This window comes from Sphingopyxis sp. CCNWLW2 (genome assembly GCF_037095755.1).
Taxonomy (GTDB): domain Bacteria; phylum Pseudomonadota; class Alphaproteobacteria; order Sphingomonadales; family Sphingomonadaceae; genus Sphingopyxis.
Genome location: NZ_JBAWKJ010000001.1, coordinates 1,868,194 through 1,921,430, shown reverse-complemented (window position 1 = coordinate 1,921,430; position 53,237 = coordinate 1,868,194). Strand labels below are relative to the sequence as shown.

At 65.8% G+C, this 53,237-nt stretch carries 63 protein-coding genes (1 of these 63 running past the window's edge); 34 read left to right on the top strand and 29 right to left on the bottom strand.

The features are described from left to right. The first annotated feature begins 41 nt into the window (after positions 1-41). From V8J55_RS09115 to V8J55_RS09105, 3 genes are read left to right on the top strand one after another with little or no spacing between them, the layout of a single operon-like run. Positions 42-665, top strand: coding sequence for a lysophospholipid acyltransferase family protein (locus V8J55_RS09115; RefSeq protein WP_336445724.1), 624 nt, complete (start codon positions 42-44; stop codon positions 663-665). Next, entirely contained in the window at positions 662-1,480 is an 819-nt protein-coding gene (locus tag V8J55_RS09110; RefSeq protein ID WP_336445304.1) for a DUF1295 domain-containing protein, read from the top strand. The genes V8J55_RS09115 and V8J55_RS09110 overlap by 4 nt, the downstream gene beginning before the upstream one ends. Beyond that, positions 1,456-1,860, top strand: coding sequence for a ribose-phosphate pyrophosphokinase (locus V8J55_RS09105; protein WP_336445303.1), 405 nt, complete (start codon positions 1,456-1,458; stop codon positions 1,858-1,860). Before V8J55_RS09110 ends, V8J55_RS09105 begins: the two co-directional genes overlap by 25 nt. Before the next feature lie 150 nt (positions 1,861-2,010). On the opposite strand, the gene V8J55_RS09100 is transcribed toward V8J55_RS09105, so the two are convergent. Next, on the bottom strand, positions 2,011-2,940 hold the full coding sequence (locus tag V8J55_RS09100) for an isopenicillin N synthase family dioxygenase (RefSeq protein ID WP_336445302.1): 930 nt from the start codon (positions 2,938-2,940) through the stop codon (positions 2,011-2,013). 131 nt (positions 2,941-3,071) lie between these two features. Between V8J55_RS09100 and V8J55_RS09095 the strand changes: the two genes are divergently transcribed. Then, positions 3,072-3,497 (top strand): EVE domain-containing protein, encoded by a 426-nt coding sequence (locus tag V8J55_RS09095; protein ID WP_336445301.1) that lies wholly within the window; start codon positions 3,072-3,074, stop codon positions 3,495-3,497. A 6-nt stretch (positions 3,498-3,503) separates the two neighbouring features. Here the strand turns inward: V8J55_RS09095 and V8J55_RS09090 are convergent, their stop codons facing one another. The 7 genes from V8J55_RS09090 to V8J55_RS09060 form a co-directional block, all read right to left on the bottom strand. Continuing rightward, positions 3,504-3,833, bottom strand: coding sequence for a PilZ domain-containing protein (locus tag V8J55_RS09090; protein WP_336445300.1), 330 nt, complete (start codon positions 3,831-3,833; stop codon positions 3,504-3,506). A gap of 88 nt (positions 3,834-3,921) precedes the next feature. Further along, positions 3,922-4,512: an SOS response-associated peptidase gene (locus tag V8J55_RS09085; RefSeq protein WP_336445299.1), complete on the bottom strand. Its 591-nt coding sequence runs from the start codon at positions 4,510-4,512 to the stop codon at positions 3,922-3,924. A 6-nt stretch (positions 4,513-4,518) separates the two neighbouring features. Next, the gene (gene arfB, locus V8J55_RS09080; protein ID WP_336445298.1) at positions 4,519-4,920 is read right to left on the bottom strand and encodes an alternative ribosome rescue aminoacyl-tRNA hydrolase ArfB; all 402 of its coding nucleotides are present in this window, start codon (positions 4,918-4,920) and stop codon (positions 4,519-4,521) included. Continuing rightward, a complete protein-coding gene (locus tag V8J55_RS09075; RefSeq protein ID WP_336445297.1) occupies positions 4,913-5,596 on the bottom strand; it encodes an RluA family pseudouridine synthase in 684 nt (227 codons plus the stop codon). The genes arfB and V8J55_RS09075 overlap by 8 nt, the downstream gene beginning before the upstream one ends. 24 nt (positions 5,597-5,620) lie before the next feature. Beyond that, on the bottom strand, positions 5,621-6,421 hold the full coding sequence (locus V8J55_RS09070) for a DODA-type extradiol aromatic ring-opening family dioxygenase (RefSeq protein WP_336445296.1): 801 nt from the start codon (positions 6,419-6,421) through the stop codon (positions 5,621-5,623). 4 nt (positions 6,422-6,425) lie between these two features. Then, positions 6,426-7,022 (bottom strand): FMN-dependent NADH-azoreductase, encoded by a 597-nt coding sequence (locus V8J55_RS09065; protein ID WP_037513862.1) that lies wholly within the window; start codon positions 7,020-7,022, stop codon positions 6,426-6,428. Positions 7,023-7,132: 110 nt separating this feature from the next. Further along, positions 7,133-7,828, bottom strand: a complete 696-nt coding sequence (locus V8J55_RS09060; protein ID WP_336445295.1) for a pirin family protein — start codon at positions 7,826-7,828, stop codon at positions 7,133-7,135. 140 nt (positions 7,829-7,968) lie between these two features. Between V8J55_RS09060 and V8J55_RS09055 the strand changes: the two genes are divergently transcribed. Together V8J55_RS09055 and ctrA are read left to right on the top strand one after the other, a co-directional pair. Continuing rightward, positions 7,969-8,916, top strand: coding sequence for a LysR family transcriptional regulator (locus V8J55_RS09055; protein ID WP_336445294.1), 948 nt, complete (start codon positions 7,969-7,971; stop codon positions 8,914-8,916). A 180-nt stretch (positions 8,917-9,096) separates the two neighbouring features. Continuing rightward, positions 9,097-9,804 (top strand): response regulator transcription factor CtrA, encoded by a 708-nt coding sequence (gene ctrA / locus V8J55_RS09050; protein ID WP_037513859.1) that lies wholly within the window; start codon positions 9,097-9,099, stop codon positions 9,802-9,804. A gap of 719 nt (positions 9,805-10,523) precedes the next feature. Here the strand turns inward: ctrA and V8J55_RS09045 are convergent. Further along, positions 10,524-11,867, bottom strand: coding sequence for an acyltransferase family protein (locus V8J55_RS09045; protein WP_336445293.1), 1,344 nt, complete (start codon positions 11,865-11,867; stop codon positions 10,524-10,526). Between the two features lie 145 nt (positions 11,868-12,012). Between V8J55_RS09045 and V8J55_RS09040 the strand changes: the two genes are divergently transcribed. From V8J55_RS09040 to V8J55_RS09030, 3 genes are all read left to right on the top strand, one after another. Continuing rightward, the gene (locus V8J55_RS09040; RefSeq protein WP_336445292.1) at positions 12,013-13,011 is read left to right on the top strand and encodes a pyridoxamine 5'-phosphate oxidase family protein; all 999 of its coding nucleotides are present in this window, start codon (positions 12,013-12,015) and stop codon (positions 13,009-13,011) included. Between the two features lie 51 nt (positions 13,012-13,062). After that, positions 13,063-15,366 (top strand): DNA topoisomerase IV subunit A, encoded by a 2,304-nt coding sequence (gene parC, locus V8J55_RS09035; protein ID WP_336445291.1) that lies wholly within the window; start codon positions 13,063-13,065, stop codon positions 15,364-15,366. Positions 15,367-15,455: 89 nt separating this feature from the next. Continuing rightward, positions 15,456-17,138 (top strand): putative bifunctional diguanylate cyclase/phosphodiesterase, encoded by a 1,683-nt coding sequence (locus tag V8J55_RS09030; RefSeq protein WP_336445290.1) that lies wholly within the window; start codon positions 15,456-15,458, stop codon positions 17,136-17,138. Here the strand turns inward: V8J55_RS09030 and V8J55_RS09025 are convergent. Genes V8J55_RS09025 through V8J55_RS09010 form a run of 4 tightly spaced genes read right to left on the bottom strand, consistent with a single transcriptional unit; the run spans position 17,111 to position 20,034 of the window. Then, entirely contained in the window at positions 17,111-18,319 is a 1,209-nt protein-coding gene (locus V8J55_RS09025; protein WP_336445289.1) for a CCA tRNA nucleotidyltransferase, read from the bottom strand. The genes V8J55_RS09030 and V8J55_RS09025 overlap by 28 nt on opposite strands. Continuing rightward, on the bottom strand, positions 18,316-18,900 hold the full coding sequence (locus tag V8J55_RS09020) for a CoA pyrophosphatase (protein ID WP_336445288.1): 585 nt from the start codon (positions 18,898-18,900) through the stop codon (positions 18,316-18,318). Before V8J55_RS09020 ends, V8J55_RS09025 begins: the two co-directional genes overlap by 4 nt. After that, a complete protein-coding gene (locus V8J55_RS09015) occupies positions 18,900-19,484 on the bottom strand; it encodes a DUF1285 domain-containing protein (RefSeq protein WP_336445287.1) in 585 nt (194 codons plus the stop codon). The genes V8J55_RS09020 and V8J55_RS09015 overlap by 1 nt, the downstream gene beginning before the upstream one ends. Positions 19,485-19,530: 46 nt before the next feature. Further along, entirely contained in the window at positions 19,531-20,034 is a 504-nt protein-coding gene (locus V8J55_RS09010) for a GNAT family N-acetyltransferase (RefSeq protein ID WP_336445286.1), read from the bottom strand. Positions 20,035-20,123: 89 nt separating this feature from the next. Between V8J55_RS09010 and V8J55_RS09005 the strand changes: the two genes are divergently transcribed. Continuing rightward, positions 20,124-20,495 (top strand): dihydroneopterin aldolase, encoded by a 372-nt coding sequence (locus V8J55_RS09005; protein WP_336445285.1) that lies wholly within the window; start codon positions 20,124-20,126, stop codon positions 20,493-20,495. Then, the gene (locus tag V8J55_RS09000) at positions 20,492-21,256 is read left to right on the top strand and encodes an SDR family oxidoreductase (RefSeq protein ID WP_336445284.1); all 765 of its coding nucleotides are present in this window, start codon (positions 20,492-20,494) and stop codon (positions 21,254-21,256) included. Before V8J55_RS09005 ends, V8J55_RS09000 begins: the two co-directional genes overlap by 4 nt. 79 nt (positions 21,257-21,335) lie before the next feature. Here the strand turns inward: V8J55_RS09000 and V8J55_RS08995 are convergent, their stop codons facing one another. After that, on the bottom strand, positions 21,336-22,769 hold the full coding sequence (locus V8J55_RS08995) for an NAD-dependent succinate-semialdehyde dehydrogenase (protein WP_336445283.1): 1,434 nt from the start codon (positions 22,767-22,769) through the stop codon (positions 21,336-21,338). 51 nt (positions 22,770-22,820) lie between these two features. Beyond that, positions 22,821-23,420 (bottom strand): TIGR02466 family protein, encoded by a 600-nt coding sequence (locus V8J55_RS08990; protein ID WP_336445282.1) that lies wholly within the window; start codon positions 23,418-23,420, stop codon positions 22,821-22,823. A gap of 46 nt (positions 23,421-23,466) precedes the next feature. Between V8J55_RS08990 and V8J55_RS08985 the strand changes: the two genes are divergently transcribed. Genes V8J55_RS08985 through V8J55_RS08975 form a run of 3 tightly spaced genes read left to right on the top strand, consistent with a single transcriptional unit; the run spans position 23,467 to position 25,604 of the window. After that, positions 23,467-24,387, top strand: a complete 921-nt coding sequence (locus tag V8J55_RS08985; RefSeq protein WP_336445281.1) for an SMP-30/gluconolactonase/LRE family protein — start codon at positions 23,467-23,469, stop codon at positions 24,385-24,387. A gap of 25 nt (positions 24,388-24,412) precedes the next feature. Continuing rightward, the gene (locus V8J55_RS08980; protein WP_336445280.1) at positions 24,413-24,877 is read left to right on the top strand and encodes a GlcG/HbpS family heme-binding protein; all 465 of its coding nucleotides are present in this window, start codon (positions 24,413-24,415) and stop codon (positions 24,875-24,877) included. 37 nt (positions 24,878-24,914) lie between these two features. After that, positions 24,915-25,604 carry a VIT1/CCC1 transporter family protein gene (locus V8J55_RS08975; RefSeq protein ID WP_336445279.1) on the top strand — a complete coding sequence of 230 codons (690 nt, stop codon included), beginning with the start codon at positions 24,915-24,917 and terminating at the stop codon, positions 25,602-25,604. A gap of 164 nt (positions 25,605-25,768) precedes the next feature. Here V8J55_RS08975 and V8J55_RS08970 read toward each other — a convergent pair whose 3' ends face one another. Continuing rightward, positions 25,769-26,152 (bottom strand): DUF488 domain-containing protein, encoded by a 384-nt coding sequence (locus V8J55_RS08970; RefSeq protein ID WP_336445278.1) that lies wholly within the window; start codon positions 26,150-26,152, stop codon positions 25,769-25,771. 57 nt (positions 26,153-26,209) lie between these two features. On the opposite strand from V8J55_RS08970, the gene V8J55_RS08965 reads away from it, so the two are divergent. From V8J55_RS08965 to V8J55_RS08950, 4 genes are read left to right on the top strand one after another with little or no spacing between them, the layout of a single operon-like run. Further along, complete coding sequence (locus tag V8J55_RS08965; RefSeq protein WP_336445277.1) at positions 26,210-27,313, top strand: DUF2855 family protein; 1,104 nt, start codon at positions 26,210-26,212, stop codon at positions 27,311-27,313. 47 nt (positions 27,314-27,360) lie between these two features. Beyond that, positions 27,361-27,768, top strand: a complete 408-nt coding sequence (locus V8J55_RS08960; protein WP_336445276.1) for a hypothetical protein — start codon at positions 27,361-27,363, stop codon at positions 27,766-27,768. A gap of 9 nt (positions 27,769-27,777) precedes the next feature. After that, positions 27,778-28,518, top strand: a complete 741-nt coding sequence (locus V8J55_RS08955) for a glutathione S-transferase family protein (protein ID WP_336445275.1) — start codon at positions 27,778-27,780, stop codon at positions 28,516-28,518. Positions 28,519-28,551: 33 nt separating this feature from the next. After that, on the top strand, positions 28,552-29,214 hold the full coding sequence (locus V8J55_RS08950) for an HAD-IA family hydrolase (protein ID WP_336445274.1): 663 nt from the start codon (positions 28,552-28,554) through the stop codon (positions 29,212-29,214). A gap of 368 nt (positions 29,215-29,582) precedes the next feature. Here the strand turns inward: V8J55_RS08950 and V8J55_RS08945 are convergent, their stop codons facing one another. Beyond that, the gene (locus V8J55_RS08945) at positions 29,583-30,476 is read right to left on the bottom strand and encodes a LysR family transcriptional regulator (RefSeq protein WP_336445273.1); all 894 of its coding nucleotides are present in this window, start codon (positions 30,474-30,476) and stop codon (positions 29,583-29,585) included. 90 nt (positions 30,477-30,566) lie between these two features. Between V8J55_RS08945 and V8J55_RS08940 the strand changes: the two genes are divergently transcribed. From V8J55_RS08940 to V8J55_RS08910, 7 genes are all read left to right on the top strand, one after another. After that, positions 30,567-31,277 (top strand): CoA transferase subunit A, encoded by a 711-nt coding sequence (locus V8J55_RS08940; protein ID WP_336445272.1) that lies wholly within the window; start codon positions 30,567-30,569, stop codon positions 31,275-31,277. After that, a complete protein-coding gene (locus V8J55_RS08935) occupies positions 31,277-32,140 on the top strand; it encodes an HAD family acid phosphatase (RefSeq protein ID WP_336445271.1) in 864 nt (287 codons plus the stop codon). The genes V8J55_RS08940 and V8J55_RS08935 overlap by 1 nt, the downstream gene beginning before the upstream one ends. Beyond that, on the top strand, positions 32,140-32,775 hold the full coding sequence (locus V8J55_RS08930; RefSeq protein ID WP_336445270.1) for a CoA transferase subunit B: 636 nt from the start codon (positions 32,140-32,142) through the stop codon (positions 32,773-32,775). Before V8J55_RS08935 ends, V8J55_RS08930 begins: the two co-directional genes overlap by 1 nt. Then, positions 32,768-33,217: a hypothetical protein gene (locus V8J55_RS08925; RefSeq protein WP_336445269.1), complete on the top strand. Its 450-nt coding sequence runs from the start codon at positions 32,768-32,770 to the stop codon at positions 33,215-33,217. Before V8J55_RS08930 ends, V8J55_RS08925 begins: the two co-directional genes overlap by 8 nt. Positions 33,218-33,260: 43 nt before the next feature. Further along, positions 33,261-34,568, top strand: coding sequence for a serine hydrolase domain-containing protein (locus V8J55_RS08920; RefSeq protein WP_336445268.1), 1,308 nt, complete (start codon positions 33,261-33,263; stop codon positions 34,566-34,568). A 66-nt stretch (positions 34,569-34,634) separates the two neighbouring features. After that, on the top strand, positions 34,635-35,612 hold the full coding sequence (locus V8J55_RS08915) for an NAD-dependent epimerase/dehydratase family protein (RefSeq protein WP_336445267.1): 978 nt from the start codon (positions 34,635-34,637) through the stop codon (positions 35,610-35,612). Further along, positions 35,600-36,280, top strand: coding sequence for a glutathione S-transferase family protein (locus V8J55_RS08910; RefSeq protein WP_336445266.1), 681 nt, complete (start codon positions 35,600-35,602; stop codon positions 36,278-36,280). Before V8J55_RS08915 ends, V8J55_RS08910 begins: the two co-directional genes overlap by 13 nt. On the opposite strand, the gene V8J55_RS08905 is transcribed toward V8J55_RS08910, so the two are convergent. After that, positions 36,277-36,795 (bottom strand): sterol desaturase family protein, encoded by a 519-nt coding sequence (locus V8J55_RS08905; protein ID WP_336445265.1) that lies wholly within the window; start codon positions 36,793-36,795, stop codon positions 36,277-36,279. The two genes, V8J55_RS08910 and V8J55_RS08905, sit on opposite strands and share 4 nt — an antisense overlap. Positions 36,796-36,886: 91 nt before the next feature. On the opposite strand from V8J55_RS08905, the gene leuC reads away from it, so the two are divergent. The 5 genes from leuC to V8J55_RS08880 all read left to right on the top strand — a co-directional run bounded on the left by leuC (position 36,887) and on the right by V8J55_RS08880 (position 40,573). Continuing rightward, positions 36,887-38,317 (top strand): 3-isopropylmalate dehydratase large subunit, encoded by a 1,431-nt coding sequence (gene leuC / locus V8J55_RS08900; protein ID WP_336445264.1) that lies wholly within the window; start codon positions 36,887-36,889, stop codon positions 38,315-38,317. Beyond that, the gene (gene leuD, locus V8J55_RS08895; RefSeq protein ID WP_336445263.1) at positions 38,314-38,904 is read left to right on the top strand and encodes a 3-isopropylmalate dehydratase small subunit; all 591 of its coding nucleotides are present in this window, start codon (positions 38,314-38,316) and stop codon (positions 38,902-38,904) included. The genes leuC and leuD overlap by 4 nt, the downstream gene beginning before the upstream one ends. Positions 38,905-38,934: 30 nt before the next feature. Next, positions 38,935-39,930: an NADPH:quinone oxidoreductase family protein gene (locus V8J55_RS08890; protein WP_336445262.1), complete on the top strand. Its 996-nt coding sequence runs from the start codon at positions 38,935-38,937 to the stop codon at positions 39,928-39,930. 65 nt (positions 39,931-39,995) lie between these two features. Then, on the top strand, positions 39,996-40,208 hold the full coding sequence (locus tag V8J55_RS08885; RefSeq protein WP_294048670.1) for a DUF167 domain-containing protein: 213 nt from the start codon (positions 39,996-39,998) through the stop codon (positions 40,206-40,208). 71 nt (positions 40,209-40,279) lie between these two features. Next, complete coding sequence (locus tag V8J55_RS08880) at positions 40,280-40,573, top strand: hypothetical protein (RefSeq protein ID WP_058539654.1); 294 nt, start codon at positions 40,280-40,282, stop codon at positions 40,571-40,573. Positions 40,574-40,637: 64 nt separating this feature from the next. Here V8J55_RS08880 and sdhA read toward each other — a convergent pair whose 3' ends face one another. From sdhA to ald, 6 genes are all read right to left on the bottom strand, one after another. Then, positions 40,638-42,440, bottom strand: a complete 1,803-nt coding sequence (gene sdhA, locus V8J55_RS08875; protein WP_336445261.1) for a succinate dehydrogenase flavoprotein subunit — start codon at positions 42,438-42,440, stop codon at positions 40,638-40,640. A gap of 1 nt (position 42,441) precedes the next feature. After that, complete coding sequence (sdhD, locus tag V8J55_RS08870) at positions 42,442-42,849, bottom strand: succinate dehydrogenase, hydrophobic membrane anchor protein (RefSeq protein ID WP_336445260.1); 408 nt, start codon at positions 42,847-42,849, stop codon at positions 42,442-42,444. After that, positions 42,849-43,223 carry a succinate dehydrogenase, cytochrome b556 subunit gene (sdhC, locus tag V8J55_RS08865; RefSeq protein WP_443030794.1) on the bottom strand — a complete coding sequence of 125 codons (375 nt, stop codon included), beginning with the start codon at positions 43,221-43,223 and terminating at the stop codon, positions 42,849-42,851. The genes sdhD and sdhC overlap by 1 nt, the downstream gene beginning before the upstream one ends. Positions 43,224-43,403: 180 nt before the next feature. Further along, on the bottom strand, positions 43,404-44,471 hold the full coding sequence (locus tag V8J55_RS08860; RefSeq protein WP_336445258.1) for an alpha/beta hydrolase family protein: 1,068 nt from the start codon (positions 44,469-44,471) through the stop codon (positions 43,404-43,406). Positions 44,472-44,511: 40 nt separating this feature from the next. Beyond that, positions 44,512-44,751 carry a hypothetical protein gene (locus V8J55_RS08855; RefSeq protein ID WP_336445257.1) on the bottom strand — a complete coding sequence of 80 codons (240 nt, stop codon included), beginning with the start codon at positions 44,749-44,751 and terminating at the stop codon, positions 44,512-44,514. A 20-nt stretch (positions 44,752-44,771) separates the two neighbouring features. Further along, positions 44,772-45,887: an alanine dehydrogenase gene (gene ald, locus V8J55_RS08850; protein WP_336445256.1), complete on the bottom strand. Its 1,116-nt coding sequence runs from the start codon at positions 45,885-45,887 to the stop codon at positions 44,772-44,774. A 158-nt stretch (positions 45,888-46,045) separates the two neighbouring features. Here ald and V8J55_RS08845 point away from each other — a divergent pair, with 158 nt between their 5' ends. The 4 genes from V8J55_RS08845 (at position 46,046) to V8J55_RS08830 (ending at position 49,745) form a co-directional block, all read left to right on the top strand. Beyond that, positions 46,046-46,513 (top strand): Lrp/AsnC family transcriptional regulator, encoded by a 468-nt coding sequence (locus V8J55_RS08845; protein WP_336445255.1) that lies wholly within the window; start codon positions 46,046-46,048, stop codon positions 46,511-46,513. 105 nt (positions 46,514-46,618) lie between these two features. Further along, positions 46,619-47,971, top strand: coding sequence for a methyl-accepting chemotaxis protein (locus V8J55_RS08840; RefSeq protein ID WP_336445254.1), 1,353 nt, complete (start codon positions 46,619-46,621; stop codon positions 47,969-47,971). Between the two features lie 109 nt (positions 47,972-48,080). Further along, positions 48,081-48,773, top strand: coding sequence for an SDR family NAD(P)-dependent oxidoreductase (locus V8J55_RS08835; protein ID WP_336445253.1), 693 nt, complete (start codon positions 48,081-48,083; stop codon positions 48,771-48,773). After that, complete coding sequence (locus V8J55_RS08830) at positions 48,774-49,745, top strand: 50S ribosomal protein L11 methyltransferase (RefSeq protein WP_336445252.1); 972 nt, start codon at positions 48,774-48,776, stop codon at positions 49,743-49,745. It abuts the gene before it with no gap. Positions 49,746-49,781: 36 nt separating this feature from the next. Here V8J55_RS08830 and phhA read toward each other — a convergent pair whose 3' ends face one another. The 5 genes from phhA to V8J55_RS08805 all read right to left on the bottom strand — a co-directional run. Beyond that, positions 49,782-50,651, bottom strand: coding sequence for a phenylalanine 4-monooxygenase (phhA, locus tag V8J55_RS08825; RefSeq protein WP_336445251.1), 870 nt, complete (start codon positions 50,649-50,651; stop codon positions 49,782-49,784). Between the two features lie 39 nt (positions 50,652-50,690). Then, a complete protein-coding gene (locus tag V8J55_RS08820) occupies positions 50,691-51,311 on the bottom strand; it encodes a molybdenum ABC transporter ATP-binding protein (protein ID WP_336445250.1) in 621 nt (206 codons plus the stop codon). Further along, a complete protein-coding gene (modB, locus tag V8J55_RS08815; protein WP_336445248.1) occupies positions 51,301-51,996 on the bottom strand; it encodes a molybdate ABC transporter permease subunit in 696 nt (231 codons plus the stop codon). The genes V8J55_RS08820 and modB overlap by 11 nt, the downstream gene beginning before the upstream one ends. Positions 51,997-52,262: 266 nt before the next feature. Continuing rightward, positions 52,263-53,027, bottom strand: a complete 765-nt coding sequence (gene modA, locus V8J55_RS08810; protein WP_336445247.1) for a molybdate ABC transporter substrate-binding protein — start codon at positions 53,025-53,027, stop codon at positions 52,263-52,265. Between the two features lie 7 nt (positions 53,028-53,034). Continuing rightward, positions 53,035-53,237, bottom strand: partial view of a PepSY-associated TM helix domain-containing protein gene (locus V8J55_RS08805; RefSeq protein ID WP_336445246.1) — the 3' end only. The gene runs 1,150 nt beyond the window's last position; 203 of the gene's 1,353 nt are visible here — the last part of the coding sequence; the start codon falls outside the window, past its right edge; its stop codon occupies positions 53,035-53,037.

The following is a 53,237-nucleotide window of genomic DNA, read 5'->3' as shown; positions in this document are numbered from 1 at the left end:
CGCGCAATTCGGACCAAGGGAGAGGACCAAGCGTGACGAGTATGAATGACGACCCGCCGGGGCTGGTGGCGCGTGCGGTGCGCCGCCTGTTGCTTCTGCTGTACCAGGCGCGTGGATGGAAAGCGGTCGGCGAGGTGCCCGAACCGCGGCGCTTCATCCTGATCGCGGCCCCGCACACGAGCAATTGGGATTTCGTCAATTTCCTCGGACTGACCGCGGACCTCAAGATCCGTCCCTTTTTCATGGCAAAGCTGTCGCTGTTCCGCTGGCCGATCGGCGGCTTTATCCGCCAGATGGGCGGGGTCCCGGTCGATCGCCGCGGCGGCGGCAATGTCGTCCAGCAGATGACCCACGAATTCGCGCGCCGCGCCGAATTCATGCTGACCGTCGCGCCCGAGGGCACGCGCGGCAAGACGGCGAAATGGCGAACCGGCTTTTACCAGATCGCGATGGCGGCCAAGGTGCCGCTCGTCGTCGGCTTCATGGATTATGGCACCAAGACGGGCGGGCTCGGCCCGCTGATCTGGCCGACGGGCGACTTTCGCGCCGACATGATGAAGGTATTTGAGGTATATAAGAGCCATACCGCTCGATTCCCCGAGCGGCAGGCGCGCTCGATCGATGACATCGTCGGCCGCGATGAGGAACGAGACATGCGCGCGTGAGTGACGCCCTTTTGTTGCTGACAATCAATTTCGGCGGGTTGCTCGGCGTGATTCTGCTCTTGTGGGGCATCGCGACCCTGATCCGCGACGTGTCGTTCATCGACGCCTTCTGGGCATTCGGTATGGTGCTGCTCGCGTGGGGGACATGGTGGCAGGTCGGCGCGGAGGGCGGACACGCAAAGCTGCTCCTCGGCCTGACATCGCTGTGGGGGTTGCGGCTCGCTATCCATCTGACGATCCGCTGGGCGAGCCACGGCGAGGACCCGCGCTACAAAAAGATCCTCGCGCTCTCGATGGAGAAGCGAAAGTGGAGCTGGGCAAAGACCGCGCTTGTGATGGTTTTCCTAACGCAAGCTCCCTTGCTCTTCATCACCTGTCTGCCCGCGCAGATCGGTATCTGGGCGAGTGCGGCCGCCCCCGCGGCAAGCGTGGGCATCATCGGCTGGATCGGCGCGGTGGCCGCTCTCGCCGGCATTGCGTTCGAAAGCATCGGCGATGCGCAGCTCGACGCTTTCCGGAAAAACCCCGCGAACAAGGGCAAGGTGCTCGACACCGGCCTGTGGCGCTATACGCGCCATCCCAATTATTTCGGCGACGCGCTGACCTGGTGGGGCCTCTGGCTGGTGGTCGCCGACCTCGGCTGGGCGCCCGCGTTCGTGGGCGTGATCGGCCCCATATTCCTGACCTTCACCCTCACCAAATGGTCGGGCAAGGCGCTCCTCGAAAAGGGGCTGCACAAGACGCGGCCCGACTATGCCGCTTATGTCGCGCGCACCTCCGGATTCATTCCATGGCCGCCAAAGACCAAGATTTAGGCGGCGAGGAAAGCCCGACCGATGTGTCGGCGCTCGGCGACGCGCCGCGCATCCGCGCGATATTGATCGAGGCGGCGCGCGCGGGGCGCAGCGTCAGCTATTCCGAACTGCTCGGCGACCTTGGTTTCCGCTTCACCCGGCCCAAGATGCGCGCGGTGTGCCGGACGCTCGAAGAAGTCGACCGCCTCAGCGCGATGGACGGCGAACCCGATCTGGCGGTGCTGGTGGTGCGCGAAAGCGACCGGCTGCCCGGGCAAGGTTGGTGGGTCGGCGGGACGGCTTTACTGCTCGGCTATGACGGCCCGTGGGAGGGTGCTGCGGCGGCGCGGTTTATTCGCGAGCAGCAGCAGGCGGTGTTCGATTATTGGGAAGGGCGGTAGAGCGTCGGACAACGACCGAACCCCGTCATTCCCGCGAAGGCGCGAATGACGTTTTTTTTCTTCACCGTCGCCAAGCGGGATCCCCGCCTTCGCTGGGATGACGAAAAAAGAGAGCGAACGTCCGCCTCCCACCACGGCGCGGTCATCCGCCTATTTCTTGAGCCCGATCTCGCGCAGCCGCTCCTGCAGATACTCGTCCGCCGTGATCGGCGTCGGATATAAATTCGGGTGCGACGCGTCGACGCAGCTTTCGAGCGTCTCGATCGGATAGTCCGAGCGGAAGTGGAGGAAGAAGGGCATCGAATAGCGAGCGACGCTCGCGCGGCCCGCGTCGGGGTTACGGACGCGGTGGGTGGTCGAGGGCAGCTTGTTGTTGGTCAGCCGCTGGAGCATGTCGCCAACGTTGACCGCCATCGCGCCCGGCGGGGGGCTGACCGGAAGCCAGCTGCCGTCCTTGTCGAGGATTTCGAGGCCCGCCTCTTCGGCGCCGAGCAGCAGCGTGATCGTGTTGATATCCTCATGCGCTTCGGCGCGGATGCCCTTGGCGGGGGCTTCGACCGGCGGATAATGGAGCAGGCGCATCACGCTGTTGCCGTCGGCGACGGTGTCGTCGAAGAAATCGGGCGCGAGGCCGAGGTAGCGCGCGATACCGGAGAGGAGACGCGCGCCGACGCGGTCGAATTCGGCGAAGAGCTTGTCGTAAGCGGTGCGGAAGCCTTCGACCTCGGCGGGCCAGATATTGTTCGGCTGCTGCGCGGCGAGGCGGTGCCCGGCGGGCAGGTCGCGGCCGACGTGCCAGAATTCCTTGAGGTCGACTTCTTTCGCGCCCTTCGCGATCTCAGTGCCGAACGGGGTGTAGCCGCGCGCGCCGCCGCCGCCGGCGATATGATAGGCGCGCTTGGTTTCCTCGGGCAGCGCGAAAAAGGCTTTCGCCTTGTTCCAGGCTTCGTCGATCAGCCCGGGGTCGATGCCATGGTCGGTGATCATCGCGAAGCCGAAGCGTTCGAACGACGCACCGAAATCCTTCGCGAACTGATCGGCTGGGAGCGACATCGAAATGGTGGGAACTGCGGCAGGCATGCGATTATTGTCCATCTGATCGGGGCGGCGCCGGTCGGGCGCGTCATGAGTCGCGATTTAGGCGCTGCGCGCTGACGGTTAAAGGGAAAAAGGCGGTTTCGTCCCGCGCCGGGCTCGGCTAAGCCCGGCCCATGAGCAAGCAATATTGGCTGATGAAATCCGAACCCGACGCCTATGCGTGGGAGCAGCTGGTCAAGGACGGCACCGGGATGTGGGATGGGGTGCGCAACCACACCGCCAAACTCAACCTGATGGCGATGAAGGTCGGCGACGAGGCGCTCTTCTATCACAGCAATATCGGCAAAGAATGCGTCGGGATCATGGAGGTCATCGAGGAAAGCTTTCCCGACCCGACCGCTGAAAAGGGCTCGCCCTGGGTCGTGGTACGCGTGGCGCCCGTCCGTGCGCTCGCCAATCCGGTGACGCTGGCGGCGATCAAGGCCGATCCGGGGCTCGCCGATATGGATCTGATCCGCCAGTCGCGCCTGTCGGTCGGGCGCGTGACGCCCGCCGAATGGAAGCATATCCTGAAAAAGTCGGATAAGCCCGAGAGCTGAGCCGGCTTACTGGCCGCGCAGCTTGACCTGCAGATGCTTTGCCACCGACGGGTGGAGCGGATGGACGAACTCGCACCCGTAATTATTGCCATCGGCGCGGCGGACGACCGCCTCCAGCGGCTGGAGCCCGGGCAGGTTCACCCAGATATGCTTGCCGATCTGCGGCCGGAAAAACGTAACCATGCGAAAGCCCGTCGACGACAGGTCGAACAATTCGACGTCGAAGGGGTTCAGCCCCGGTTCGCGGAAGCGCGCGCGTGCGGTCACGGGTGTGCGCTCGGCGCCGCGCCCGGCGGTCGGCGCTTTTCTGGTTTCGATAGTGCGATTCCCCAACACGGATTCGGCCCCTGCATTTCTTTCTTGGTCGAACCGCTTTTAGGGCGCCGTTGGTTACCTCAAGGTGAAGCGATATGGTGAAAATCTGCTACACCGGCGGCGTGTCGCCGACCGCCATCAACTGGCCGGGATAAGGGACCGCAAGCGCCACGGCGGCGCGCCATTCGCCGCTGAGCCAGGTAGCATAATCCTCGGGATGAAGAATCACCGGCATGCCCTTTGGCTGATGGTGCGCAACCAGCCGGTTGGCGTCGGTCGTGAGCATCGCGAAGCACGGCCAGTCATCGCCTTGGCGGTGGATTCCGGCAAAGGCGAACACCGGCCGCGATGGCACAGAAAACCAGTGCTGGCGCCGCGCACCGTCGGGCCCCGACCAATAGGCAAAGGCGGTTGCGGGGATCAGGCAGCGCAATTCGGCGTGGCGCAGCGTCCCGATCCAGAAGGGGCTTTGCAAGTTGCGGACACTGGTCACCGGCCGGTCGCCCTGCGGCGGCGGCGGAACGCCCCAGAGTTTCGGGCGCAGGTAACGCCGCGATCCGCCGCGGCCGTCGCTGACGATCACCGGCGCGGGGCGGCCCGGCGCGACATAGTCGCCGGTCCACGGGTCATTGCCGGCCTCGGCGCCGAACGCCGCGGCGATCGTGCTGGCGGGGGCATCGAGGCGGTAGAGACTGGTCATCGAGGCCTAGTCGGTTCCGCGCACCCGTCCGCGCCCGGCCTTGACCGTGCTGCGCGCTTTCTTGCTGTCGACGCGCTTCGCCTTGGCAGCCTTGCTCGGCTTGGTCTTGATGCGGCGTTCGGGGCGGACGAGCGCGGCATCGATCAGTTCGGACAGGCGCTGCCGCGCGTCGGCGCGGTTCGCTTCCTGCGTGCGATAGCGGCGCGCGAGGATGATCAGTTCGCCCTCGGTCGTCATCCGGCTGCCCGCGAGGGTTTTCAGGCGCTTATAGGCATCGGGGGCAAGGCCAAGCGCGTAGACATTGACGCGCAGCTGGCACGCGGTCGCGACCTTGTTGACATTCTGACCGCCCGGCCCCGTGCCGGCGAGAAATTTTTCCGATATCGCGCTTTCGGGTATCTCAGCCACGCGTTGGCTCCGCTCCTTCCGGCGCCGCAAAACCCAATGCGATGAAGCTGTCAGGGAACGGCGCCTCGGCAATTATGGACGGCTTGACGTCACGTTTTACGACCAGCCTTTCGGCGTGGAGCAACGTGCGCGTTTTCGTACCGCCGCGGCCGTAGACGGGATCGCCGACGAGCGGAAAACCGAGCCCTTCGAGCGCGTGGACGCGCAGCTGGTGCGTACGGCCGGTTTCGGGGCGGAAGCGCAGCAGGCTGCGCTCACCCACAACCGCGAGCTTTTCCCAATGCGAGACCGAGGGCTTGCCCTTTGGATCGCCGACCATGCGCCAGCCTTCTTCGGCGGTTGAAACCTTGGCGAGTGCAATGTCGATCGTGCCGCCGTCGCCGTCGGGCACGCCGTCGACAATCGCGAGATATTGCTTTTCGACCTCGCGGCTTTCGAACGCGCGGGTGAAGCGGCCGTGCGCCTTGGGATTGCGCGCGAGGAGCAGGCAGCCCGAGGTGTCGCGATCGAGCCGGTGGACGGGGAGCGGCCAGCGTTTGAAGCCGAACTTCAAGAGGTCGAGATGATTCTCGAGGCTAAGGCTTCCGTCGCGCGGCGCGTCGACGGGGAGGCCCGCAGGCTTGTCGATGACGAGGGCCTCGCCATCGAGGAAGAGAACACGATCTGAAAGGAGCATGGCGCGCTATAGGCGGGCTACTGTCTAGTCGAAAGCGTAAACGTCCATCGCGAGCAGACCATAGGTCACGCTGTGATGCAGCCGCTCGGCCTTGAACGATGTCCCGCCCGCGCCCATCGCCACGTACAGCGGCAATATATGGTCGGGGGTCGGGTGATTGTCGGTGCCGTGCGGCGCGCGCTCGACGCTGTGCAGCACGTCATCGACCGCGCCGGCCGTCATGCGTTCGGCGATCCAGTTGGTGAAGTCGGTGACCCATGCTGGCGCGGGTGCATCGATCGGCAGGCGCGCCGAAAACAGCGCGCGCAGATTGTGCGTGATGCTGCCCGATCCGATGATCCGCACGCCGTCGTCGCGCAAGGGCGTCAGCACCTGCCCGAGCGCATAATGCCATTCGGGCGAGGCATTCGAGGCGATCGAGAGCTGGACCACCGGAATATCGGCGTCGGGATAGATCAGCGTCAGCGGCACCCACGCGCCATGATCGAGCCCGCGTTCGGGATCGGCGGTGACGTCGAGACCTTGGCAGGCGAGCAACTCGACCACATGCGCCGCGAGCCCCGGTTCGCCCGGCGCCGGATAGCGCATCGCAAACAGTTCGTCGGGAAAGCCGCCGAAGTCGTGGATCGTCGGCGGCGCGGGCGATGCGGTGACGGTCGCGCGGCCGCCCTGATACGCCGCGTCATGATGTGCCGACACGACAAGGATCGCGCGCGGGCGCGGCAGCTGGTCGCCCAGCCCGGCGAGGAAGGTCCGCGCCGGGCTGGGCTCGAGCGCCATCATCGGCGAGCCGTGCGAAAGAAAGAGGCTCGGGAGACGGCGCATCGGTTCAGGCCGCCTGCTTCAGTTCGCCGATCGCCGAGGTGGCGCGAGCGACCGCGTCGCCGTCCATCATATGGCCGTCGGCGGCGATGATCGTGACGTCGGTGATACCGACAAAGCCGAGGATATGCTTGAGGTAACCGCTCGCGAAATCGACTTCGCTGCCCAGCGGCACGCCGCCCGAGGCAAAGACGATGAACGCGCGCTTGCCCGTCAGCAGCCCTTCGGGACCGGCCTCGGTATAGCGGAAGGTCCGGCGCGCGCGGGCGATCAGGTCGACCCAGGCTTTCAGCGACGCGGGGATCGCGAAATTATAGATTGGCGCCGTGATGACGATCGTGTCGGCGGCTTCGAGTTCGGCGATCAGTTCGTCCGAGCCCGCAAGCACGGCCTTTTGTTCGTCGCTGCGCGCCGCTTCGTCGGTGAAATTGGCCCCGATCCAGCTTTCGGTGAGCAGCGCCGGCGGTGCGGTGTTGAGGTCGCGGCGGGTTACGGTGGCACCGTAACCCTGTTCGACGAGGCGGTTCACCAGCTGGTCGGCGAGCGGGCGCGTGGTCGAACCTTCGTTGCGGGCGCTGGCATCGATGCGAAGAATATGGGTCATCTCAAATACTCCTGTTTCACTTCGGGGAGAGGGGGTGCCGCGAGCCGGGGAACTCGCGGCACCAGGTGGGCCGCCGTCAGGGAGGGGGACGTCGGCGGCCCGGGGGCTGGTTAGAGGCTGTCCACGAGCACCAGTTCGGCGTCGTCGAGCGCTTCGACCTCGATCGTTCCGACATCGCGGAGCGCAATGCCGTCGCGGGGATCGGCGTCCGCGCCGTTGACGCGGATGCGGCCCTTGGCGACGACCAGATAGGCGTGGCGTCCGGCTTCGAGGTCATAGGAGACGCTCTCTCCGGCGTTCACCGTCGCCGCGGCAACGCGGGCGTTGGCGCGGATCGGCAGGGCTTCGTCGCCCTCGATCCCGCTCGCCAGCGTCACAAACTGGCCCGACCGGTCGGCCTTCGGAAACTGGCGCGCGCCCCAGCCGGGATTGCCGCCGTCGCGGTCGGGCATGATCCAGATCTGGAACAGCGTCGTTTCCTCATCCTCGAGGTTGAACTCGCTGTGCGTCACGCCGGTGCCGGCGCTCATCACCTGGACATCGCCCGCCGCAGTGCGGCCGCTGTTGCCCATCGAGTCACGATGGGTGATCGCGCCGGTGCGGACATAGGTGATGATTTCCATGTCGCGGTGCGGATGCGGAGGGAAACCCGACTGCGCCGCGATGGCATCGTCGTTCCAGACGCGCAGCGCGCCCCAGCCCATCCGCTTCGGATCGTGATAGTTGGCGAACGAGAAATGGTGACGGGCGTCGAGCCAGCCGTGGTTGGCGTGGCCCAAGCTGTCGAATTTGCGAATGTCGATCATGGCCTTGTCCTTTCGTATCTTCTCAATCGTTGCGCACATCGGCGATGCCGGTGCGCTGCTGTTGAGGACAAAATAGGGATATGTATCGTTTCGAAAATAGCATAGATGGAAAACCATCGTTTCCATTCAGGAGCTATTGCGTGGCACTTCCCGACTATGAAGGCTGGGCCTGTTTCGTCGCCGTCGCCGATGGCGGCAGCTTTACCGCCGCGGCGGCATCGCTGGGGCTGTCGAAGGCGAGCGTGTCGAAGGCGGTGACGCGGCTCGAGGCGTCGCTGGGCATCACCCTGCTCCACCGCAGCTCGCGCGTCGTCGCGGTGTCGACCGCGGGCGCGGGCCTGCTCGACGAGGCGCGCGCGATGGTCGCGGCGGCAACCGCGGCCACCGAAGCGGCGCGCGGCGACCGCGTCGACCTGGCGGGGCCGATCAGGCTGGCGGCGCCGATGAGCTTCGGGATCAAGGTGCTCGGCCCGCCGCTCGCGGTCTTTCTCGAGCGGCACCCCGCGGTCGAAGTCGAGGTGCTGCTGAGCGACGCGCGCAACGATCCCGTCGCCGAAGGCATCGACCTGACGCTGCGCATTTCGCCGCTCGCGGATTCGAGCCTGCTCGCGCGGACGATCGCGCCCGTCGCGGCATCGGTGATCGCCAGCCCCGCCTATCTGGCGAAGCATGGCACCCCGAAACATCCGCTCGACCTCGCGGGCCACCGGCTGATCGGTTACGGCCACCGGCAGCGCGCGATGCCGCTGCATTTCCACCGCAAGGGCGAGGAGGCGACCGTGCTGCCGACCGGCCCGCTGTTCGCGAACAATGGCGATGTCGCGGTGCCGCTGGTCGTCGCGGGGGTCGGGATCGCCTCGCTGCCCGATTTCATCGCAGCCGAGGCGCTGGCGTCGGGCGCGGTGGTTCCGATCCTGACCGACTGGTCGTTGCCGCAGTCGCACCTGCACCTCTTGTCGCCGCCGTCGCGGCTGCGCCCGGCACGCGTGCGCGCGCTGTCCGACCATCTGGTCGACACGCTGAAGATGTCGTGCACTGGCGCGCACGATCAATATATCGCGCTTCACCATGAAGGAAAAACGGGCTGAGCGACTGTTGCAAAATGGCCGCGACTCGTGGACTTCTGCGGGTTAAATCAAAATTAACCTTTTCCCTTCATTAGTTTCGTGGTTAATGTTCCGGCAGTCCTGCAACGGGGGTTGGTCGGTGACATCCTTGATGGTCATGCGATCGGTTCGCGGGATTATCGTGGGAAAAAGGGGTGCCCAATGCGCGTACTGCTGATCGAGGACGAGCCGACGACCGCGAAAGCGATCGATACGATGCTCACGACCGAGGGCTTTAATGTCTATACCACCGATCTCGGTGAGGAAGGCTTGGACCTGGGTAAGCTCTATGATTACGACATCATCCTGCTCGACCTGAACCTGCCCGACATGCACGGTTACGACGTGCTGAAAAAGCTTCGCACCGCCAAGGTGCAGACGCCGGTGCTGATCCTGTCGGGCATTTCGGAAATGGATTCGAAGGTGCGCTCGTTCGGCTTTGGCGCCGACGATTATGTCACCAAGCCGTTCCACCGCGACGAGCTGGTCGCGCGCATCCATGCGGTCGTCCGCCGGTCGAAGGGTCACAGCCAGAGCGTCATCAAGACGGGCAAGCTGGCGGTCAATCTCGACACCAAGACGGTCGAGGTCGACACCACGCGCGTGCATCTGACCGGCAAGGAATATCAGATGCTCGAGCTGCTCTCGCTCCGCAAGGGCACGACGCTCACCAAGGAAATGTTCCTGAACCACCTCTATGGCGGCATGGACGAGCCCGAACTGAAGATCATCGACGTCTTCATCTGCAAGCTGCGCAAGAAACTCGCGCTCGCCTGCCACGGCGAAAATTATATCGAGACGGTCTGGGGCCGCGGTTATGTCCTTCGCGACATCGACGACGAGGGCAATGAGGTGCGCCGCGTCGCCTGACGCGTAGCAGCTCGCAAGATTTACCGAGGGAACCCGGCGCGGAGCGATCCGCGCCGGTTTTCTTTTGGGACATGGGCCATCGCGCGCCCGGGGGTCGGCTTTCGACCGATTTCTGACACTCGCTAAAGTGTCCCCAAGGCGGCATCTCGCGCCTGCCGATAGGGCCGAGCGGCGCCATGCCTTTCTTGAACGGACCGCAATCTAACCGTCACCTCTTCCGACACTTCTCGTCGCGGGTCGTTGGCTAGGGCTTCAAGCTTGGCGACAGCCTCTTTCGTGCCGATGTCGTGCAACGCCCAAATACATCTGCGGGCGAGGGCTGAACTGTCGTCGTAATCGAGATATGGCAGCCTGCGCTGGACACAATAAAATAAGCAGTCGACGCTCCTTGGATCTCGTAGATTTTGAAGAGTGTTCGCTAATTCTTCGTGCCCCTCATGGGCTTCGCTGTTCAAAAGCGAACAGAGGATAGGCGTTGCTCGACGCGAACGACCAAATAGCTCTCCAAGCTGGCACCAAGCCCAGATAGTCCCATATGAAAGGTCTCCCGAGCAAAGGTCATGAAGCAGGTTCGATGGAACCTCATCAAATTTGATCTCATATGCAGCAAGGAAATTGCTCAGGGATTTTTCGTCTGTGGGTAGGCTGTCCATTAGATGCAGAGAACACATAATGGTCCGGCAGGCAACGTCAGCCCCCCACCCCAAAGCCGAGGCGCTTCAAGCCTGCGACTTCGTCAACCGATGGACCGGTCCGAACTGCGCAATCGCCGCACCGACGAAGGGCAATGCGACGAGCCAGAGGCGCACGCCCGTCACGCCGAGCGGGCTCGCGATGCTGATCGCCGCGGTGGCGCCGAGCCCGGCGCAGATGAGGAGCAGCCCGGTGATCAGGCGCCAGTGCGGCACCTCGCCGCTGTCCTTGCTCGCGCGTTCGTAGCGCGCGAAGAGCATGATCAGCGGGAAGAGCGCCGCGATGTAAAGGATGAACCAGACCGGGCGCGCGAGCCACCATGATGCGCTACCCGGCGCCACATCGAGCCCGATCCCGCCGAGCAGCCACGCGGCGATCATCACGAGCACGAAGGCGGTGAGGTGCCAGAGGTAGATCGTCATGATCATGCCGTTGACGAGCACGACCCCGGTCCAGATGCGGAGGTTATCGAGCATCCGTCGCCCCGCGGGTTCGAGCGCCAGCGCGAAGCCCGCCTGCGCGATGCCGAGCGCCAGCAGCGCGAGCGTCGGCGGCATCGAGTTGCTGAGGCCGCTTCCCGGGACGCCGATCATCGCGACCGGATAGGGTCCGAAGCCCACAAGCAGCGCGAGCGCGGCCAGCCCGCCCACGCCCCACAGCAAGGCCCTGCCCGGCGCCAGCCGCCCCTCGCTCCACGCAAAGCCGAGCTGGTGGATCGCGAGCCAGACGAAGGCGAAGTTGAGGAAATTCACATAAGGCACATCGAAGCGCAGCGCCGCGATATCGATCGCCACCGCGCCCGCGACGAGCGCCCAGAAGGAGGCGAAACCCCAGCGCTTCCATGCCTTCCACGTCAGCGGCACGACCGCCGCGACCATCAGGTAAACCGACAGGAACCACACGGGGATCAGCGCGAGCTGCGCCGCCATCGCGACGATGCCGCGCTCGACCCCCGCGAGCGTCCCGAACATCGCGACGAGCGTCCAGATCAGGAACAAAGGCAATACCGGGTTGATCAGCCGTTGCAGCCGCCCGCTGTACCAGCTTTCATAGCTGCCGCCCTTGCGCAGCGTCGCCGCCCACGACATGCCGTTCGAGAAACCGCCGACGAGGAAGAAGAGCGGCATCACCTGGAATCCCCAGGTCAGCCAATGCGTCCAAGGCAATATGCCGAGCAAATGCCCGCCCTCGACCGCGCCGTCCTTCATATAGGGCGCGGCGACAAGCCAGTGACCGACGACAACCGCGAGGATCGACAGCGCGCGGAGGAAATCGACGTAGCGGTTGCGCTCGGGCGGCGCCTCGGCGGCCATCTCGCTTGCGCGCGACCAGATGCTCTTGCGACGTGTGCCCTCGCGGCTTTCGGTCAATATCCCATCCCTTTCCCAATCAGGCATCCAACCTAGTGGCGCTTGGCACAAGCTCAAGTCCTTGCGAACAAAAGCGCGGCGGCGAAACTTATTGCGAATAAATCGCAACAACGCCATGATGCGGACCCTGAGCGAAGGAGACGCCGTGACCGCTATCGACAGCATCGCTGCACTCGAAGCCGTGGTGGGCGAGGCGCCGCCCGCGATCGACCTGAAAGTGATCGACCATCTCGACGCCACCGCGCTGCGCTGGCTCGCCGCCTCGCCGCTGATGTTCGCGGGCACCGGGGGCGACGCCGGCATCGGCATCACGCTCGCCGGCGGCTCGCGCGGGTTCGCGCGCGGCGACGCGGCAATGCTTTCGATCCCGCTCGATCTTTTCGACGATCCCGCCCTGCTCCGCCCCGGCGCGGGTTTCGGTTCGCTGTTCCTGCTTCCCGGGATCGGCGAGACATTGCGCGTCAACGGCCGCGTTGAGAGCGCCGACGGCGTTGCGCGGATCGCGGTCGAGGAATGTTATGTCCATTGCGCCAAGGCGCTGATCCGCTCGGAGTTCTGGAAGGCCGCGCCCGATGAAGGCGCATCGGCCGATGCCGATGCGTTCGTCGCGGCGAGCCGTTTCATGGCGCTCGCGACGATCGACCCGAAGGGCGGCGCCGACCTTAGTCCCAAGGGCGATCCGGCGGGGCTGATGGTCCGCACCGACGGCGACGCGCTCTGGTTCCCCGACCGTCCCGGCAACCGCCGCACCGACAGTTTCCGCAACATCATCGCGCAGCCGCGGATCGCCGCGGCGCTGCTGATCCCCGGCGCCTGCTCGGTCGCGACCTTCACCGGATCGGCGGCGCTGACGAGCGCCGAAGCCGCGCGTGCGCCCTTCACCGTCGGTGACAAGCGGCCGTTGCTCGCCGCGCGCGTCGACGATCTCGCGATCCGCGTTGCGCCCAGCGCCGCGCTGCGCCGCGCCGCACTGTGGCCCGCCGCGGCCGCCCCCGCCGATATCAGCCCCGCCAAGATGTTCGCCGAGCATCTGCGGCTGAACAAGAGCAAGGGCATTGGCGCGCGGATCGCCAGCGCGGTCGTGTCGATCCCCGGCTTTATGCAGAAGGGGCTCGACAAGGATTACAAGGACAACCTCTACTAACTTGCTTCCCCCTTTGCCTTGGCGCGCCAGCCTTGCTATCGGCTCCGGACAATGGCGACCACCACCGACGATCCCGACAGCAACGATCCCGTCCCCGGCATGACCGATACCCCGTTCGACAGCGCGCTGTCCGAACGCTATCTCGTCTACGCGTTGTCGACGATCACCGCGCGCTCGCTTCCCGATCTCCGCGACGGACTAAAGCCCGTCCACCGCCGCCTGCTGTGGGCGATGCGCGCGATGCGGCTCGACCCGTCGCAGGGCTACAAGAAATCGGCGCGCGTCGTCGGCGACGTCATCGGCAAATTCCATCCGCACGGCGACACCGCGGTGTACGACGCGATGGTCCGCCTCGCGCAGGATTTCTCGCTCCGCTATCCGCTCGTCGACGGTCAGGGCAATTTCGGTAACATCGACGGCGATAATGCCGCGGCGTACCGCTACACCGAGGCGCGGCTGACGCGCGTCGCGATCGACCTGATGCAGGGGCTCGACGAGGGCACCGTCGATTTCAAGCCGACGTACAATGGCGAGGACGAAGAGCCCGAGATCATGCCCGGCCTCTTCCCGAACCTGCTCGCCAATGGCGCGAGCGGGATCGCGGTCGGCATGGCGACGAACATCCCGCCGCACAACGCCGCCGAAGTCATCGGCGCGGCGCTGGTGCTGATCGAGAACCCGCGCGCCGAGCTCAGCGAACTGCTCGAGCATGTCAAAGGACCCGATTTCCCGACCGGTGGCATCGTCGTCGACAGCCCCGAGACGATCGCCCACGCCTATGAGACCGGGCGCGGCGGTTTCCGCGTCCGCGCGCGTTTTTCGACCGGCAAGCTGGACGACGGCAGCTGGGAAGAGAGCGGGATCGAGAAACAATCGGGCGGCACCTGGCAGCTGGTCATCAGCGAAATTCCGTACGGTGTCGCCAAGGGCAAGCTGATCGAGCAGATCGCGCAGCTGATCGCCGACAAGAAATTGCCGATCCTCGAGGATGTTCGCGACGAAAGCGCCGAGGATTTGCGCATCGTGCTCGAACCCAAGAGCCGCAATGTCGACCCCGAGATCCTGAAGGAAAGCCTGTTCCGGCTGACCGACCTCGAAAACCGTTTCGCGCTCAACCTCAACGTCCTCGACGCGACGCGCACGCCGAAGGTGATGGGGCTGCACCAGCTGCTCACCGAATGGCTGCAGCACCAGATCGTCGTGCTCGTCCGCCGCGCGCAGCACCGCATCGCGAAGATCGACGACCGGCTGGAGCTGGTCGCGGGCTATATCATTGCCTTCCTCAACCTCGACCGGATCATCGAGATCATCCGCACCGAGGATGAGCCGAAGCCCGTGATGATCGCCGAATTCATCCTGACCGACCGACAGGCCGAGGCGATCCTCAACATGCGGCTGCGGAGCCTCCGCCGGCTCGAGGAAATGGAGCTGAAGCGCGAGCAGGCCGACCTCACCGCCGAGCGCGAGGAACTCGCCAAGCTGATCGAAAGCCCGGCGCGGCAGAAGACGCGGCTGCGCAAGGATCTCGAAAAACTGCGCGACGTCTATGGGCTCGAAACCTTGCTCGGCGCGCGCCGCACGACGATCGCCGAGGCCGCCCCGGCGCGCGACATTCCTTTGGACGCGATGATCGAGAAGGAGCCGGTGACGGTGATCCTGTCGAAACGCGGCTGGATTCGCGCGCAGCGCGGCCATGTCGCCGCCGACCAATGGGGCGAGTTCAAGTTCAAGGAAGGCGACGAGCTGCTGTTCGCCGCGCACGCGCAGACGACCGACAAGCTGCTGATCGCGGCGAGCGACGGGCGTTTCTTCACCGTCGGCGCCGACAAGCTGCCCGGCGGGCGCGGGTTTGGCGAGCCGCTGCGGCTGATGGTCGATATCGACCCCGAGGCGCGGATCGTCGCGATGATCCCGGCGAGCGCCGACGGCCGGCTGCTGCTCGCCTCGACAAGCGGGCACGGCTTCGTCGCGCAAATGGCCGAGGTGGTCGCCGAAACGCGCAAGGGCCGCAATGTCGTCAACCTGAAACCCAAGGCCGCGCTCGCTATCGTCCGCCCGGTTCTGGCGAGCGACGACAGCGTCGCGGTGGTCGGCGAGAACCGCAAGCTCGTCGTCTTCCCGCTCGCCGAGGTGCCGGTGATGGCGCGCGGCCAGGGCGTGATGCTGCAACGCTACCGCGACGGCGGCCTGTCCGACGCGGTCAGCTTTGCCTTTGCCGACGGATTGAGCTGGGCGATGGGCGGCGATACCGGCCGCACGCGCACCGAAACCGACCTTGCCCCCTGGCGCGTCGCGCGCGGCGCCGCCGGACGGATGCCTCCGACCGGTTTTCCGAGGAACAATCGCTTCGGCTGAGCGTATTTCGTTGTAGCCGTAAATCCCTTCTTTACTTCCCGTGACCTAGGCATTGGGCAATGGGGAAAGGTCGCACAAAACCCTCTGTTATGCCTATCGATAGAACCGGTGAAGACCGGCCCTTATTGTTCGTCGGCTGGATCGACGCGTTGCCCGTTCCGGCCGCGCTGATCAGACCGATGGCACGCGGCAATTTCCGGCTCCATGCAAGCAATGCGGCGTTCGACCGGTTGAGCCTGTCGCCCGCGGGCGTCGAGGCGCCGATCGAAATGCTGCGCGCGATCGAACGGGCGTCGCAATTTCCCGAAGAATCACAGGAATTTTCGTGCCAGTTGGGCGAGGGCCCGGCCGCGCGCGATCTGCGCGGATCGATCGGCCCGCTGCCCACCGAATCGGGCGACGACGGGCTGTTCCTGCTGACGCTGATCGACCGGACGCAGGAAATGATGACCGAGCGCAACCTGCGCCGCGAGCTCGTTTCGGACAGCCTGACCGGCCTTCCCAACCGCGCCGGGTTCGAGGAACTGGTCGAACAGCGCGCGATCACCGACGTGGGCGCCGCGGACCATGCGATCCTGCTGCTCGACCTCGCACGGTTCAGCCGTATCAACGAACATATCGGCCCGATGGCGGGCGACGAGCTGATCATCACCGTCGCGCGGCGGCTGAAATCGAGCCTGCGCAGCGGCGACATATTGGCGCGCACCGGCGGCGACGAATTCGCCATATCGACGCGCGTCGTGGGCGGCCGCGCCGACGTGCGCGAAATGGCGCGGCGCATCCGCGGCTGTTTCGATCACCCCTTCCGCATCGGCGAATTGAAGGTCAGCGTCGACTGCGCGCTCGGCTGCGCGATCCAGCCGGCAGCTGACACCGATGTCGCCGATCAGATCCGGCACGCCCAGATCGCGCTCAAACGCGCGAAGCAAACCGACCGCATCGAAATCTATGAACCCGAAGCGGCGATGCTCTCGGACAACCGGTTCGGGATGGAAACCGAGCTGCGCAACGCGATCGAGGAAGACCGGCTCCACCTCGCCTTCCAGCCGCTGATCGAACTGGCGAGCGGCCGCGTCGCCGGGTTCGAGGCGCTGGCGCGCTGGGACACTAGCAACGGCCATTCGGTTTCGCCGACCGAGTTCATTCCGATTGCCGAGGATTCGGGGCTGATCGTCCCGCTCGGCCAATGGGCGATCGGCAAGGCCGCCGCGGTGCTCGCGGACTGGGACAAGCAGAATGGCGGCGGAATCGTCGACTGCTATTTCTCGGTCAATGTCTCGGCGATCCAGCTGGTGCGCGACGATGTCGCCGGGGTGGTTCGCCAGGCGCTCGAAAGCCAGAAGATCGGCGGCGAACGGCTGATGATCGAACTCACCGAAAGCGCGATCATCGGCGATCCCGACCTGGCGCTGTCGGTGCTCAGCGAGCTGAAGGCGCTCGACGCGCGCGTCGCGATGGACGATTTCGGCACCGGCTATTCGAACCTCGCCTATCTCCAGCGCTTGCCGATCGACGTGCTCAAGATCGACCGCAGCTTTGTCGAACATATGGTCGACGACCGCGACAAGGTGGCGATCGTCCGTACGATCCAAAGCCTGGCGGAAGTGCTGGGCATGCGCACGACGGCCGAAGGCGTCGAGACCGCCGATCAGGCGCGGCTGCTGTCGGCGCTCGGATGCGATTTCGGGCAGGGTTTCCTGTTCGCGCGGCCGATGGATGGCAAGGACGCGCTCGACTATTGGCGTCAGTCGCTGGTGCGGCCGATCTTCTGATCGACGAGCTGCGCCACGCGCGCTGCATCCGGAAAATCTTCGGCCACCCACGCGGCCTCAACCGCTTTCAAGATGCGCGCGACCTCGGGGCCGACGGCAATCCCGCGCGCGACAATGTCACCGCCCTTGAGCGGCATTTCGGGGACCGTCCAGCCCGACAGAGCTGCGACAGCAGCCTTTGCCGAAGCCGTATCATCCGCGAGCAGATGTACGTCGCGCGCGGCGTCGACACCGATCGCATGTGCCAGCTGGCGGACCGGCCTGACGGTATCGGCGCGGCGTCCGCCAAGCGCGGCGAGATGTTTGCGCTGCCGCGTCGACAGACGCAGCCGGGCCGCGACCTGTTCGGCAATGGCGGCGTCGGCGGGCAACAGCGCCGCGAGACGGCGCAGCGGCGCGACAGCCACGCCCGCGGCCTGCTCATTGGCCACCAGCCGGTCGAACGCGGCGGCGAAACCGGCATCGCGTTCGGGCAGCAAGACCTCGAAAATCCCGTCGGCGGCCATTTGCCCGACAATCGCGCGCGGATCGGGCAGCGACAAGATCTTGAGCAGTTCGTCGGCGATCCGCTCGCGCGACAGGCTTTTGAGCGACTGGCGCGCGGTGACCACGGCGGCGTGGCTGACCGCGTCGAGTTCGCCGCGCCCGAAGCGCGCCGCGAAGCGATAGAAGCGCAGGATACGCAGATGATCCTCGGCGATGCGCGTCGCGGGGTCGCCGATGAAGGCGACGCGCCCCGCTTTCAGATCGGCAAGGCCGCCGAACCAGTCATCGACCGCGCCGGTATCGGGATCGGCGTAGAGCGCGTTGATCGTGAAGTCGCGCCGCGCGGCATCGTCGCGCCAGTCGTCGGCGAAGGCGATGGTCGCGCGGCGTCCGTCGGTTTCGACATCGCGGCGCAATGTCGTGATTTCATGATGGTCGCCGCTGGCGATCGCGGTGACAGTGCCGTGCGCGATGCCCGTTGGGACGACCTTGATATCGGCCGCTTCGAGTCGCCGCGTCACCTCCTGCGGCAACAGCGGGGTTGCGAGGTCGATGTCGGTGACGGGCAGGCCGAGCAGCGTATCGCGCACCGCGCCGCCGACGATCTTCACCGCGCCGCCATCGGCCGCCAGCGCGGCGACGATGCGCCGCAGTCCGGGCCGGCCCAGCCATTCGGCGGCGGGCAGCGCCGTCATCGGTGCCACCCCACCGGCATCCGCCGCGCCAGATTGATGATGATTCCCGCCGTCACGCCCCAAATCCGTCGTCCCTGCCAATCCATGTCGTAATAATGGCGGTCATGCCCCTGAAAATTCGCATGCTGCCGCGCATAATTGTCGGGATCGAACAGGATGTCGAGCGGCACCTCGAACCAGTCCTCGACTTCGTCGGGATTGGGGTCGAGCGCGAGGTCGGGCGGGATGACGCCGAGCACCGGGGTGATGATATAGCCGCTGCCCGAACGATAGGGTTCGGTCACCCCGGCTACCATGACGTCGCGGCGGCTGAGGCCGATTTCTTCCTCCGCCTCGCGCAGCGCCGCGTCGATCGCGTCGCGGTCGCCCGGATCGATCTTGCCACCCGGAAAGGCGACCTGCCCCGCATGGCTGCGCAGCCATTGCGGGCGCTGGGTCAGGATCACGCCGGGATTGGGACGGTCGGTGAAAGCGATGAGCACCGCGGCATCGCGCAGCGTCGGGGCGCCGAGATACGCCTCGTCCTCGCCCGCGTCGGGCAGCAGATTGTCGAGCGCGGCGCGCAATTTCTCCGACAGCATCAGCCGTCGACCAACGGAAAGCGCGCGCCGTTCGACCAGATCGCGGGCGGCTCTTCGCCCCCAGCGAGCGCCATGTCTACGAGCTCGTAATAGAGCGCACGGTCGATCCGCGCCTCGAGCCCGTTGCCGATTTCCCCGCGGACGTGCAGCCGCGGATCAGGATTGTCGGGATCGCGGCCGAATTTCAGCGGGTGGTCCGCGCCGGCCATAACGAGATCGTCCGTATCGAGGCGAAAGACCAGCTTGCGCGCATCGCCCTCGCCTTCACTTTTCATCTCGACCGCACGGAAGGGCGTGTCTTCGACGACGATGCTCAATTTCTCGGCGGGTGTGACGAGGACATGGCTGCCATCGGCTTCGCGGCGCAGGATCGTCGAGAAGAGCTTGACCATCGCGGGACGGTTGATGCGGCCGCCTTCGTGATACCAGTTGCCGCCGGCGCGGATTTCCATGAAGCTGTCACCCGTCCGCTCGGGATGCCATTGCTCGACCGGCGGCAGCTTGCGCGCCGCGAGCAGTTCGGCAGCCTCGGTCAGCGAAAGCTGCGAGAATTCTTTGGGAAGCGATGCCGCGGGGGTGACCATGTTTCCGACATAGGGGGACGGGCGAAGGGTGCAACCCCGTGCGCGGTCAGCGCGGGCCGATCACTCCCGCGCCAGTCGGCAGGTCGTGCCCGTTCACCGCCCGGGCAAGCAGACGGCGGCGCTCGAATGGGCCGGGCAAATCCCATTCGCCCGTCGCATCGGCCGTAAAACCGAAAAAGCGGCCATAATATTCGGGATCGCCAATCATCATCAGCGCGCCGTCGGCCTCGGTTTCAGCGGCATCGAGCATCTGCGCCATCAAGGCGCGGCCATGGCCGCCGCGCTGGACGTCGGGGCGAATCGCGACCGGGCCGACCATCACCAGCGGGATTTCGCGGCCATCGGGCGCACGCAGCGCGACGGGCCAGCACTGGATCGTGCCGACGAGTGCGCCATCCTCGACCAGCGCAAAGCTGAGCGCGGGCACCGCATCCACGCCTTCGCGGATGCGATAGGCGGTTCGTCCAAAGCGATCCGTTCCGAAAGCGGCGTCGAGGAGATCCTCGACGGCCTGCGGCTCGATATTCGACAATGGAAGTAACTCGACCAACGCGTACCCTTTCGCTAATGCGGCGGCGCTTTAGGGTCCGGCGTCGGTATTGCAAAGCCGAATGTCGCGCCCGCCTGCAGGATGATCGCGTGACCGATAGTTTGTGGCTGGAAGTGGACGGGCTGACCGTCCAGGTGCTGACCGGCATTTATTCCGAAGAAACCCATCTGCCGCAGCCGCTGCGCATCTCGGTGCGCGCGAAGCTGGCGATGGCCGATCATTATGATCCGGTGACGCCGCTCAGCGCTTCGAAAAACTATATGCACCTGAAATTCGCGGCGACCGAGGGCATCCCCAAGGATGTGCATTTCGTGCTGATCGAAAGCGTCGCCGACCATATCATCGACACTTTGTTCCTGCAGGACGACAAGGTCGAAGAGGTCGAGGTGAAGATCGTCAAGCTCGCGATCGCCGAGGAAGGCGAAGAGATCGGCATCACGATGCGGCGGGTCCGGAAATGACGCAAAAGCTCGCTCTCGTCACGGGCGGGCTCCACCGCGTCGGCGCCGCGATTTCGGCGCGGCTCGCGCGCGAAGGCTATGCGCTGGCGATCCACAAGCGCAGTCCGGGCGAGGCCGATCCGGTGCTGGCGGAGGCGCTGGCCGAGACCGGGGCGCTGAGCCACCGCTTCGCCGCCGATCTGGCCGATCCCGCGGCGGTGGATGCGCTGTTGCCGGCGGTGATCGAGAAGTTTGGCCACGCGCCTGACCTGCTCGTCAACAATGCGGCGCTGTTTGCAGAGGGCGAGTGGGCAGACCTGTCCGCCGCGACGCTGACCGAGATGATGCAGGTCAATCATCATGCACCGGTAATGCTGGCGAAGGCGCTCGTCGCGGCGAGCGAAGGCAAACGCCCCGCGATCGTCAATATCGTCGATCAGCGCGTCGCGCATCCGGTGCCCGACCAGATCGCCTACAGCCTGTCGAAATCGGCGCTGTGGCAGGCGACCGCGACGCTGGCGGTCGCGTTCGGGAACCGGGCGCGGGTCAATGCCGTGGCACCGGGGCTGACGATGGCGACCGAGGATTATTCGGCGGCGCAGGTCGAGCGGCTGGCGAAGCTTATGCCGCTCGGCGCGCTGCCGACGCCGGCGCAGATCGCCGACGCGGTGGTCTACCTCGCGCGCGCTGAGGCCGTCACCGGGCAGACGATCTTCGTCGACGGCGGCGCGCATCTGGCGCCGATGGCGCGCGATTTCGTAGCGTTGGAGCGGGATCAATAGCGTCATCCCAGCGAAAGCTGGGATCTCCATCGTCCTGTCAGAACGAGAGCGGCCCCAGCTTTCGCTGGGGCGACGATCATTAGTAGATATGCACCGCCTTGGTGACGAGATAGCCGTCCAGCCCCTCGGGCCCGCTCTCGCTGCCGAAGCCCGATTCCTTGATCCCGCCGAACGGCGTGTCGAGCGCCGAGATGACGAAGCTGTTGACCCCGACCATCCCGCTTTCGATCGTGTCCACGATGCGGTTGATGCGGCGGCCATTCTCGGTGAAGGCGAACGACGCGAGGCCGTAGGGCAGCCGGTTTGCCTGTTCGAGCGCCTCGTCCTCGGTGCCGAAGGGACGGATCAGCGCCATCGGGCCGAAGGGTTCGTGGTTCATCGCATCGGCCTCGATCGGCACATCGGCGATCGCGGTCGGCTGGAAGAAATAGCCGTCGCCCGTCGCTTCGCCGCCCGCGATCACGCGCGCGCCTTTCGCTTTGGCGTCGGCGACGAGCGCTTCCAATGCGGGGATGCGGCGCGCGTTGGCGAGCGGGCCCATCTGCGTGTCGGCGTCGAGGCCGCTACCGATCTTCACCTTTGCCGTCCGCTCGGCAAAGCCCTTCACGAAGGCGTCGTAGATCCCCTGCTGGACATAGAAGCGCGTCGGCGAAATGCAGACCTGTCCGGCGTTGCGGAACTTCTGCCATACGACCTTGTCGAGCGTGGCTTCGAGGTCGCAATCGTCGAACACCAGCACCGGGGCGTGGCCGCCGAGTTCCATTGTGATCCGCTTCACCCCGTCGGCGGCGAGCTTCATCAGATGCTTGCCGACCGCGGTCGAGCCGGTGAAGCTGACCTTGCGGATCACCGGGCTCGCCAGCAGATGCCGGCTGATCTGGTCGGGGTCGCCATAGATGAGCTGGACGACGTCGCCCGGGATGCCGGCGTCGGCGATGCAGCGCATGATTGCGCTGGTGCAGCCCGGAGTTTCCTCGGGCGCCTTCGCGATCACGACGCATCCGGCGGCGAGTGCCGGCGCGATCTTCTTGACCATCAGATTGACCGGGAAGTTCCACGGACTGAAGCCCGCGACCGGGCCGACCGGATGTTTGGTGACCATCGCGCGCTGGCCCGCCGGACGCTGGAGCACGCGGCCCTCGATGCGCTTGCCCTGTTCGGCGAAATAGTCGAACAGCCCGGCGGCCGACAGCACCTCGCCGCGCGCCTCGGCGATCGGCTTGCCCTGTTCGAGCGTCAGCAAGGTCGCGATATGGTCGACGCGCTCGCGGATAATGCCCGCGGCCTTGTGCATCAGCGCGGCGCGCTCGTCGGGGGTCTTCGCGCGCCATACCGGCCAGCCGCGTTCGGCGGCGGCGAGCGCTTCGTCGAGGTCGGCGGCGGTGGCAACCGGCAGCTCAGCGATCGTTCCCGCGGTAGCGGGGTTATAGACCGGCCGTTCGTCGCGCCCCTCGCCGCTCCGCCAGGCACCGTTGATGAAGAGCTGAAGGTCGGCGTCGTAGGTCGCGGTCATATAAGATCCTTGCTCAAGGAAATGGGGGGGACGGCGCCGATATAGGCCGTCTCAGCGATAGTTAAAGCTGATGCTGATCCGTTCGCCCTTGCCCGAGTGCGGCATCACTTCGTGGCGCAGCCAGCTTTCCCACAGGAAGGCGCGGCCGGCGGCGGGTTCGGCATAGATGAAGGGGTGCAGATGCTCGGGCGCATCGTCGGTGCGCCCCGGCGCGGCCATCAGCATCGCGAGGCGCGGATCCTCGAGCTTGAGCGCCCCCGATCCCGGCGGGACGGCGACATAGAAGGTGCCCGACACGATGCTGTGCGGGTGGATGTGGCCGCTGTGCGTACCGCCGGGTTTCAATATGTTGACCCACATACTGTCGAGCTTCAGCGGCTTTGCGAGGTCGAAGTGGCACGCCTTGGCGAAGGCTTTCACTTCCTTGTCGAGCAGGCGTTTCAGGTCGTGGAACGCGGGATCGCGCTCGGGCAGGTCGCCGAGGCTCGCGTAGCTGGTGTAACCCTTATAGCCGTGGTCGCGGCTCCAGCGCCGGCCCGCGCCATCCTCTTCGGCGAACAGGCGGCTGCTTTCCTCCAGCTCTTCGAGCAGGTCGGGCGTGCCGATATCGGCTTCGTAAAAATTGGTGGCGAAGAGCGTGCGAACGGGCATGATGCGCGCAAAGCACAGCCAATGTGCAAGAGCAAGGGAGACGAGGATGGCCGAGTTCGAACTGATCGCCGACGGATTGCGCTTTCCCGAGGCGCCGGTCGTGATGGACGATGGCAGCGTCATCGTCGTCGAGATCGAGGCGAAGCGCATCACGCGTTGCTGGCCCGGCGGCAGGAAGGAGGTCATCGCGACCCCCGGCGGCGGCCCCAACGGCCTCGCGATCGGCCCCGACGGCAAGCTCTATTGCTGCAACAACGGCGGGTTCAACTATGTCGAGGCGAATGGCTATCTCACGCCGCATGGCATCGCCGAGGATTATTCGGGCGGGCGGATCGAGCGCATCGATATCGAAACGGGCGCGGTCGAGGTGTTGTACAAATCGGGCGACCATGGTGTCACCTTACGCGGCCCGAACGACATCATGTTCGATGCCCACGGCGGCTTCTGGTTCACCGATCATGGCAAGGTCGATTATGCCGCGCGCTGCCACGATATCGTGGGTATCTTTTACGCCAAGGCCGACGGCAGCTTCATCGAGGAAGTGATCTTCCCGAGCTATAACCCCAATGGCATCGGCATCTCGCCCGACGGCAGCAAGCTTTACGCCGCCGAAACCTACACCTGCCGCCTGACCCAGTTCAACATCATCGCGCCGGGCAAGGTCGATGACAGTGCGGGACCCGGCGGACCCGGAATCCCGCTCTATCGCCCCGCGGGCTATAAATTCTTCGACAGCCTCGCGATGGAGGCGAACGGCAATATCTGCGTCGCGACGATCGGCGAGTGCGGGATTTCGGTCGTCGGACCCGACGGGGCGCTCGTCGAATTTGTCGCGACCGACGATATTTTCACGACCAACATCGCCTTCGGCGGACCCGACCGGCAGGATGCGTACATCACCCTGTCGGGCACCGGCCGCCTGGTGAAGACGCGTTGGGCCAGACCGGGGCTGCAACTGCAGTACTGACCCCGCGCCCGTTGGGGAGGTGGGAATGCGGATTTTATCGATGGCGGCGCTGCTGATCGCGGCGCCCGCAAGTGCGCAGGGGCTGAACGCCGAACAGGCCGATGCCATCGTCAAGGGCTGCGCCGCGCATGCGCGCGCCAAAAGCCAGAGCCATGCAATCGCGGTCGTCGATACGGGCGGGCAACTCGTCGCCGCGTGGCGGATGGATGGCAACGGGTTTGGCAGCATGGAATTCTCGATTGAAAAGGCGCGTGCCGTCGCGGCGTGGGGCTTTCCCACGAGTGGGATGGAGGAAGCGGTCAAAGGCACGCCGGGTTTTGCCGATGCGCCTCACGTCGTCCCCGTCCCCGGCGGCATCCCCGTCTTCTCCGCCGACGGCCGCACCCGGCTCGGCGGGATCGGCGCATCGGGCGAGGCACCTGCGGACGATGCCGCTTGCGCCGCCGCCGGGATCGCGGCAGCAGGGCTGAAGTCGGAGCGCGCTCGCTGACTGTCACGGCGCGTCGCCCGCAACAGGGAGGCCGCCAATGCACCGCGAAACCCACGCCGTCACGCGGATCGGCTGGCTGCGCGCCGCGATCCTCGGCGCCAACGACGGGATCGTGTCGACCGCCAGCCTGATCGCGGGCGTCGCGGCGGCGGGCGTTGCGCCCTCGTCGATCCTCGTCACCGGCACGGCGGGCCTCGTTGCAGGCGCGATGTCGATGGCGGCGGGCGAATATGTGTCGGTGAGTTCGCAGGGCGACGCCGAAAGGGCCGATGTCGAGCTGGAGAAACGGCATCTCGCGGCGGACCCCGAGTATGAGCTCGAGGAACTCACGCAAATTTACGAACAGCGCGGACTCGACCGCCCGCTCGCTGAGGAGGTCGCGGCACAGCTCACCGCACATGATGCGCTCAAGAGCCACTTGCGCGACGAACTGGGACTCACCCGCGAAATGGCGGCGCGGCCGGTGCAGGCGGCCGGCGCCTCGGCCGCAAGCTTCGCGGTCGGTGCCGCGCTACCGCTCGCGACCGTGATGCTCGACCGCGGCGATTCGTTGCCGTTTACGGTCTCGGCGGCATCGCTCGTCTTCCTTGCCATCCTCGGCGCGCTCGGCGCGTGGGCGGGCAATGCACCGATGCTGCGCCCGGTTATCCGGGTCACCTTCTGGGGTGCGATGGCCATGGCGGTGACGATCGCGATCGGGTCGCTGCTCGGAACGACGGTGGGCTGAGAAATATCATGTGCCCCTGCGAAGGCAGGGGCCCATCTCCGGTGGGCGCTATTTGAACCGGCAGGAGATGGTCAGTATCGGGTTGAACATGCCCCGCATGTTCAAGGATCGTCCGGGGGACGATCCGACCCGATGCTCCTTCGCGGGGACACGATAGTTTTTGCCTATCGCCGCTCCAGCCATTCGCGGAGCGCAACGGCGTTGTTTCGCTGCTCGCTCTTCGCGGCATAGAGCAAGGTCACTGGCCCCGCCTGTGCCGCGGCGTCGAGGGTGAAGAGCGCCGTCTTGACGTCCTCGCCGCCCGCGTCGAGTTCGGCGAAATAGTCGAGCCGGAACGCATCCCACGCTTCGTCCGAATCGGCGGTCTCACCATGGAAACGCTTGCGCAGCCCGTCGCTCGGCGACAGCGGCTTGAGCCATACCGCCAGCGCCGCTTTCTCCTTCGACACGCCGCGCGGCCACAGCCGGTCGACGAGGAAGCGAGTCCCGTCGCCGGGACCGGCCGGTTCGTGGATGCGTTTGACCGCGATTGTCAGGGACGGTGCCATCTGTATGACTATCGGTCATCCCGCATTCGCGGGCAAGACAATCGGAGGGGTCCGAATATGAGCGCAAAGAGCTGGGCGATCGACATCGATCGCGACGATATTACGCAAGCTGATTTGGTCGAGGACGCCAATGCGCCGCTCGCGCCGGGTCAGGTGCGCGTGCATCTGGGCAGCTATGCGATGACCGCGAACAACATCACTTACGCGGTGTTCGGCAAGCCCGCGGGGCTGTTCGGCAATGATCAGGGCTATTGGGATTTCTTCGCCGAGCGCGACACACCGGGCCGCCTGCCCGTCTGGGGCTTTGCGACGGTGACCGAAAGCACGGCCGAGGGCGTCGCGGTCGGCGACCTTTTCTATGGCTATTATCCGATGGCGAGTGATGCGGTGCTGACCGTCGGCAAGGCGGGACCGGGCGGCTTCACCGATGTCACGCCGCGCCGCACCACCCTGCCCCCCATCTATAACAATTATCAGCGGATCGAGGCGCTGCCCGATTATCGCGCCGCCGACCATGATTATTGGCCGGTGTTCCGCCCGTTGTTCCTCACCGGCTGGCTGATCGCCGACCAGTTCGAGGATGAGGGCGATTATGGCGTCCAGCAGATTTTGATCGCGAGCGCGTCGAGCAAAACCGCGATCGGCCTCGGCTTCGCACTCAAGCTGCGTACCGACCGCCCCGAAACGATCGGCCTGACGAGCGCCGCCAATGTCGAGGCGCTCGCGGCGCAAGGCATCTACGACCGCGTGATCAGCTATGACCAGATCATGACGCTGAATGCATCGACCCCCGCAGCGCTCGTCGACATGGCGGGCAATGGCGCGGTGACACGTGTGGTGCACAGCCATTACGGGAACAACCTCAAAGCCTCGATCATCGTCGGCAAGTCGCACTGGGATGCGCAGGTCGACGGCGAAGGACTGCCCGGCCCCGAACGGCAGGGCTTTTTCGCGCCGGGCCGCAGCCAGAAGCGGATCGCCGATTGGGGCGGGGCAGCGTTCGGGCAGAAGATCGCCGAAGCCTGGCTCGCCTTCATGGACGTTGCACCGCGGCTGACTTCGGTCGATAAACGCAGCGGCGGCGACGCGGCGCTCGCCGCCTATCGGGAGATGCTCTCGGGACAGGCCGACCCCAAAAAAGGGATCGTCATCGTTCCATGAGGGCTGGGGCGACCAGCCCCTTTTCTCACCGCAAGAAAGGATCGGCCATGCTTCGCATGCTTGTTTTCGCCACCTCGCTCGCGCTCCTGCTTCCGGCGGGCGCCGCGCTTGCCGAAACGCCCAAGGCCGCACCCGCGCACAAACCCGATCTCGCCGACCGCGTAGCGGGCACCTATAAGGGCGACGTCATTTCCGATGCCCGCGGATCCTCGAAAAATGGCGTCACGATCACCGTGACACGCACGGGGCCGAACAAGGTCGAAATCAAGTCGAGCTATGCGCGCATCCCGACCGTCACCATCCCGCTGGAAAAGGCAATGGACGCAATCCTCGCCGCGAGCGGACCCTATGTCTTTCTGCTCGATACCATACGCTCGCCCGACCGGCTCGACCTCACTATCGATGATGCGAGCTGGTCGGGCCAGCGCGTCGCGACGCCGCCCGCGAAGAAATAAGGAAAAGCGATGTTGATCGTCGGAAGCCCCGTGTCGCCCTATGTGCGCAAGATCCTCGCGATCCTGCATCTGAAGGGGCTCGATTACGAACTCGATCCGATCACGCCCTTTTACGGCAACGACGAATTTTCGAAGCTGAGCCCGCTGCGCCGCATCCCGGTGCTGGTCGACGGCGACCTTGTCATCAACGATTCGACCGTGATCGCCGAATATCTCGACGAAGCCTACCCTGCTGTCCCGGTGCTGCCCAAGAGCCCGCGCGAACGGGCACAGGCACGCTGGATCGAGGAATATGCCGACAGCCGGCTCGGCGACCTCTGCATCTGGAGCCTCTTCTTTCCGAAGATTGTTGCGCCGCACGTCTTCAAGCGTCCGCCCGACGAGGCGGCAATCGCGAAGATCACCGACACCGACCTGCCCGAAGCGATCGACTGGATCGACGAACGCGCGCCGGTCGACGGCTTCCTGTTCGGCGACGCGGTCGGCATCGCCGACCTCGCCGTCGCCTGTCCGCTGCGCAACGCCGCGATTGCCGGCTGGACGCCCGACGCAGCGCGCTGGCCGAAAACCGTGGCATGGCTCGATCGCATCGCCGCGCTCCCCTGCTATGCGCGCACCCTCGCCTTCGAACCCGCGATCCTCGCGACGCGCGCCGATGGGCGCCGCGCCGCGCTCGAAGCGGCGGGCGTGAAGGTCGCCGAACAGAGCTTCGGCACCGACAATCCGCGCGCCAGCATCATGCTGCGCTGATCCTTCCAACTCTCCCAACGACAGGAACCATCCATGGGTCGCTTCACGACCGTGATCTTCGATTTCGGCGGCGTCATCACCGCCTCGCCCTTTGAGGCGTTCAACCGGCTGGAGGAAGAACGCGGGCTGCCACGCGATTTCGTCCGCCGCGTCAACGCGGCCAACCCCGACGGCAATGCCTGGGCGAAGTTCGAGCGTGCCGAGATCGATGCCGCGGCGTTCGACGCGCTGTTCGCCGAGGAGGCGCGCTCGCTGGGGCATGAGCTGGAAGGCGAAGCCGTGCTGGCGGTCATCGCGGGCGCGGTGCGTCCGGCGATGGTTGCGGCGCTCGATACGCTGAAGGATCGCGGCTTCACCATCGCGTGCATCACGAACAATGTGCCGGGCGGCAAGATGGGCGTTCTCGGCGCAGGGATGACGCGCAGCGCGGAAGCCGCGATCGAAGTCGCCGACATCATGGCGCGCTTTGCGCATGTGATCGAATCGAGCAAGGCGGGGGTACGCAAACCCGACCCGCGGATTTATGAGATGATGTGCGAGAAGTTGGGCGTCGAGCCTGGCGAATGCATCTATCTCGACGACCTCGGGATCAACTGCAAACCCGCGAGCCAGCTTGGCATGCACGCGATCAAGGTGACGAGCGGCGAACAGGCGCTTGCCGACCTGTCGGCGGCGCTGGGGATCGAGCTGTCCTGACGATCGATCGGCTACGGATGGCAGCTTTGGGGTGGTTAGCGGTCTGGCGGCTTTGCGCCTTTAGAACCAGTGTGTAGCCACTGGCGTTTATGTCGTCCGTGGCACTCGAGGATCTAATGATGCTGTGGGCTGGACTCGACACCGGCTTCTTTGCTCACGACGGGGCTTGAACCCGCGACCTATCCCACGTCGTTCCAGGGATCGCGCTACCACCTGCGCCACGTTGCAAAGTTGTCCCCGACGAAGGGACTGCGCTTCCTTCAGCGCCGCCACAGCTGGCAAATGATAGACGGATGCAGTTACGTCGGCAATGCGGGAGGAATTTAGAGACGCCGACGTCCGCAATCGGTCGATTGCCGCCGTTCGGCTCAGACCACCGCCTCCGCAAGGTTCAGCTTTGCCGCGCGCTCGAAGATCTGCGTGAGGACAGGCTCGGTATCCGCAACGCGCATCGCGACGTGAAACTCGACGGGCGCCAGCGTCGGCATGCCGTCGATCTCCACCAGCGCGCCACTCGCGATTTCGCCGCGCACCATCGGTTGCGGGAAGATGCCGATGCCCCCGCCCGCCTTCGCGATGTCGATCATCGTGCGCGCGTTGTTGCAGAGGTTGAGCGATTTCTGCGCGATGCGCGACGCCGCGATCGCCTCGCGCATCCGGCCATGGATCGGCGAATGGCTGGCGAGCGACCAGACCGGAAGCGCGGCTTCACCCGCCGCAAAGGCCGACGCGACCGCGGGGCTCGCGAGCCAGACGAGTTCGACCGCGCCGATCGGGCTCGTTTTCAGCGCCGGATGCGCGATCGGTCCCGCGGCAAAGGCGATGTCAGTGCGCCCGGTGAGCAGCTGCTGGATCAGGTTCGCGGTGAGGTCGATTTCGATTTCGAGCCCGACATTCGGCATATCGGCCTTCAATCCCGCGACGAAGGCGGGAAGGCAGCTCGCCGCCGCAATCTCGCCCGCGCCGATGCGCACGACGCCGCTCGCCTCGCCATAGCCGCCGCTGCCGAGCAGCGCGACCTGCATGTCGCGGAGCAGCGGGTCGCAGTCGCGCACCAGCTTGCGCCCCGCCGCGGTGAGCGACATCGCGCGCCCCTCGCGGCGGAACAGCGCGGTGCCGAGGCGCTGTTCGAGCTCGCGCATCCGCGCCGACACCGTCGGCTGGGTGGTGTTGAGCCGTTCGGCCGCGGCCGAAAAGGTGCCGAGCCGGTCGATCCAGAGCAGGGTTTCGAGGTGATAGAGCGAGACGCGATTGATAGACATTGTCTATGTATAATCCAAAAATCGAACAATTAGAATTGATGGATCAAATGCGCCAAGGTCGCGCGCGAAATCATTCAGGAGAGCCGTCCCATGGGGAAGAAGCAATATCCCGACGCCGCCGCCGCCCTCGAAGGATTGCTGTTCGACGGCATGCAGATTTGCGCAGGCGGTTTCGGCCTTTGTGGCATCCCCGAGCGGCTGATCGACGCGATCCGCGATGCGGGGACGAAGAACCTCACCATCGCCAGCAACAACGCCGGGATCGACGGCGAAGGGCTCGGCAAGCTGCTCCGTACCAAGCAGGTCAAGAAGATGATTTCGTCGTATGTCGGCGAGAACAAGGAATTCGAGCGGCAATATCTGGCGGGCGAGCTCGAGGTCGAATTCTGCCCGCAGGGCACGCTCGCCGAGCGTTGCCGCGCGGGCGGCGCGGGCATTCCCGGTTTCTACACCAAGACCGGCGTCGGCACGCTTGTTGCTGAGGGCAAGGAAGTGAAGAATTTCGACGGGCAGGATTATATCCTCGAACGCGGCATCTTCGCCGATCTCGCGATCATCAAGGGGTGGAAGGCCGACGAGAGCGGCAACCTGATTTTCCGCAAGACCGCGCGCAACTTCAACCAGCCGATGGCAACCGCGGCGAAGATCTGCGTCGCCGAGGTCGAGGAAATCGTTCCCGTCGGCAGCCTCGACCCCGATGCGATCCACCTGCCGGGCATTTATGTGAAGCGCCTCGTCCTTGGTGCGCCGTACGACAAGAAGATCGAATTCCGCACGACGCGCCCGCGCGAGACGGCGTGATGCGCGGCTTCGCCATTGGCGCCGCGCTGCTCCTTGCCGGGTGCGCCAGCGCGCCGGCCGAGGTCGCGACGGCGCCGGCCCCGCCCTCACCCGCCGAAGCCACCAAGCCGCCGGTCCAGCTGCAATATCTCTATGGCTCGCCCGAGGCGGCGGTCGCCGTGCGCGCGACCAACGCGCGGATCGCCGACTATGGCGTGTGGCGGATCAAGGCGCGGCCGAAGGACAGCGTTGTGCTCGCGGCGGGTGCGACGATGGATGCGCCGGCGTTCGAGCCATGCGGCGACAAGCCCTTCGCCGCGGTGTTCGACGCCGACGAGACGCTGATCTGGAACCTCGGGCCGATGCGCCATTTCGCGCAATCCGCCTATGATCCGAAAATCTGGGACCAGTGGGAAAAGACCGGTGCGGGCAAAGCAGCCGCGATGCCCGGCTCGGTCGAGATGGTGAACAAGCTCCGCGCCGCGGGGATCACCGTCATCGCCAACACCAACCGCAGCGCCGCCAATGCCAGGGGCAGCGAGGATACGCTGCGCGCCGCCGGGCTCGGCGCGTTCAAGCATGGCGAGACTTTGTTCCTGATGGGCGACTATGCCGACGGATCGAGCAAGGACGGACGCCGCGCGGCGATCGCGTCGAAATATTGCGTCATCATTTTGGGCGGCGACCAGCTCGGCGATTTCAGCCAGCAGTTCAACGTCAAGGACCTGCCCGCAGCGCAGCGCATGGCGCTCGCGACGAGCGCTGGCGCCAACGCACTCTGGGACAAGGGCTGGTTCCTTTTCCCCAACCCCGTCTACGGCCCATGGGAAAAACTGGGCTGGGACGACGCCTTCCCCTCCGACAAGCAATGGGAGCCGAAATAATGGCCTGGACGCGTGATGACATGGCGGCGCGCGCCGCGAAGGAACTGCAGGACGGCTATTACGTCAACCTTGGCATCGGCATCCCGACCCTGGTCGCGAACCATATCCCGGCGGGGATGACGGTCACGCTCCAGTCCGAAAACGGCATGCTCGGCATCGGGCCCTTTCCGTTCGAAGGCGACGAAGACCCCGACCTGATCAACGCCGGCAAGCAGACGATCAGCGAGCTGCCGCAGTCGGCTTACTTCAGCTCGTCGGACAGTTTCGCGATGATCCGCGGCGGGCATATCGACCTCACCGTATTGGGCGCGATGGAGATTGCCGAGAACGGCGACATCGCCAACTGGATGATCCCGGGCAAGATGATCAAGGGCATGGGCGGCGCGATGGACCTCGTCGCCGGGGTCAAGAAGATCATCGTCGTGATGGAGCATAACGCCAAGGACGGCAGTCCCAAGTTCATCCCCGAATGCACGCTGCCGCTGACCGGCAAGAATGTCGTCGACATGATCATCACCGACCTCGCGGTGTTCAAGCGCGACGACCATGACAGCCCGTTCAAGCTGATCGAGCTGGCGGCGGGCGTGACGGCGGAGGACGTCGCCGCGAAAACGACGGCGCATTATATTGCATAATGTCGCGGCCAATCCCGGCTCCGCCTGGCTGATCGTCGGCGGGTGGCTGTCGGTTCTGGCCGCGCTGCTCCATATCGCGTGTATTTTCGGCGGTCCCGACTGGTATCGTTTTTTCGGCGCGGGCGAAGGCATGGCGCGTGCGGCGGCGCGCGGCGACCTGCACCCGACGCTGATCACGCTCGCGATCGGCGCCGTCTTGCTGATCTGGGCCGCCTATGCCTTTTCGGGCGCCGGTTCGCTCCCGCGCCTGCCGCTGCTGCGGACGGGGCTGATCGTCATCGCGTCCATCTATCTGCTCCGCGGACTGATTTTTGTGCCGCTCCATCTGTGGCGTCCGCAACATACCGACAGTTTCGCGATCTGGTCTTCGCTGATCGTCTTTGTCTATGGCGCGATCTACGCCGTGGGGACATTCAAGGCCTGGCGCCATCTTGCGCCCTGAGGGGTGACGGCCGCGGAAGTCGCCGCTAAGACGGCCGCCAATTATGAGGTCGCAGTCTAAATCCAAGTCCAGGAAGCCAGTTTTCACCTATCTCATCGCGATCGTCGCTTTGGGCCTTGTGGGCTGGTTTGGCATTCACGCGCTCGGCGGGAAGCACCCGCTTGCGAGCGTCGCAATCCCGATCAAGGCGCCCGAGAACCTGCCCGACACCCCCGCCGAATGGCGCGGCCGAATCGACTATCAAGCGCTCGACCGGCAACTCGCCGACCTGTCGCAGCGGCCCGAGATGGCGGGGCTGGCGGTAGCAGTAGTCGAAGACGGCGAACTGCGTTTCGTCCGCACCTATGGCTTTTCCGACAAGGCGACCGGGGCGCAGGTCACGCCGCAAACGCTGTTCCGCTGGGCGTCGGTTTCCAAAACCGCGACGGGCGTGCTGGCGGCCGCGCTGGCCACCGACGGCGCGGTCGATCTGGCGCGTCCGGTCGCCGGCCTCGGCACATCGCTACGCTTGCCCGGCGGCGCCGAGACGCATGTCACGCTGGACGAGCTGCTGTCGCAGCGCACCGGCCTCACCAAGAACGCCTATGACGAGAAATTGGAGGAAGGGCAGAACCCGGCGGCGCTGCGCGCGAGCCTCGCCGCCGCACCGCTGCAATGCGAACCCGGCACCTGCCACACCTATCAGAATATCGCCTTCGATGCCGCGAGCGAGATATTGGCGCGCGCCGCGAACGAGCCGTTCGGCAAGGCAGTCGAGGACCGGTTTTTCCGCCCGCTCGGCATGGTCAGCGCAGGGTACGGGATGGATCGGCTGACGGGCGCCAAGGATTGGGCAAAACCGCACCGCGGCGCGCAGGTCCGCCCGATCAAGGAAGCCTATTGGCGCGTTCCGGCGGCCGCGGGGGTCGAAAGCGACATCGTCGATTTCGCCACATGGATGCAGGCGATGATGGGGAAGCGCCCCGATGTGCTGCCGGCGCCGGTGTTGCAGCTTGCCCATCGCCCGCGCGTCGGCACGGGGCGGCTCTATGGTGGCGCCTTGCGGGCTGCCACGGGCGATGCCGCCTATGGCCTCGGCTGGCGGAGCTTCACCTACGGCGGCAGCCGGCTCGAAGGCCATTCGGGGGCAGTCGAGGGCTATCGCGCGACGCTGATTTTCGAACCCGCGACGCGGACGGGTGTTGTCGCGCTGTGGAACAGCGATTGGGGATTTCCCTTCCGCATCCCGTTCACGGTAATCGACAGCTATCACAAGCGCGACGATGCGGGCTGGCTCGACCTTAGCGAATTGCCCGCGCCCGCGGGGAGCGCTGCGAAGGCGGCTCCGGTTGCCGCGGAGCCGAAAGGGTAACCGCCTTCCCCCCCGTCCGCAGCCTGTGTATGAGGCGCGCGGACAAGGCCGAGAGGAGATTCATCGATGCGCGTACTGCTGACCGGATCATCGGGTTGGCTGGGGCGCTATCTGGCTCCGCTCCTCGCCCAAAACGGCCATGACGTCACCGGGCTCGACGTTGTGCCCGGAACGCATACGCACGTCATCGGCACCGTCGCTGACCGCGCGCTGATCGACCGAACGATGGGCGAGCATGGCATCGAGGCGGTGATCCACGGCGGCGCGCTGCACAAACCCGACATCGTCCGTTATCCGCGCCAAGCCTTTGTCGACGTCAATGTCAGCGGCACGCTCAATCTGATCGAGGCGGCGGTCGCGGCGGGGAACGACCGCTTCCTCTTCACCTCGACCACCTCGCTGATGATACGCGCCGATGTGCGCGAAGGCGCGGGCGAGGCGGGCGCGTGGTGGATGGACGAGGATTTCGGTCCGATCGAACCGCGCAACATTTACGGAATCACCAAGCTCGCCGCCGAGCAGGCGTGCAGGCTGGTGCACCGCGAACATGGTATCGCGGTGGCGATCCTGCGCACCGGACGCTTCTTCCCCGAGGATGACGACACGCACGAAGCCCCCGGCGGCGAGAATCTCAAGGCCAATGAATTGCTCAACCGCCGTCTGACGGTCGAGGATGCCGCCGCGGCGCATCTCGCCGCGCTCGAAGCCGCGCCCGAGATCGGCTGCGACACTTTCATCCTCTCGGCGCCGCCGCCCTTCGTGCGCGAAGAGGCCGAGGAGCTTGCGCGCGATGCACGCGCGGTGATCGCGCGCCATCATCCCGACGCTGCCGAGCTCTATGCCGCCAAAGGCTGGGTACTCCCCGAGATCATAGACCGCGTTTACGATCCGTCGCGCGCCGAGCGCCGCTTCGGGTGGCGCGCCGCGACCGATTTCGGCAGCGTGCTCGCCGCACTGCGCGAAGGCGCCGAACTGCCGTTCGCGCACGACCCCGACTATACTTCCCCCATCATCGCACAGGAGCGCCAGGCATGTATGTGCTGATCACCGCCAACCGCAATTATTCGAGCTGGTCGCTGCGCCCCTGGGTGCTGATGCGCGCGCTGGAAATCGCGTTCGAGGATCAGATCGAACCCTTCACCAACCCGATCAACTATGACGAGTTCCGCAGCTTCTCACCGACCGGACAGGTGCCCGCACTGCTCGACGAAGGACGGACGGTTTATGATTCGCTGGGCATCACGCTCTATCTCGCCGACCGGCACGAGGGTGTATGGCCGGTCGACCCCGATGCGCGCGCCTGGGCGCAATGCGCGACGGCGGAAATGCACAGCGGCTTTTCGGCGCTGCGCAACGATTGCACGATGAATGTCGGCGTTCGCGTAACGCCGAAACCGCCGTCGGGCGCGCTTCGGCTCGACGTCGCACGCATCCGCGAATTGTTCGCCGAGGGCCTGTCGCGCTTCGGCGGCCCCTTCCTCGCGGGCGACCGTTTTACCGCGGTCGATGCTTTCTTCGCCCCTGTCGCCTTCCGTATCCGCACCTATGGCCTCGACGCCGGCGCCGGACAGGCGTGGGTCGACCATGTGCTTGCGCAGCCGGCGATGGTCGAATGGGAACGGCAGGCGCTTGCCGAAAGCTGGCGCGAGGAGGGTCACGAGGCGGAATTGATGGCAGCGGGGGTGATTACCGCCGATTACCGGACGGCCTAGTCGGCAAGCGCCTCGCGCACCACCGCGACCCCCGCCGCGCGCTGTGCCTTCAGCTCGGCCTTCAGCTTCGCCGGATCGCGCGCGAGGACGAAGCCGAAGCTGACTCCGCCTTCCTTGCCGAGCGTGGCATGGTGGAGTTTGTGCGCCTGCACCAGCCGCTTCGCATAGCCGCGCCGCGGCACCCAGCGGAAATAGCGCTGGTGGACGAGCCCATCGTGCACCAGCGTATAGATGATGCCGTAGAAGAGGACGCCGAGTCCGATCCACGTTCCGGGCTCCCACGCCGCGGCGCCCATGATCATCGGACTGCCGACGACGAACATCGAAATACTTAGCGCGGCGCCGACGAGGCCGAACAAGTCGTTCTTTTCCAGCATCTTGTCGTGCGGTTCATGGTGGTCGCGGTGCCAGGCCCAGCCGAAGCCGTGCATGATATATTTGTGGCTCGCCCAGGCAACGCCCTCCATCGCCGCGACGGTGGCGAGAATGAGCGCAATGATGGCGAGCGTCGACATGGCCCCATTATACTCCATCGAGCGCGACCGAAAATTGCGTTTTTGATCGCCACTCGCTTGCATTGTTGTCGCGCAGGCTTAAGTGAACCGCATGACTCGGCCCCGCACCCTTTATGAGAAAATCTGGGACGCGCATGTCGTCGAACAGCGCCCCGATGCCACTTGCCTGATCTTCATCGACCGTCACCTTGTCCATGAAGTCACCAGCCCGCAGGCCTTTGCCGGGCTTCGCGCGAGCGGCCGCATGGTGCGCCGCCCCGATCTTACGATTGCGGTGCCCGACCATAATGTGCCGACGACGCCGCGGCTCGATGCGGCGGGCAACAAGCTGCCGATCGCCGACCCCGAAAGCGCGGCGCAATTGGCGGCGCTCGAGAAGAACGCGCCCGAATTCGGCATCCGCTACATCGACGCGACGGCGCCCGAGCAAGGCATCGTCCATGTCGTCGGCCCCGAGCAGGGCTTTTCGCTGCCCGGCACGACGATCGTTTGCGGCGACAGCCACACCGCATGCCACGGCGGCATCGGCGCGCTCGCCTTCGGCATCGGGACCAGCGAGGTCGAGCATGTGCTCGCGACGCAAACCTTGCTGCTCCAGCCGTCGAAGACGATGGAAGTGCGCGTCGAGGGCGAAGTCGGCCCCGGCGTCAGCGCGAAGGACATCATCCTCCACATCACCGGCGTCATCGGCGCCGCGGGCGGCACCGGCCATGTCATCGAATATACTGGCAGCGCGATCCGCGCGCTCAGCGTCGAGGGCCGGCTGACGGTCAGCAATATGGCGATCGAAGGCGGCGCGCGCGCCGGGCTGATCGCGCCCGACGAGACGACCTTCGCGTACCTCAAGGGCCGCCCCTATGCGCCGAAGGGTGCCGACTGGGATGCCGCGGTCGCTTACTGGAAAAGCCTCGCGACCGATCCGGGCGCGACCTATAACAAGAGTGTCGTCATCGACGCCGCCGACATCGCGCCGAGCGTCACATGGGGCACCAGCCCCGAGGATGTCGTGCCGATCACCGGCGTCGTCCCCGCGCCCGAAAGCTTCGCCGACCCGTCGAAGCAAGCCGCCGCGGCCAAATCGCTCGCGTACATGGGCCTTGAGCCCGGCACGCGGATGCAGGATGTGCCGGTCGAGAATATCTTCATCGGCAGCTGCACCAACAGCCGCATCGAGGATCTGCGCGCCGCCGCCGCAGTGATCAAGGGCCGCCACAAGGCCGACAATGTCAAATGGGCGATCGTCGTCCCCGGATCGGGGCTGGTGAAAGCGCAGGCCGAGGCCGAGGGGCTCGACCGCATCTTCACCGACGCCGGCCTCGAATGGCGCGAGCCCGGCTGTTCGGCGTGCCTCGCGATGAACCCCGACAAGGTGCCCGCGGGCGAACGCTGCGCCTCGACGAGCAACCGCAATTTTGTCGGCCGTCAAGGTCCCGGCGCGCGCACGCACCTCGTCAGCCCCGCGATGGCGGCGGCGGCGGCGGTGACGGGCAAGCTGACCGATGTGCGGGAGTTGATGGCATGACCCCGCTCGACAAGGTCGAAGGCCGCGCGATCCCGTTCGGGCTCAAGAATGTCGATACCGACGTCATCATCCCCGCGCACTGGCTGAAGACGACGACGCGCGAGGGCATGGGGCGCGGTGCGTTCGAAAGCCTGCGCGCCGATCCCGACAATCTGTTCGACAGCGCCGATTTCAAGGGCGCGCCGATCCTGATCGCGGGCGATAATTTCGGATGCGGGTCGAGCCGCGAACATGCCGCATGGGCGCTCGGCGACCTTGGCATCCGCGTCGTGATTGCGCCCTCTTACTCGGACATCTTCTCGGGCAATGCGGTGAAGAACGGCATCCTTCCCGTCGTGCTGCCGCAGGCGGCGATCGACCGGTTGATGGAGGTCGCGGCGACCGATCCGGTTTTCGTCGACCTCGAGCACCAGACGGTGACGACGCAGTTTCAGGACCGTTTCAGCTTCGAGATCGACCCGTTCCGCAAGATGTGCCTGCTCGAAGGGCTCGACGAGATTTCACTGACCGAAAAGAGCGATGCGGCGATCGGCGCCTATGAAAAGCAGCTCGACGCCGACCGGCCATGGATGCGCCCGGCGGCATAAGGCTCAACGAACACCATAGAGGAGAAGATGATGAAGGCTCTCTTGTCGACCGCAACCGGCGGCCCCGAAACGCTCACATTGGGCGAATTGCCGCGCCCGACCGCGGGCAAGGGCCAGATCGTGATCGATGTGAAGGCCTGCGCGGTCAACTTCCCCGACGTGCTGATCATCGAAGATAAATATCAGTTCCGCCCCGAACGCCCCTTCGCCCCCGGCGGCGAAGTCGCGGGGCTCGTTGCCGAGGTCGGCGAGGGCGTGACCGAGTTCAAGGTCGGCGACCGTGTGATCGCGGGCTGCGGCAATGGCGGCATGTCCGAAGCCGTCGCGGTGTCGGTGCACAATGTCTATCACCTGCCCGAAGCGCATGATTTCGCCGCGGGCGCCTCGCTGCTGATGACCTATGGCACCAGCATCCATGCGCTCGTCGATCGCGGGCATATCGAGGAAGGCGACACCTTGCTGGTGCTCGGCGCATCGGGCGGCGTCGGCATCGCCGCGGTCGAGCTGGGCAAGGCCTTCGGCGCGCGCGTCGTCGCCGGCGTGTCGAGCAAGGAAAAGGCCGACATCGCGCGTCAGGCGGGCGCCGACGAGGTCGTCGTCTATGGTCGCCAGCCGTTCGACAAGGACCAGTCGAAGGAGCTGGCGAACAAGTTCAAGGAAGCCGTTGGCCCGAATGGCGCGAACGTCATCTATGACGCGGTCGGCGGCGATTATGCCGAGCCCGCGCTGCGTTCGATCGCGTGGGAAGGCCGCTACCTCGTCGTCGGTTTCCCCGCGGGCATTCCGCGCCTGCCGCTCAACCTCACTTTGCTCAAGAGCTGCGACGTCGCGGGCGTGTTCTGGGGCGCTTTTGTGGCCCGCGAACCCGCGCGCAACCGCGCCAATATCGCGCGACTGTTCCAGCTGTGGGAACAGGGCAAGATCAAGCCGCGGGTGACCGAGAGCTTTGCCCTCGCCGACGGCGGCAAGGCGATCGCCAAGCTCGGCGACCGGACGGCGGTCGGCAAGCTGGTCGTCACCGTCTGAAATATCGGCCCGACCCGGCGCTGACCGAAGCGCTCAGCGCACGCGCCGCATCGGGACGGATTGCAGTGCGGGTCACGCCCGGCGCGCGGCACGACGAGATTCGGGTCGAGGGCGAAACCGTGCATATCCGCGTTACGTCCCCGCCCGCCGACGGCGCCGCGAACGACGCGGTGCTGCGCCTGCTCGCCGCGGCGCTCGGCCGCCCGCCGCGCGATTTGACGCTGCTTCGCGGGGCGAGCGCGCGCATCAAATTGATCGGGATTGCGACGAGCCGATAGTACCGGGTTAACCAATTGGCAGGAGCTGGGCGCTATAGCTACGAGCAGGACTAGCTGGGCCAAGGTGGATCATGGCAAAACGCCGATCGACAAGCGAAGAGGGAGACGCGAGTATCGCGAATATTTCGCGTACCCGCCGCGCACAGCTTGTCGCCGAATTCGAAGGCGAGCTGGGTATCGACTATAAGGCCCGCGCCAGGGCCGAAGAGGCCGAGCGCCGCTGGATCGCCCGCAAGACCTTTATCGTCTGGACGATCGCCGTGATGTTCTTTGCCATCGCGTGCCAGAAATTGTGGATCATGGGCAACGACGTCGATGTGCCCTTTTCCGACATCAACCCGGTGCGCAGCCTGTTCGGCGAATGACAGGCCGATAATCGAACGAACGGGGCCGCGATCGCTCGCGACCCCGCTTATCCGCTAAAACCGATCAGTAAACGCGCGCCTTCGGCTTGATATATTCGACGTCGTCCGACAGCGTATATTCGTGGACCGGGCGGTAATCGAGGCGGACGCCGCCGCCCTTGCCGCCCCAGCCGTCGAACCAGCTGATCGTGTGCTTCATCCAGTTCGCGTCGTCGCGGTTCGGGAAATCTTCGTGCGCGTGGGCGCCGCGGCTTTCCTTGCGGTTGAACGCCGAATGCATCGTCACCGTCGCCTGCGCGATGAGGTTGTCGAGCTCGAGCGTTTCGATGAGGTCGGTGTTCCAGATCAGGCTGCGGTCGGTGACATGGACGTCGTTCATCCGCTGATAGGTCTTGGTGAGCTTTTCCTTGCCCTCCGCCATCAGTTCGTCGGTGCGGAACACCGCGGCATGGGCCGACATCGCGCGCTGCATCTCGGTACGGATTTCCGCGGTTGGCGAGCCGCCATTGGCATTGCGGAAATGATCGAGGCGGCTGAGTGCCAGGTCGGCGCTGTCCTTGGGCAGCGCAGCCTGTGCGGCGCCGGGCTTCAGGATTTCCTTGAGGCGATGGCCGGTCGCGCGGCCGAAGACGACGAGGTCGATCAGGCTGTTCGAGCCGAGACGGTTCGCGCCATGGACAGACACGCACGCGGCTTCGCCGACCGCGAACAGTCCGGGGACGACGGTGTCGGGGCCATCCTTGCCCAAGGTCACGACTTCGCCGTGATAGTTACAGGGGATGCCGCCCATATTGTAATGGACGGTCGGCACGACGGGGAGCGGCTGGCGCGTCAGGTCGACGCCCGCGAAAATCTTGCCGCTCTCGGTGATGCCGGGCAGGCGCTCGGCCAGCACCGCGGGATCGATATGGTCGAGGTGCAGATAGATATGGTCGTTGTCCGCGCCGACGCCGCGGCCTTCGCGGATTTCGAGCGCCATCGAACGCGACACGACGTCGCGCGACGCGAGATCCTTTGCCGAGGGGGCATAGCGTTCCATGAAACGCTCGCCTTCGGAGTTCGTCAAATAGCCGCCCTCGCCGCGCGCACCCTCGGTGATGAGGACGCCGGCCCCGTAGATGCCGGTCGGGTGGAACTGAACGAATTCCATGTCCTGCAAAGGCAGGCCGGCGCGCAGCACCATGCCGCCGCCGTCACCGGTGCAGGTGTGGGCTGACGTGGCGGTGAAATAGCAGCGGCCGTAGCCCCCCGTCGCGAGCACGACGGCCTGGCTGCGGAAGCGGTGGATGCTGCCATCTTCGAGGCACATCGCGATGACGCCGCGGCAGGCGCCATTTTCCATGATCAGGTCGAGCGCGAAATATTCGACGAAGAAGTCGGCGTCATATTTCAGCGACTGCTGATAGAGCGCGTGCAGCATCGCATGACCCGTGCGGTCGGCCGCGGCGGCGGTGCGCTGCACCGGCGGGCCTTCGCCCATATTCTGCATATGGCCGCCAAAGGGGCGCTGGTAGATGGTGCCGTCGGCGTTGCGCGAAAACGGCACGCCGGCATGCTCGAGCTCGTAGACCGCGTTCGGCGCTTCGCGCACCATATATTCGATCGCGTCCTGGTCGCCGAGCCAGTCGGACCCCTTGACGGTGTCGTACATATGCCATTGCCAATGGTCGGGCGAATTGTTGCCGAGCGAAGCGGCGATGCCGCCCTGCGCCGCGACGGTGTGGCTGCGCGTGGGGAACACCTTGGTGATGCACGCGGTCTTGAGGCCGGCTTCGGCGCTGCCCATCGTGGCGCGCAGGCCCGAGCCACCGGCACCGACGACGACGGTGTCATAGATATGATCGATGATCTTGTAGGCGTCGGTCATCTTACATGCCCCCCGGAGCGAGCCCGGTGGCGGGCGCAAGCACGATACGGACAATGGCGAAAATGCCGTAAGCGGCGCCGCCGATCGCGTAGAAGTTGAGAAGGACGAGCGACAGCAGGCGCGTCGCCTCGCCGTGGACATAGTCCTCGATCAGTACCGTCAGGCCAAGCCGCAGGTGCCAGAAGACGCTGACCACCATCAGGATCAGCGCGAGCGCGGCGGTGGGGTTCGATGCCCAGCGCAGCACCGCAGCATGATCGCCGAGCGGCAGACGGACCAGCGAAACGAACAGGAAGCCGACGAGAAGGATGTTGGCGAGTGCGGTCAGCCGCTGTTGCAGCCAGTGGTGCGAGCCATGCCCCGACGAGCCGAGCCCGCGGACCTTGCCGAGATGCGTGCCATTGCCCATCAGAGTGCCCCCGCCATGATATAGAGCCAGGTCGCGGCGGTCGCGAGCACGCCCGCGGTGATCACGGCGATCGACCACAGCTTGTTGGTCTTCAGTTCGTAACCCGCACCCGTATCGAGCACGAAGTGGCGCAGCCCCGAAAAGAGATGCTGGAAAAAGGCCCAGGTCAGGCCGACAAGTACGACCTTGCCGACGATATTGGTGATCTGGTGAACGATGCCGATCTCCGGGCTGGGATCGTGCCAGACGCAGGCGAGGAATGCGGCATAAGCGTCGGGACCGGCCGCGAGCGCGCCAAGCCACCAGAGGAACATGCACGCACCGACGATCGCGAGACCGTCACCGCTCGCGCGATGAAGGATCGAGACCGCCATCGCGGGGGTCCATTTATATACCTGCAAATGCGGGGAGCGCGGACGCGCACTCGGTTCGTTGCCAGCCATATCAGCCCTGTCTTGACTCTAAACGGTCGATGCGGTGCCGGTTAAGCCTTCCCGCCGCGATATGCAATTGCTTAGGAGCATAGGCAAAAAAATCGCCGTCTTTCGCGATATTCAGCGCGTCACATACCCGTTGAGCGCGAGCCAGCTTGCAAGGATAGCCATATATTCGGACGAATCCGGTCGTTCGGTGCCGTCGTGCTTGGGATCGAGCGAGATTTTCTGATCGGCCGACATCTGCATCGCGTGATCGGCGCCCGCGATGCTGTGCACCGTCAGTTTCGGCATCTGCGCCGCGACCGCCTTCAGGCGCTCGACCGAGACGGCGACCGGCACCACCGCATCGTCGGCGCCGTACAGGACGAGCGTCGGCACGCTGACCGCCGACAGATTCTTCAGCGGATCATTCTCGATCTCGCGGCGCCAGCCCGAAACCGCGCGGTCGCGGATCGTTTCGCCCATATAGGTATATTTGAACCACGGCTGCGTCTTGGCCGCGTCGATCATTTTCTGCGCGGCTTCGCGGCTGCCGGTTCCGCGCATATAATCGTCGACCGCCTTTCGCGTCGCGGTCATCTGGTCGATCTCGGCCTGCGAATGGCCGTTCGCCCTCAGATGGTTGGTCGAGGAGAAGAGCATCTGCACGTCGGCGGTGACGACCGGCGCCGATACCGCGATCACAAAGGCGATATCGGGGCTGCGCGACGCCGCCAGCGGCGATATCCAGCCGCCCTGGCTCAGCCCCCAGGTTCCGATGCGTTTCGCGTCGATGCGCGGATCGCGCTTCAGGCTCTGCGCCGCGGCAATGGCATCGTCGGCGAGGACGGCGAAATCGCCGCCGGCGGTCTTCGTGCCCGACTGGCCCGAACCGCGCCGGTCATAGACGAAAACCGCGATTCCGAGCGCCGGCAAGGCGGTCTTGAGATGGTCGTAAAGCGACGCGCCGCGAAGCGGCGACGACGCGCTGTGCGTCACGACGACCGCCGCCACCGGCTTGGTGCTCGCCGGCAGGATGAGCGTTCCCGACAGTTCGGTGTCGCCGCTCCTGAAACGGCGTTCCTCGGTGACGACCTGCGTCGTCGCCGGAGCGGTCCATGGAAAAGCAGGCGCGGGCGCCGCGACCGTCGGCTGGAACCCGGCGAACCCGGCGGCGGCAGCGCAAAGGGCGGTGATCATCCGCATCAGGGAGCCCCCGGCCCGGCAGCGAGCACGGGGGCATGCGTCACTTGATCTTGCCGCGGTTCGCATAGAGCAAGGCCGCGATCACAGCGGCCGAGCCGATGCCGAGGCCCGCGGCCGCCGCGGTCTTCCAGCCGCGCTTGCCCTTGGCCGCTTCCTCATCGGCCGCCTGCGCCGCCTCGGCGGCTTCGCGCTGCTGCTGGCGCTCGCGCGCGGCGCGCAGCACTTCATTTTCTTCCTGCTCGTCGTCGTGCGGCGGGGGAGGTGGCACTTGGTCGGTCATCGTCTCTCTTGTCCTTGTCGTCAGGCGAGCGCCTGATCAACAGGCACATAATCGGTTCCGATCGCTTCGGCTACGGCCTCGAACGTCACCTTACCATTCCAAACGTTCAAACCCTGCGCAAGATGCACGTCGCGCTTCAAAGCCTCTTTCCAGCCGAGGTCGGCGATGCGCAGCGCGTGCGGCAGCGTGACATTATTGAGCGCATAGGTGCTGGTGCGCGCGACCGCGCCGGGCATGTTCGCGACCGCATAATGGACGATGCCGTCGACGACGTACGTCGGGTCGGCATGGGTCGTCGCGTGGCTGGTTTCGAAGCAGCCGCCCTGGTCGATCGCGACGTCGACGAGAACCGAGCCGGGGCGCATCGTGCCGAGCATCTCGCGCGTGACGAGCTTCGGCGCCTCGGCACCCGGGATCAGCACCGCGCCGATGACGAGATCGGCCTCGGCGACGCATTCGGCGAGGTTGGCGCGGTTCGAGAACCGCGTCTTGGCGCGCGCCTCGAAGAAAGTGCCGACGCGTTCGAGCACTTCGGGGTCGCGGTCGAGGATGGTAACGTCGGCGCCGAGGCCCGCCGCCATCTGCGCCGCGTTGAAGCCGACGACGCCGCCGCCGATCACGCAGATCTTGCCCGGCGCCACGCCGGGCACGCCGCCGAGCAGCACGCCGCGGCCGCCGTGCGCCTTTTCGAGCGCGGTCGCACCCGCCTGGATCGACATGCGCCCCGCGACCTGACTCATCGGCTTCAGCAGCGGCAGGCCGCCGTGCGGGCTGGTGACGGTTTCATAGGCGATGCACACCGCGCCCGACGCCATCAGGTCGCGCGTCTGGTCGGGATCGGGCGCGAGGTGGAGATAGGTGTAAAGGATCTGCCCGGGGCGCAGCATCGCGCGCTCGACGGGCTGCGGTTCCTTGACCTTTACGACCATTTCGCAGGTCGCGAAAATCTCTTCGGCACTCTGGACGATTTCGGCGCCCGCCTCGATGTAGAAACGGTCGTGCGCGCCGATCCCCTCGCCCGCGCCGGTCTGCACCAGCACGCGGTGGCCGTGAACGACGAGTTCGCGCGCGCTCTCGGGGGTCAGGCCGACGCGATATTCGTGATTCTTGATTTCCTTGGGGGTGCCGATGATCATGGTCGCTCTCCGAATATGGGTGTCATCGGCGATCGATTATTGCCGCCGAAAACTTGTCGGCGCTTTTAGCAGAAAACAGGTGCGAGGTGCTTGCATATCCCTCGCGGATTCGCGAGACTATTGCACAAATTTTGCGTGAAATGGACCAAGGGCGCAATATGATTGATCGGATCGACACAAAGCTGCTCGACTTGCTGCAACGACATGGCCCGCGCCCTGCCGCCGAGCTGGGGGAGATCGTCGGGCTGTCGGCATCGGCATGCCACCGGCGTATCCGCGCGCTGGAGGCGGCGGGGATCATCACCGGCTACACCGCCCGGCTGAATCCCGAGAGCATCGGGCTGGGGCTCGACGTGTTCGTCGACATCAGCCTGACGTCGCAGAGCGAGGAGGCGCTGACCGCGTTCGAGAGCGCGGTGAAGAGTTTCGACGAGATCCTCGAATGCCAATTGCTGTCGGGGGCGTCGGATTACCGGCTGCGCGTCGCGGCGCGCAACGTCGCCGATTTCGACCGGCTGCACCGCCACTGCCTGTCGCGCCTGCCCGGGGTTGCGGCGATGCACAGCGCCTTTGCGCTGCGCACGATCAAGGCATTTGTGGGCTATCCGGTTCCAGCAGCGAGTTAACACCGCTTTTACCATTTCTACCGCATATCCCGTTCACCAGTTTCATGGGACGCATGCGGGCGGCAGACCCGCGCGCCTTTTGGGTCGATCAGGGAAGCCAAGATCATGGTGAAGGAAAATCCGATTCATAAGCAGCAGATCGATCCGGTGCCGATGGCCGATCGCTTTTCCTTTTACGACCTCGACGGGCGCCTTGTCGCCAATGCCGCGGAAATTCACAGCATCATCGCCGGGCGCGAGGAAGCAATCGCCAAAGCCTATTGGGACGCGTTCAACACGCTGCCCAGCGTCGACCGCCGCGTCGAGGGTGAGCTTTTCGAATCCTATGTCCGCGGCAGCGCGCGCCACACCGTGGCCAAATATGCCGACGCCGCGGGCCAGGAGGTCGCGACAATCGCGTGCCAGAATGCCCATATGGCGCGGCGCGTGAAGCTGCCGCTCGCATCGGTGATGTCGTGCATCGCCGAAAGCCAGCGGCTGACGATCGAATATGTCGTCGAGGCCTGTTTCGGCGACGCCGAACGGCTGGCGCGGCTGACGAGCGCGGTGAACCGCCTCGCGCTGCTCGAATTCGACATCATGCAGCGCTACGCGAACAAACTCGACCGCGCGGTCTTTTCGAGCGAGCGGCAGGCGCTCGCGGGCGATTTCGACCGCTCGATCGCGTCGCTGGTGCAGGACACCGATGGGGTGCGCGAACAGCTCGCCAAGCAGGCGGCCTCGGCCGACCAGGCGGCGAAGGGCATGATCGCCAAGACCAGCGAAGTCGCCGCCGCCTCCGAACAATCGGCGATGGCGATGCGCGAAGCCGCATCGACCGCCGCGGGCCTGATCCGCGCAATCGAGGATGCGCGCAGCGAAGTCGAAGCCTCGGCCAGCGTCGCGACGCGCGCATCGGAACAGGCGGGCGAAGCCGTCGCGATGTCGGCGACGCTGTCGCACCATGCCGAATCGATCGAGTCCATTTTGGGCCTGATCCGCGAGATCGCGGGCCAGACCAACCTCCTCGCCCTCAACGCCACGATCGAAGCGGCGCGTGCGGGCGAATCGGGGCGCGGCTTTGCCGTCGTCGCGCAGGAGGTGAAGAGCCTCGCCAACGAAACCGCGCGCGCGACCGACGATATCGCGGGCAAGATCACCGCGATCCAGCAGGCGACGCGCGGGTCGGTGAGCGCCAACGAGTCGATCCAGGCGACGATCGTCGAGGTGCAGACCTCGGCGCAGCGCATCCGCGACGCGATGGACGCGCAGGCGCAGACGGTGACCTCGATCACCGCGGCGGTCGACGAAACCGCACTCGCCGCCGACAGCATGTCGTCGACGATCGCGAGCATCCGCAACGATTCGGGCATGGTCGCAAACGAGATCAGCGTGCTGAGCCAGGAATTCGGCAAGATGGGCGGCCGGTTGCAGCAGCTGGAACAGGCCGCGAGCGAATTCAGCCGCCGGGTGGCCTGAACTGGATGTTCCCCGGCGAAAGCCGGGGCCCAGCTCCTCCCGCGATGGACCCCGGCTTTCGCCGGGGAACAGTCTAGCGTAGCGTAATCCATGCCTCTAAGGCGGAGGCATGAGCACGCATATCCTGATCACCGGGGCGAGCCGCGGCATCGGCGCCGCGATCGCCGAGGCCCTCACCGCCGGTGCGACCCAGGTTGTCGCGCTGTCGAGCGCCGACGGCGACCTGTCCGATCCCGCGACGCCCGACCGGCTGTGGCAGGCAAGCCTCGATAGGCTCGACGGCCGCATCGACGTGCTCGTCAACAATGCCGGCGTGTTCGAGGCAAACCCGCTGGGCGACCCCAACGCCGACTGGCTCGCCAGCTGGAACCGCACGATGCAGGTCAATCTGACCGCGAGCGCGCAACTCTGCCGCCACGCGGTGCTGCACTGGCACGAACGCGGCGCTCCCGGCCGCATCGTCAATATCGCAAGCCGCGCCGCCTATCGCGGCGACAGTCCCGCGCACTGGCATTATGCGGCGTCGAAATCGGGCATGGTCGCGATGACCAAAACGATCGCACGCGCCTATGCGAAGGACGGCATCCTTGCCTTTGCGATCTGCCCCGGTTTCACGATGACGGGCATGGCCGAGGAATATCTGTCGAGCCGCCGCGACGATAAATTGCTCGCCGACATTCCGCTGGGCCGCGTCGCAATGCCCGACGAAGTCGGCGAAATGGCGCGCTGGTGCGCGCTCGATGCCCCCGCGTCGATGACTGGTGCGGTGCTCGACGTCAACGGCGCAAGCTATGTGCGCTAAATGAGCTGGATCGTCTCCCTCCCCTGCACCCGCGACGAAGCCGAAGCGCTGTCGGGCGAAATTCCCGAACTCGACGCCTCGCCCGAGGCGCCGGTTGTCGTGACGCGCGAGATCGACGAGGATGCCGGGCTGTGGCAGCTCGATGCCTATATGGACGACAAGCCCGGGACAGCGCTGCTCAAACTGCTGCAGTCGTTCGTGCCGAGCGCGAAAGGCAAGAAGCCCGTCGTCGCGGAACTGCCCGAAGAGGATTGGGTAACGCTGAGCCAGCAGGGGCTGGAGCCCGTGCAGGCGGGGCGCTTTTTCGTCCACACGAGCAGCTATGCCGACCGCGTGCCCGCGGGCAGCACCCCCTTCCTGATCGACGCGAGCCAGGCGTTCGGCACCGGCGGGCACGACACGACCGCGGGCTGCCTGTCGATGCTCGACCAGCTTGCACGGCAAGGGGCGAGCCCGCGCAATATCGCCGACATTGGCACCGGCACCGGATTGCTCGCCTTCGCCGCGATGGCGCTGTGGCCGCGCGCGAAGACGATCGCGTCGGACATCGATCCCGCGAGCATTTTCGTGACGCGCGACAATGCGGAGATTAACGGCGTGCCATTGGGGCGTGGCGGCGGGCGGCTCGCGCTCGCGGTGGCACCGGGAACCAATCACCCGTCGATCAAGCACCGCGCCCCCTATGACCTGGTCATAGCGAATATCCTTGCCGGACCGCTGATCACCCTCGCCCCCGATATCGCCGCCGCGACCGCACCGGGCGGCCACGCGATCCTCGCCGGGCTGATCGCGCGCCAGATGGAGCCCGTGCTCGCCGCCTACCGCGCGCAGGGCTTTCGCCTCGCCGCGCGCGGTGGCAGCGCCGAATGGCCGTGCCTGTTGCTGGTAAAACGCCGCCGCTACGGCTGGCGCCGCAAGGAACGCGCGTTCCACCGCGCGAGCCCGTCGGATGCAAGCTTCGGCAGCTGGTGACCGTGTTGGCAGCCCTCCCGGCAAGCGGGAAGGAGGTCAGGCTTTCGCCGCCGCATAATCCTGCGTGCCGCGCGTGATCACCTGATCCTCGGGCAATATATCGGCGATCGGAATCGGCGGCAGCGCGGCATTTTTGACATAGAGCGGCGCAAAATCGGTGTTCACCGTCGTGTCGAGCAGCTGATCAAGGCTGTCGATGACGAAATAATTCTGCTGGAAATCGTCGATCCGGTAATCGGTACGCATCACGCGCGCGAGGTCGAAGCCGATGCGGTTCGGGCTGTCCGAATCGAGCGCGAAGACGCTTTCGGCAAAGGAGGAGACGATCCCAGCACCATAGATGCGCAGGCCGCCGGCCTCGCGGATCAGGCCGAATTCGACAGTGTACCAATAGAGCCGCGCGAGCTGTTTGAGCGCGTCGAACTTCAGGCTGCGCAGCCCGCCTTCGCCGTACGCGACCATATAGTCGGCGAACACCGGGTCGGCGAGCATCGGGACATGGCCGAAGACGTCGTGAAAGACGTCGGGTTCCTGCAGATAATCGAGCTGTTCGGGGGTGCGGATGAAATTGCCCGCAGGAAAGCGCCGATTCGCGAGATGATCGAAAAACACCTCGTCGGGAACGAGCCCCGGCACCGCGATCACCTGCCACCCCGTCGCGGCCATCAGCCGCGCGTTGAGCTCGCGATAATCGGGGATGCCGGGCTTTTCGAGGCGCAGCACGTCGATCCCGCGCAGAAAGGCGTCGGCGGCGCGGCCGGGGAGCATGTCCGACTGGCGCGCGAAGAGGCGGTCCCACATCGCATGCTCGTCGGCGGTGAAGGCGTCCCAATTCTGCGGAATCGTCCAGTCGGCCGCGGCACCCGGCGGCGGCGTGTCATGGACATGGGTAAATTGGCTTTCCATGAACAGGCTTCTATCATCAAAGTGGTTTCATGTGAAACTTTATTCGCCAATCTCCACGACCGAGGTCGCGAGCCGGTCGATCTCGGCACGGTCGTGGCTGACATAGAGGATCGGCAGTTTGAGTTCGTCGCGAATCCGCTCGATCACCACCATGATATCGCCGCGCCGCGCGGTGTCGAGCGACGACAGGGGTTCGTCCATCAGCAGGATTTCGGGTCCTGCCAGCAAAGCGCGGCCGATCGCGACGCGCTGCGCCTCGCCCCCCGACAGGCTGTGCGGCCAGCGATCGAGGAGGTGCCCGATGCCGAGGAATTGCACCGCCTCGTCGAGAGTCATCCAACGGTTCGCGGCTGGTACAATGTCATGGCCGTAGGTGAGGTTTGCGCGGACGCGGCGGTGCGGGAAGAGCCGCCCGTCCTGAAAGACATAACCGACGCGGCGCGCCTCGGGCGGCAGGTCGGTGGCGCCATCGAACAGCGTACGGTCGCCGATACGGATATGCCCCCGGTCGGGCCTCAGCAGTCCCGCGACCATGTTGAGCACGCTCGTCTTGCCCGCACCCGATGGGCCGAACAGGGCGGTCAGGCCGGGACCCGCGGTGAAGCGCGCTGCGATGCTGCGGTCGCCGAGGCGCCTGGCGACGTCGATATCAATCGCCATGACGCTGCCTTTCGCCGTGGGTGCGGCGCACGAGCCATTCGGACAGTATCAGCGCACCGAGCGAGAGCGCGACCGAGAGGAGCGCCAGGCGCGTCACCATCGCCTCGCCGCCCGGCACCTGCAGCGCCGAATAGATGGCGAGCGGCAAGGTGCGTGTTTCGCCCGGGATGTTCGAGACGAAGGTGATCGTCGCGCCGAACTCGCCGATCGAGCGCGCGAAGCCGAGCACGAGCGCGGCGAGGATGCCGGGAAGCGCGAGCGGCAGGCTGATCGTCCAGAAACTGTGCCAGGGGCTCGCGCCGAGCGTGCGCGCCGCGCCCTCGAGCCGCCGGTCGACCCCCTCGATCGACAGCCGCATGGCGCGCACCATCAGCGGCAGCGCCATGATCGCCGCGGCGAGCGCGGCGCCGGTCCATCGGAACATCAAACTCACCCCGAACCAGCTTTCGAGCCAGCGGCCAATGGGGCCGAACGGGCCGAAGGCGATGAGCAGCAGCCAGCCGGTGACGACGGGCGGCAGGACGAGCGGCAAATGGACGAGCGCGTCGAGGACGACGCGGCCGGGGAAGCGATGGCGCGCGAGAATCCACGCGAGCGCAAAGGCAATAGGAAGCGTGGCAAGCACCGCGACGCCGCCGACCTTCAGCGACAGCGCGACGATCCCCCATTCCTCGGGTGAGAGCATAGAGGGTCAGGTCCGGCTTGTGACGCGGTCGAGGCGTCGAAATGGCGAAGATATCAGGATCGAGCGGCCGCCGCGGATGGTGGCTCCATCTGCCAGGCCGCGCGGGCCAGAGATCGAAGCCATTTCGGCGTCCCTCCGGGATTTGATCGATTTTGTCCATGGCTGCGTCAGCGAGTCTTGGAATATATTCATATGCCTTCGCCTCGCTTCCTTGCCCTGAACAAAATCGCTTCAAACCTCGACCGCGTCACAAGCCGGACCTGACCCTAAGGCGCCGAGAAGCCGTGGCGCGCGAAGATGGCGCGGCCTTGTTTCGAAAGGAGGAAAGCGCGGAAGCCCGCGGCGTCCCTGCTCCGCGACGCTTTCAGCAGCGCGACGGGGTAGCGGATCGGCGGGTGGCTCGATGCGGGGAAGGTGCCAACGACGCGCACGGCTTTCGACGCGCGCGCGTCGGTCGCGTAGACGATGCCGAGCGGCGCGGCGCCGCGTTCGACGAGCGCCATCGCCGCGCGGACATTCTCGGCGGGGGCGACCTTGGCCGCGACGCCGGCCCAGACGCCGAGATGCGTCAGCGCGGCCTTGGCATATTTGCCCGCGGGCACCGCGTCGGGATCGGCGAGCGCGAGCCGGCCGGTGCCGAGCGCCTTGGCGAGTGCGAAACCGCGCGCCGGGGTCAGGCGGACCTTGCTCGATGCGGGGGCGATCAGCACGAGGCGGTTGCCGAGCAGGGTCGTGCGGGTGCCCGCGCGAAGAAGGCCGGCCTTTGCGACCGCGTCCATCCACTCCTCGTCGGCCGAGAGGAAGAGGTCGGCGGGGGCACCCGCCATGACCTGCCGCGCGAGCGCCGACGAGGCAGCAAAGGAGAGGACGGGTTTGGCGTGCCCCTTCGCCGCCCACGCATTCGCCGCTTCGGTCAGCGATTCCTGCAGGCTTGCCGCCGCGAGCACCACCGGGCCGCGTTCCTGCGCGAAGGCGGTAGGTGCGAGGAGGAGCGCGATGAACGCGATCAGCAGGTGGAGGGCGCGGGTCATGCGCAACCTATAGGCGCGCCGGGGCCTTCGCCGCAACGCCGAGCCAGCCTGCGATCCGCGGAAGGCGCGGAAGGATTAATCGCTCGACGATCCAGAGGAGGATCAACGAGGCGGCGAGCATGGGGAGGAGCGCGGCGAGGATCAGGATCAGCGCGGCGACGGCCCTGAGCTTTGCGGGGTCGCGTGGCTGCGGCGGCGCGCCAAGCGCAT

Excerpts from the sequence above, each read along its gene's own strand:
- V8J55_RS09020 (WP_336445288.1), bottom strand. The coding sequence starts at position 18,900 with ATGCTGTCGGAGAAATTGCGCGCCGCGCTCGACAATCTGCTGCCCGAC.
- parC (WP_336445291.1), top strand. The coding sequence starts at position 13,063 with ATGGCGACCACCACCGACGATCCCGACAGCAACGATCCCGTCCCCGGC.
- V8J55_RS09070 (WP_336445296.1), bottom strand. The coding sequence starts at position 6,421 with ATGCGCCGTCTCCCGAGCCTCTTTCTTTCGCACGGCTCGCCGATGATG.
- V8J55_RS09000 (WP_336445284.1), top strand. The coding sequence starts at position 20,492 with ATGACGCAAAAGCTCGCTCTCGTCACGGGCGGGCTCCACCGCGTCGGC.
- V8J55_RS08820 (WP_336445250.1), bottom strand. The coding sequence starts at position 51,311 with ATGGCGATTGATATCGACGTCGCCAGGCGCCTCGGCGACCGCAGCATC.
- modB (WP_336445248.1), bottom strand. The coding sequence starts at position 51,996 with ATGCTCTCACCCGAGGAATGGGGGATCGTCGCGCTGTCGCTGAAGGTC.
- V8J55_RS08945 (WP_336445273.1), bottom strand. The coding sequence starts at position 30,476 with ATGTCTATCAATCGCGTCTCGCTCTATCACCTCGAAACCCTGCTCTGG.
- V8J55_RS09060 (WP_336445295.1), bottom strand. The coding sequence starts at position 7,828 with ATGATCGACATTCGCAAATTCGACAGCTTGGGCCACGCCAACCACGGC.
- V8J55_RS08855 (WP_336445257.1), bottom strand. The coding sequence starts at position 44,751 with ATGACCGACCAAGTGCCACCTCCCCCGCCGCACGACGACGAGCAGGAA.
- V8J55_RS08920 (WP_336445268.1), top strand. The coding sequence starts at position 33,261 with ATGAGGTCGCAGTCTAAATCCAAGTCCAGGAAGCCAGTTTTCACCTAT.
- V8J55_RS09085 (WP_336445299.1), bottom strand. The coding sequence starts at position 4,512 with ATGACCAGTCTCTACCGCCTCGATGCCCCCGCCAGCACGATCGCCGCG.
- V8J55_RS08905 (WP_336445265.1), bottom strand. The coding sequence starts at position 36,795 with ATGTCGACGCTCGCCATCATTGCGCTCATTCTCGCCACCGTCGCGGCG.
- V8J55_RS08960 (WP_336445276.1), top strand. The coding sequence starts at position 27,361 with ATGCTTCGCATGCTTGTTTTCGCCACCTCGCTCGCGCTCCTGCTTCCG.
- sdhA (WP_336445261.1), bottom strand. The coding sequence starts at position 42,440 with ATGACCGACGCCTACAAGATCATCGATCATATCTATGACACCGTCGTC.
- V8J55_RS08980 (WP_336445280.1), top strand. The coding sequence starts at position 24,413 with ATGCGGATTTTATCGATGGCGGCGCTGCTGATCGCGGCGCCCGCAAGT.
- sdhD (WP_336445260.1), bottom strand. The coding sequence starts at position 42,849 with ATGGGCAATGGCACGCATCTCGGCAAGGTCCGCGGGCTCGGCTCGTCG.
- V8J55_RS09025 (WP_336445289.1), bottom strand. The coding sequence starts at position 18,319 with ATGACGGCGCTGCCCGCCGCCGAATGGCTGGGCCGGCCCGGACTGCGG.
- sdhC (WP_443030794.1), bottom strand. The coding sequence starts at position 43,223 with ATGGCGGTCTCGATCCTTCATCGCGCGAGCGGTGACGGTCTCGCGATC.
- V8J55_RS08990 (WP_336445282.1), bottom strand. The coding sequence starts at position 23,420 with ATGCCCGTTCGCACGCTCTTCGCCACCAATTTTTACGAAGCCGATATC.
- V8J55_RS08950 (WP_336445274.1), top strand. The coding sequence starts at position 28,552 with ATGGGTCGCTTCACGACCGTGATCTTCGATTTCGGCGGCGTCATCACC.
- V8J55_RS08840 (WP_336445254.1), top strand. The coding sequence starts at position 46,619 with ATGGTGAAGGAAAATCCGATTCATAAGCAGCAGATCGATCCGGTGCCG.
- V8J55_RS08970 (WP_336445278.1), bottom strand. The coding sequence starts at position 26,152 with ATGGCACCGTCCCTGACAATCGCGGTCAAACGCATCCACGAACCGGCC.
- V8J55_RS09115 (WP_336445724.1), top strand. The coding sequence starts at position 42 with ATGAATGACGACCCGCCGGGGCTGGTGGCGCGTGCGGTGCGCCGCCTG.
- V8J55_RS09065 (WP_037513862.1), bottom strand. The coding sequence starts at position 7,022 with ATGACCCATATTCTTCGCATCGATGCCAGCGCCCGCAACGAAGGTTCG.
- modA (WP_336445247.1), bottom strand. The coding sequence starts at position 53,027 with ATGACCCGCGCCCTCCACCTGCTGATCGCGTTCATCGCGCTCCTCCTC.
- phhA (WP_336445251.1), bottom strand. The coding sequence starts at position 50,651 with ATGGAAAGCCAATTTACCCATGTCCATGACACGCCGCCGCCGGGTGCC.
- ctrA (WP_037513859.1), top strand. The coding sequence starts at position 9,097 with ATGCGCGTACTGCTGATCGAGGACGAGCCGACGACCGCGAAAGCGATC.
- V8J55_RS08890 (WP_336445262.1), top strand. The coding sequence starts at position 38,935 with ATGAAGGCTCTCTTGTCGACCGCAACCGGCGGCCCCGAAACGCTCACA.
- V8J55_RS08880 (WP_058539654.1), top strand. The coding sequence starts at position 40,280 with ATGGCAAAACGCCGATCGACAAGCGAAGAGGGAGACGCGAGTATCGCG.
- V8J55_RS09015 (WP_336445287.1), bottom strand. The coding sequence starts at position 19,484 with ATGGTCACCCCCGCGGCATCGCTTCCCAAAGAATTCTCGCAGCTTTCG.
- V8J55_RS08985 (WP_336445281.1), top strand. The coding sequence starts at position 23,467 with ATGGCCGAGTTCGAACTGATCGCCGACGGATTGCGCTTTCCCGAGGCG.
- leuC (WP_336445264.1), top strand. The coding sequence starts at position 36,887 with ATGACTCGGCCCCGCACCCTTTATGAGAAAATCTGGGACGCGCATGTC.
- V8J55_RS09105 (WP_336445303.1), top strand. The coding sequence starts at position 1,456 with ATGGCCGCCAAAGACCAAGATTTAGGCGGCGAGGAAAGCCCGACCGAT.
- V8J55_RS09100 (WP_336445302.1), bottom strand. The coding sequence starts at position 2,940 with ATGCCTGCCGCAGTTCCCACCATTTCGATGTCGCTCCCAGCCGATCAG.
- ald (WP_336445256.1), bottom strand. The coding sequence starts at position 45,887 with ATGATCATCGGCACCCCCAAGGAAATCAAGAATCACGAATATCGCGTC.
- V8J55_RS08915 (WP_336445267.1), top strand. The coding sequence starts at position 34,635 with ATGCGCGTACTGCTGACCGGATCATCGGGTTGGCTGGGGCGCTATCTG.
- V8J55_RS08955 (WP_336445275.1), top strand. The coding sequence starts at position 27,778 with ATGTTGATCGTCGGAAGCCCCGTGTCGCCCTATGTGCGCAAGATCCTC.
- V8J55_RS09075 (WP_336445297.1), bottom strand. The coding sequence starts at position 5,596 with ATGCTCCTTTCAGATCGTGTTCTCTTCCTCGATGGCGAGGCCCTCGTC.
- V8J55_RS08995 (WP_336445283.1), bottom strand. The coding sequence starts at position 22,769 with ATGACCGCGACCTACGACGCCGACCTTCAGCTCTTCATCAACGGTGCC.
- V8J55_RS08845 (WP_336445255.1), top strand. The coding sequence starts at position 46,046 with ATGATTGATCGGATCGACACAAAGCTGCTCGACTTGCTGCAACGACAT.
- leuD (WP_336445263.1), top strand. The coding sequence starts at position 38,314 with ATGACCCCGCTCGACAAGGTCGAAGGCCGCGCGATCCCGTTCGGGCTC.
- V8J55_RS08910 (WP_336445266.1), top strand. The coding sequence starts at position 35,600 with ATGTATGTGCTGATCACCGCCAACCGCAATTATTCGAGCTGGTCGCTG.
- V8J55_RS08935 (WP_336445271.1), top strand. The coding sequence starts at position 31,277 with ATGCGCGGCTTCGCCATTGGCGCCGCGCTGCTCCTTGCCGGGTGCGCC.
- V8J55_RS09095 (WP_336445301.1), top strand. The coding sequence starts at position 3,072 with ATGAGCAAGCAATATTGGCTGATGAAATCCGAACCCGACGCCTATGCG.
- V8J55_RS09030 (WP_336445290.1), top strand. The coding sequence starts at position 15,456 with ATGCCTATCGATAGAACCGGTGAAGACCGGCCCTTATTGTTCGTCGGC.
- V8J55_RS08965 (WP_336445277.1), top strand. The coding sequence starts at position 26,210 with ATGAGCGCAAAGAGCTGGGCGATCGACATCGATCGCGACGATATTACG.
- V8J55_RS08975 (WP_336445279.1), top strand. The coding sequence starts at position 24,915 with ATGCACCGCGAAACCCACGCCGTCACGCGGATCGGCTGGCTGCGCGCC.
- V8J55_RS08830 (WP_336445252.1), top strand. The coding sequence starts at position 48,774 with ATGAGCTGGATCGTCTCCCTCCCCTGCACCCGCGACGAAGCCGAAGCG.
- V8J55_RS08860 (WP_336445258.1), bottom strand. The coding sequence starts at position 44,471 with ATGCGGATGATCACCGCCCTTTGCGCTGCCGCCGCCGGGTTCGCCGGG.
- V8J55_RS08835 (WP_336445253.1), top strand. The coding sequence starts at position 48,081 with ATGAGCACGCATATCCTGATCACCGGGGCGAGCCGCGGCATCGGCGCC.
- V8J55_RS08930 (WP_336445270.1), top strand. The coding sequence starts at position 32,140 with ATGGCCTGGACGCGTGATGACATGGCGGCGCGCGCCGCGAAGGAACTG.
- V8J55_RS08940 (WP_336445272.1), top strand. The coding sequence starts at position 30,567 with ATGGGGAAGAAGCAATATCCCGACGCCGCCGCCGCCCTCGAAGGATTG.